This is a genomic window from Telluria sp. RT2P19, from assembly GCF_059685725.1.
Map to the genome: position 1 here is coordinate 1 of NZ_JCASIL010000002.1, position 56,260 is coordinate 56,260.

52 protein-coding genes, 3 tRNA genes and 1 pseudogene are annotated in these 56,260 nt (G+C 61.9%); 23 read left to right on the forward strand and 33 right to left on the reverse strand.

The annotated features are described in order from the left end of the window. Positions 1-599: 599 nt before the first annotated feature. The 8 genes and pseudogenes from AC56KW_RS02100 to AC56KW_RS02135 all read right to left on the reverse strand — a co-directional run. Positions 600-704: pseudogene (locus AC56KW_RS02100) on the reverse strand (IS3 family transposase); the annotation flags it as partial. A gap of 99 nt (positions 705-803) precedes the next feature. Then, the gene (locus AC56KW_RS02105) at positions 804-2,303 is read right to left on the reverse strand and encodes a hypothetical protein (RefSeq protein WP_497169079.1); all 1,500 of its coding nucleotides are present in this window, start codon (positions 2,301-2,303) and stop codon (positions 804-806) included. After that, complete coding sequence (locus tag AC56KW_RS02110; RefSeq protein WP_497169080.1) at positions 2,300-2,950, reverse strand: hypothetical protein; 651 nt, start codon at positions 2,948-2,950, stop codon at positions 2,300-2,302. The genes AC56KW_RS02105 and AC56KW_RS02110 overlap by 4 nt, the downstream gene beginning before the upstream one ends. 352 nt (positions 2,951-3,302) lie before the next feature. After that, the gene (locus tag AC56KW_RS02115; RefSeq protein WP_497169081.1) at positions 3,303-5,783 is read right to left on the reverse strand and encodes a DUF8840 domain-containing protein; all 2,481 of its coding nucleotides are present in this window, start codon (positions 5,781-5,783) and stop codon (positions 3,303-3,305) included. 49 nt (positions 5,784-5,832) lie between these two features. Next, complete coding sequence (locus tag AC56KW_RS02120) at positions 5,833-6,288, reverse strand: hypothetical protein (protein ID WP_497169082.1); 456 nt, start codon at positions 6,286-6,288, stop codon at positions 5,833-5,835. A 550-nt stretch (positions 6,289-6,838) separates the two neighbouring features. Further along, the gene (locus AC56KW_RS02125; RefSeq protein WP_497169083.1) at positions 6,839-7,465 is read right to left on the reverse strand and encodes a hypothetical protein; all 627 of its coding nucleotides are present in this window, start codon (positions 7,463-7,465) and stop codon (positions 6,839-6,841) included. A gap of 205 nt (positions 7,466-7,670) precedes the next feature. Next, positions 7,671-7,901, reverse strand: coding sequence for a hypothetical protein (locus AC56KW_RS02130; protein ID WP_497169084.1), 231 nt, complete (start codon positions 7,899-7,901; stop codon positions 7,671-7,673). A gap of 343 nt (positions 7,902-8,244) precedes the next feature. Beyond that, positions 8,245-9,312: an HNH endonuclease gene (locus AC56KW_RS02135; RefSeq protein WP_497169085.1), complete on the reverse strand. Its 1,068-nt coding sequence runs from the start codon at positions 9,310-9,312 to the stop codon at positions 8,245-8,247. 49 nt (positions 9,313-9,361) lie between these two features. Here AC56KW_RS02135 and AC56KW_RS02140 point away from each other — a divergent pair. Beyond that, positions 9,362-10,512 (forward strand): IS3 family transposase gene (locus AC56KW_RS02140; RefSeq protein ID WP_497169086.1). Its coding sequence is split into 2 segments (ribosomal slippage): positions 9,362-9,602 and positions 9,602-10,512, totalling 1,152 coding nucleotides; the frame shifts between segments, so codons are not numbered across the junction. A gap of 7 nt (positions 10,513-10,519) precedes the next feature. Then, positions 10,520-10,903, forward strand: a complete 384-nt coding sequence (locus tag AC56KW_RS02145; protein WP_497169087.1) for a Kiwa anti-phage protein KwaB-like domain-containing protein — start codon at positions 10,520-10,522, stop codon at positions 10,901-10,903. Positions 10,904-11,072: 169 nt separating this feature from the next. Here AC56KW_RS02145 and AC56KW_RS02150 read toward each other — a convergent pair. The 7 genes from AC56KW_RS02150 to ybiB all read right to left on the reverse strand — a co-directional run bounded on the left by AC56KW_RS02150 (position 11,073) and on the right by ybiB (position 18,894). Further along, a tRNA-Ile gene (locus tag AC56KW_RS02150) sits at positions 11,073-11,151 on the reverse strand. A gap of 116 nt (positions 11,152-11,267) precedes the next feature. Further along, positions 11,268-13,529: an RNA polymerase sigma factor RpoD gene (gene rpoD, locus AC56KW_RS02155; protein ID WP_497169088.1), complete on the reverse strand. Its 2,262-nt coding sequence runs from the start codon at positions 13,527-13,529 to the stop codon at positions 11,268-11,270. A gap of 230 nt (positions 13,530-13,759) precedes the next feature. Further along, positions 13,760-15,556, reverse strand: a complete 1,797-nt coding sequence (gene dnaG / locus AC56KW_RS02160; RefSeq protein WP_497169089.1) for a DNA primase — start codon at positions 15,554-15,556, stop codon at positions 13,760-13,762. A gap of 122 nt (positions 15,557-15,678) precedes the next feature. Next, the gene (locus AC56KW_RS02165; protein WP_497169090.1) at positions 15,679-16,128 is read right to left on the reverse strand and encodes a GatB/YqeY domain-containing protein; all 450 of its coding nucleotides are present in this window, start codon (positions 16,126-16,128) and stop codon (positions 15,679-15,681) included. A 161-nt stretch (positions 16,129-16,289) separates the two neighbouring features. Further along, on the reverse strand, positions 16,290-16,502 hold the full coding sequence (gene rpsU, locus AC56KW_RS02170; protein ID WP_005665410.1) for a 30S ribosomal protein S21: 213 nt from the start codon (positions 16,500-16,502) through the stop codon (positions 16,290-16,292). Positions 16,503-16,610: 108 nt separating this feature from the next. Further along, positions 16,611-17,840, reverse strand: coding sequence for a BaiN/RdsA family NAD(P)/FAD-dependent oxidoreductase (locus AC56KW_RS02175; protein ID WP_497169091.1), 1,230 nt, complete (start codon positions 17,838-17,840; stop codon positions 16,611-16,613). Positions 17,841-17,907: 67 nt separating this feature from the next. After that, positions 17,908-18,894, reverse strand: a complete 987-nt coding sequence (ybiB, locus tag AC56KW_RS02180) for a DNA-binding protein YbiB (RefSeq protein ID WP_497169092.1) — start codon at positions 18,892-18,894, stop codon at positions 17,908-17,910. Between the two features lie 138 nt (positions 18,895-19,032). On the opposite strand from ybiB, the gene AC56KW_RS02185 reads away from it, so the two are divergent. The 3 genes from AC56KW_RS02185 (at position 19,033) to AC56KW_RS02195 (ending at position 22,160) form a co-directional block, all read left to right on the forward strand. After that, a complete protein-coding gene (locus AC56KW_RS02185) occupies positions 19,033-20,094 on the forward strand; it encodes a 3-deoxy-7-phosphoheptulonate synthase (RefSeq protein WP_497169093.1) in 1,062 nt (353 codons plus the stop codon). A 58-nt stretch (positions 20,095-20,152) separates the two neighbouring features. After that, positions 20,153-21,193, forward strand: a complete 1,041-nt coding sequence (gene tsaD, locus AC56KW_RS02190) for a tRNA (adenosine(37)-N6)-threonylcarbamoyltransferase complex transferase subunit TsaD (protein WP_497169094.1) — start codon at positions 20,153-20,155, stop codon at positions 21,191-21,193. 121 nt (positions 21,194-21,314) lie between these two features. Then, entirely contained in the window at positions 21,315-22,160 is an 846-nt protein-coding gene (locus tag AC56KW_RS02195; RefSeq protein WP_497169095.1) for an endonuclease/exonuclease/phosphatase family protein, read from the forward strand. Between the two features lie 7 nt (positions 22,161-22,167). On the opposite strand, the gene AC56KW_RS02200 is transcribed toward AC56KW_RS02195, so the two are convergent. From AC56KW_RS02200 to AC56KW_RS02210, 3 genes are all read right to left on the reverse strand, one after another. Further along, a complete protein-coding gene (locus AC56KW_RS02200; RefSeq protein ID WP_497169096.1) occupies positions 22,168-22,836 on the reverse strand; it encodes a DsbA family oxidoreductase in 669 nt (222 codons plus the stop codon). A 111-nt stretch (positions 22,837-22,947) separates the two neighbouring features. Further along, entirely contained in the window at positions 22,948-23,571 is a 624-nt protein-coding gene (plsY, locus tag AC56KW_RS02205) for a glycerol-3-phosphate 1-O-acyltransferase PlsY (protein WP_497169097.1), read from the reverse strand. A gap of 78 nt (positions 23,572-23,649) precedes the next feature. Then, entirely contained in the window at positions 23,650-24,141 is a 492-nt protein-coding gene (locus AC56KW_RS02210) for an aminoacyl-tRNA deacylase (RefSeq protein WP_497169098.1), read from the reverse strand. Positions 24,142-24,179: 38 nt separating this feature from the next. Here AC56KW_RS02210 and AC56KW_RS02215 point away from each other — a divergent pair, with 38 nt between their 5' ends. Then, positions 24,180-25,136, forward strand: coding sequence for an endonuclease/exonuclease/phosphatase family protein (locus AC56KW_RS02215; protein ID WP_497169099.1), 957 nt, complete (start codon positions 24,180-24,182; stop codon positions 25,134-25,136). 92 nt (positions 25,137-25,228) lie between these two features. On the opposite strand, the gene AC56KW_RS02220 is transcribed toward AC56KW_RS02215, so the two are convergent. The 5 genes from AC56KW_RS02220 to AC56KW_RS02240 form a co-directional block, all read right to left on the reverse strand. Then, positions 25,229-27,337: a putative bifunctional diguanylate cyclase/phosphodiesterase gene (locus AC56KW_RS02220; RefSeq protein ID WP_497169100.1), complete on the reverse strand. Its 2,109-nt coding sequence runs from the start codon at positions 27,335-27,337 to the stop codon at positions 25,229-25,231. Positions 27,338-27,606: 269 nt separating this feature from the next. Next, complete coding sequence (locus AC56KW_RS02225) at positions 27,607-27,870, reverse strand: hypothetical protein (protein ID WP_497169101.1); 264 nt, start codon at positions 27,868-27,870, stop codon at positions 27,607-27,609. A 42-nt stretch (positions 27,871-27,912) separates the two neighbouring features. After that, positions 27,913-28,815: a site-specific tyrosine recombinase XerD gene (gene xerD / locus AC56KW_RS02230; protein ID WP_497169102.1), complete on the reverse strand. Its 903-nt coding sequence runs from the start codon at positions 28,813-28,815 to the stop codon at positions 27,913-27,915. After that, on the reverse strand, positions 28,788-29,312 hold the full coding sequence (locus tag AC56KW_RS02235; protein ID WP_497169103.1) for a methylated-DNA--[protein]-cysteine S-methyltransferase: 525 nt from the start codon (positions 29,310-29,312) through the stop codon (positions 28,788-28,790). The genes xerD and AC56KW_RS02235 overlap by 28 nt, the downstream gene beginning before the upstream one ends. Before the next feature lie 420 nt (positions 29,313-29,732). Next, the gene (locus tag AC56KW_RS02240) at positions 29,733-30,731 is read right to left on the reverse strand and encodes a TRAP transporter substrate-binding protein (protein ID WP_497169488.1); all 999 of its coding nucleotides are present in this window, start codon (positions 30,729-30,731) and stop codon (positions 29,733-29,735) included. A gap of 164 nt (positions 30,732-30,895) precedes the next feature. Between AC56KW_RS02240 and AC56KW_RS02245 the strand changes: the two genes are divergently transcribed. The 4 genes from AC56KW_RS02245 to AC56KW_RS02260 all read left to right on the forward strand — a co-directional run bounded on the left by AC56KW_RS02245 (position 30,896) and on the right by AC56KW_RS02260 (position 35,194). Beyond that, the gene (locus AC56KW_RS02245; RefSeq protein ID WP_497169104.1) at positions 30,896-32,905 is read left to right on the forward strand and encodes a two-component system sensor histidine kinase NtrB; all 2,010 of its coding nucleotides are present in this window, start codon (positions 30,896-30,898) and stop codon (positions 32,903-32,905) included. Positions 32,906-32,999: 94 nt separating this feature from the next. After that, a complete protein-coding gene (locus AC56KW_RS02250; protein ID WP_497169105.1) occupies positions 33,000-33,581 on the forward strand; it encodes a response regulator transcription factor in 582 nt (193 codons plus the stop codon). 85 nt (positions 33,582-33,666) lie between these two features. Then, positions 33,667-34,644, forward strand: coding sequence for an IS1595 family transposase (locus tag AC56KW_RS02255; protein WP_497169489.1), 978 nt, complete (start codon positions 33,667-33,669; stop codon positions 34,642-34,644). Positions 34,645-34,813: 169 nt separating this feature from the next. Further along, the gene (locus AC56KW_RS02260; RefSeq protein ID WP_497169106.1) at positions 34,814-35,194 is read left to right on the forward strand and encodes a class I SAM-dependent methyltransferase; all 381 of its coding nucleotides are present in this window, start codon (positions 34,814-34,816) and stop codon (positions 35,192-35,194) included. A gap of 24 nt (positions 35,195-35,218) precedes the next feature. On the opposite strand, the gene queG is transcribed toward AC56KW_RS02260, so the two are convergent. Next, positions 35,219-36,316, reverse strand: a complete 1,098-nt coding sequence (gene queG, locus AC56KW_RS02265) for a tRNA epoxyqueuosine(34) reductase QueG (protein ID WP_497169107.1) — start codon at positions 36,314-36,316, stop codon at positions 35,219-35,221. Between the two features lie 53 nt (positions 36,317-36,369). Between queG and tsaE the strand changes: the two genes are divergently transcribed. The 3 genes from tsaE to AC56KW_RS02280 are packed head-to-tail and all read left to right on the forward strand — an operon-like array spanning position 36,370 to position 39,136. Further along, positions 36,370-36,879, forward strand: coding sequence for a tRNA (adenosine(37)-N6)-threonylcarbamoyltransferase complex ATPase subunit type 1 TsaE (gene tsaE / locus AC56KW_RS02270; protein WP_497169108.1), 510 nt, complete (start codon positions 36,370-36,372; stop codon positions 36,877-36,879). Beyond that, on the forward strand, positions 36,831-38,348 hold the full coding sequence (locus AC56KW_RS02275; RefSeq protein ID WP_497169109.1) for an N-acetylmuramoyl-L-alanine amidase: 1,518 nt from the start codon (positions 36,831-36,833) through the stop codon (positions 38,346-38,348). The genes tsaE and AC56KW_RS02275 overlap by 49 nt, the downstream gene beginning before the upstream one ends. A 2-nt stretch (positions 38,349-38,350) precedes the next feature. Next, a complete protein-coding gene (locus AC56KW_RS02280; protein WP_497169110.1) occupies positions 38,351-39,136 on the forward strand; it encodes a D-hexose-6-phosphate mutarotase in 786 nt (261 codons plus the stop codon). Between the two features lie 49 nt (positions 39,137-39,185). On the opposite strand, the gene AC56KW_RS02285 is transcribed toward AC56KW_RS02280, so the two are convergent. Further along, positions 39,186-40,208 (reverse strand): carbonic anhydrase, encoded by a 1,023-nt coding sequence (locus tag AC56KW_RS02285; RefSeq protein WP_497169111.1) that lies wholly within the window; start codon positions 40,206-40,208, stop codon positions 39,186-39,188. 182 nt (positions 40,209-40,390) lie between these two features. On the opposite strand from AC56KW_RS02285, the gene AC56KW_RS02290 reads away from it, so the two are divergent. From AC56KW_RS02290 to AC56KW_RS02310, 5 genes are all read left to right on the forward strand, one after another. Then, complete coding sequence (locus tag AC56KW_RS02290) at positions 40,391-41,320, forward strand: peptidylprolyl isomerase (protein WP_497169112.1); 930 nt, start codon at positions 40,391-40,393, stop codon at positions 41,318-41,320. 57 nt (positions 41,321-41,377) lie between these two features. Further along, a complete protein-coding gene (gene mutL, locus AC56KW_RS02295) occupies positions 41,378-43,309 on the forward strand; it encodes a DNA mismatch repair endonuclease MutL (protein ID WP_497169113.1) in 1,932 nt (643 codons plus the stop codon). Then, on the forward strand, positions 43,309-44,262 hold the full coding sequence (gene miaA / locus AC56KW_RS02300; RefSeq protein ID WP_497169114.1) for a tRNA (adenosine(37)-N6)-dimethylallyltransferase MiaA: 954 nt from the start codon (positions 43,309-43,311) through the stop codon (positions 44,260-44,262). The genes mutL and miaA overlap by 1 nt, the downstream gene beginning before the upstream one ends. An 81-nt stretch (positions 44,263-44,343) precedes the next feature. Beyond that, positions 44,344-44,420: transfer RNA gene (locus AC56KW_RS02305), tRNA-Met, on the forward strand. 63 nt (positions 44,421-44,483) lie between these two features. Next, positions 44,484-44,560, forward strand: a tRNA-Met gene (locus AC56KW_RS02310). 57 nt (positions 44,561-44,617) lie between these two features. Here AC56KW_RS02310 and AC56KW_RS02315 read toward each other — a convergent pair. The 4 genes from AC56KW_RS02315 to AC56KW_RS02330 all read right to left on the reverse strand — a co-directional run bounded on the left by AC56KW_RS02315 (position 44,618) and on the right by AC56KW_RS02330 (position 47,754). After that, positions 44,618-44,776, reverse strand: coding sequence for a hypothetical protein (locus AC56KW_RS02315; RefSeq protein WP_005665369.1), 159 nt, complete (start codon positions 44,774-44,776; stop codon positions 44,618-44,620). 118 nt (positions 44,777-44,894) lie between these two features. Then, the gene (locus AC56KW_RS02320; RefSeq protein WP_497169115.1) at positions 44,895-45,227 is read right to left on the reverse strand and encodes a putative signal transducing protein; all 333 of its coding nucleotides are present in this window, start codon (positions 45,225-45,227) and stop codon (positions 44,895-44,897) included. A gap of 10 nt (positions 45,228-45,237) precedes the next feature. Then, positions 45,238-46,506 carry a DUF445 domain-containing protein gene (locus AC56KW_RS02325; RefSeq protein WP_497169116.1) on the reverse strand — a complete coding sequence of 423 codons (1,269 nt, stop codon included), beginning with the start codon at positions 46,504-46,506 and terminating at the stop codon, positions 45,238-45,240. Between the two features lie 66 nt (positions 46,507-46,572). Beyond that, a complete protein-coding gene (locus AC56KW_RS02330; protein WP_497169117.1) occupies positions 46,573-47,754 on the reverse strand; it encodes a lipid-transfer protein in 1,182 nt (393 codons plus the stop codon). Between the two features lie 86 nt (positions 47,755-47,840). Here AC56KW_RS02330 and AC56KW_RS02335 point away from each other — a divergent pair, with 86 nt between their 5' ends. Next, the gene (locus AC56KW_RS02335) at positions 47,841-49,550 is read left to right on the forward strand and encodes a cation:proton antiporter domain-containing protein (RefSeq protein WP_497169118.1); all 1,710 of its coding nucleotides are present in this window, start codon (positions 47,841-47,843) and stop codon (positions 49,548-49,550) included. Between the two features lie 354 nt (positions 49,551-49,904). After that, positions 49,905-50,201 (forward strand): hypothetical protein, encoded by a 297-nt coding sequence (locus AC56KW_RS02340; protein WP_497169119.1) that lies wholly within the window; start codon positions 49,905-49,907, stop codon positions 50,199-50,201. Between the two features lie 73 nt (positions 50,202-50,274). On the opposite strand, the gene AC56KW_RS02345 is transcribed toward AC56KW_RS02340, so the two are convergent. Next, positions 50,275-52,233 (reverse strand): AAA family ATPase, encoded by a 1,959-nt coding sequence (locus AC56KW_RS02345; protein ID WP_497169120.1) that lies wholly within the window; start codon positions 52,231-52,233, stop codon positions 50,275-50,277. Positions 52,234-52,822: 589 nt separating this feature from the next. Here AC56KW_RS02345 and AC56KW_RS02350 point away from each other — a divergent pair. Beyond that, entirely contained in the window at positions 52,823-53,047 is a 225-nt protein-coding gene (locus AC56KW_RS02350) for a hypothetical protein (protein ID WP_497169121.1), read from the forward strand. A gap of 24 nt (positions 53,048-53,071) precedes the next feature. Here AC56KW_RS02350 and AC56KW_RS02355 read toward each other — a convergent pair whose 3' ends face one another. Continuing rightward, positions 53,072-53,620 (reverse strand): DUF1697 domain-containing protein, encoded by a 549-nt coding sequence (locus AC56KW_RS02355; RefSeq protein WP_497169122.1) that lies wholly within the window; start codon positions 53,618-53,620, stop codon positions 53,072-53,074. 47 nt (positions 53,621-53,667) lie between these two features. After that, on the reverse strand, positions 53,668-54,273 hold the full coding sequence (gene gstA, locus AC56KW_RS02360) for a glutathione transferase GstA (protein WP_497169123.1): 606 nt from the start codon (positions 54,271-54,273) through the stop codon (positions 53,668-53,670). 154 nt (positions 54,274-54,427) lie between these two features. Here gstA and AC56KW_RS02365 point away from each other — a divergent pair, with 154 nt between their 5' ends. Together AC56KW_RS02365 and AC56KW_RS02370 are read left to right on the forward strand one after the other, a co-directional pair. Beyond that, a complete protein-coding gene (locus AC56KW_RS02365) occupies positions 54,428-54,757 on the forward strand; it encodes a hypothetical protein (protein WP_497169124.1) in 330 nt (109 codons plus the stop codon). Continuing rightward, positions 54,754-55,593 (forward strand): HDOD domain-containing protein, encoded by an 840-nt coding sequence (locus tag AC56KW_RS02370; RefSeq protein ID WP_497169125.1) that lies wholly within the window; start codon positions 54,754-54,756, stop codon positions 55,591-55,593. The genes AC56KW_RS02365 and AC56KW_RS02370 overlap by 4 nt, the downstream gene beginning before the upstream one ends. A gap of 117 nt (positions 55,594-55,710) precedes the next feature. On the opposite strand, the gene AC56KW_RS02375 is transcribed toward AC56KW_RS02370, so the two are convergent. Beyond that, positions 55,711-56,124, reverse strand: coding sequence for a hypothetical protein (locus tag AC56KW_RS02375; protein WP_497169126.1), 414 nt, complete (start codon positions 56,122-56,124; stop codon positions 55,711-55,713). Positions 56,125-56,260: the final 136 nt, after the last annotated feature.

A 56,260-nucleotide genomic window follows, 5' to 3' on the forward strand; every position in this document is an offset into this window, starting at 1 on the left:
TCGTCCATCTCAATCCCGAGCAGATGAACAGAAATGCAGCAGAAATCGAGGGAGACACACCGCTCAAAGAAGCAGCATGATTATCAGGTCAGGCGACAACTAGCTTGACAACCACCGGCACCAACGGATTATGAGTCCTTGTAGTGCGTGCTCACACCAGAGAGAAAGCTCGCGAATTTTCCCTATAAATTCAGACACTTAGCCTTCATCGCTAGCAAAAAATATGGGCGTATTACGGTGACTAATGTGGACCAGAGCAGGACCAGACGAGCGCGAAAGACCGGACCGAGACCGTACGCACGGCTCCGACAGAATCTCATCAATCCATGGTTGTAAGTGTTCCGTAGGGGACTATATACCGCAAAGTTACAACTGCTCGGAAAAAAGCTTAGCTCGCCCGAGGAACGTTAGGCTGTACTACCGCACGTCGTCAAGGAAACGTACCGAGGATGACGGTCTCGGACTAGACAACAGGCGACACGCCGCTAACGGCCGCCGCCGCTCCCCCCGTCACTTCTTCCCGTTTCAAGTACGATACGGTTTCTTCCGCAACGCCGAATTGCGAACGTGTGGCCTGCTACCGATCCAAATGACAAGCCTTAAGCTTTTCTGGCTTCTTCAAACTGTACCGAGCTAACGTATCCCAGCGTAGAATGACGTCGAGTGAGATTGTAAAAGCGTTCAACATAGTCGAACACGCTCGCGGTGCTCGCGTAGCTACTCGTGTAGCACACTCTTGTGCACCTCCAGATCCTGGGCTGCCTGACGTAATCTGGCTCTGCCGGAATTGTTAACTAAGTACCTTAACTTTGCATGGTAACGAATGGTAACTCGACGCGGGTCAGAGTCGTCCGGTACCGTGGATATTTGTCGTCAAGCTGTACTAGCTGCGGCCCTGGAATCGAAACGGGATCGATCCCAAACCGGACCACAAGTTTATCGACATCGTCCACAGAACCGCATGAGGCTTGCGTTTTCGGATTCTCAAGTTCTAGTGTCAAGCGTGTCGACGCCCCTTCTTTCTTTCCTTGTTTAACCTCGCAATCAAACCGAAGCTCATACGTCATGCGTCCACGGCCGGGTAATCCGGCGCATTTAGCCAGCAAATATGCAATAAAGCGGTTGAGAAGGTAGGCCTTGTCAAGGGACGAGCTTTTCACAAGCTGAATGACGTAGCCTTTTCCTGTCCGGAGACAATCACGGACCGCTTTCACTACTTCGGATTTTTTTGCAAGACGGTCCGCGGCCTTGCGACAAGCTTCATCCGCCATAGCGAAGCCTGCGTCATGGCGGGACCACGAACTATGCTGACGCAACTGGCGGTCAGCACTAAGCAACGAAGGTAGTTCCTTTTGCAATGCTGCCTTGACGCGTAAGTTCTGCTCCAACTTCTGTATAAACTCGAGCGGGTGATCAAAAATCGTCAGGGCACGCAAAGCATCCTGAATAGCGCCGTCGCCGCCTCCCAGGACGACAACACGCTTCTCAACCAAGTCATCTTTCAGATCGTCGTTCGACCAGAACTGCCGTGTTGGCTCGGTAGCGACCCCTGCAACTGCGAGACGCTCCTTGCCCATGCCAGCAGCGACGATCACGTAGTCCGGAGTGATCGGATTAGGTGATGCCTTACTGTTCGGCCATGAGCGGACCAACGGGCCAAAATTTGAATACTCCACCGGATCCGCCCGAGACTCTCCGTTGGCATCCTGCAATGCGCGCACCCTCTCGACTTCTGCAAAGTTCTTGACGAACTCCTTAATACCGGCTTCGTCAACCTGGACTAGGAACCTGTGGGGTGATGAAGCGGGTCCACCCGCCTGATCGCGATGCCATTTACGAACACACTTAAGCAGTTTTTTTCTGAGATCGTCTGCACAGATGGGCTTTTCTGCACTCCAAGCCAAGACAGGGTTTCCGTGCTGCTTCCACGGCGTATGGCTGCCCGGGTACGACTGAGTCGCACAGAACGGACTGGGCCATTCATACATGTACGGCCCAACAAATCGCGAAGTCACCCCTCGAAATAAGGCGAACGGCTCATCCTTGGTATCTACCGCGTAAACCTGTTTAAAGCCTTCTTGAATGGCTGTTAACGCGGCGGTCATACCAGCCACGCCCATCCCGACAATCAGTACCGAGCCCGGATCTTTGTGAGCTTGCCTCAGGTCAATGATAAGCTGCTGCGCGCGTACCATCTGATCACGGATGCTGACATTGCTCTGCATACTGGACAGATCGAATACATTGGAAGCCACTTTATGTGCCAGAAGACTAAGACTGTCGAGTTCATAATCTTCGGTCATGGGGTCCCCGAACCATCGAACAGATTGTCGACATAGCGTTCAAACTCATCGCTCGGCAAGGAAAATAGCGTCGGGTGAGAAAGCACCCCACGAACGCCGCCGCCATCCCCCGGCGTACCATCACTTCCGCCCGGAACACCGCCGCGGCCACTGCCGCCGCCTATACCGTTGCGACCATTTCCGCCCACATTACCCTTGCCGCCGTTGTCATGACCAGCGGAATTACCATCGCTGCTGCCTGCATTGGCACTGTCGGGACGACTGTCGGGACCGTCGAAAGGCAAACGGTCGCCTAACTCCTCCGGATTGCTCAGACGCCATCGATTCCAAGGCGCATGGCCATCGTAATCGGCTGGTGAGTGGGGTTGAATCCAGCCAAGTCGCTCCAATGCTGCTAGATGCTTGACCACGACATGTTCCACACTCATTCCCATCTTTGTGCGGAGAGGAGCAGGTGTGTGGCGCATTAGGTATTCCATGCGATATCGCAAGTACTCGTCCATGCGACGTCGCGAATATTTGCGTTCGCCCAGAACGGCACCAATCCACCAATCGGGAAAAATCTTGTCGAATAAAGAAGCATCATCGTCTGGCGTAACCAGAAACAAGAGCATTGCAATCAATCGTGGGTCGAATTGGTCAGTCATGAGAAATAATAGGTATCATGAAGCACTGAGTGCTCGGCGAGTTATACCAGTTGCTAATATTTCGCGAATAATAACATAGAGAATTAGTTCAACGTGACATTTAATCCTGGACATGACTGATGCTTTCGTAGGCCTAGAGCTTCTCAGCAGTGCTGATCAGGATCGGACCTGCATCGCCAGTCCCAAGCTTAGTGCGTGACGGCATAAATCGTTCGCCAGGGGACAAGGGCAAGCACAAAGGACACTAGAGTTGGAAACTAATTAGTCCCGATTAGCTTTCTGATACATGAGACTTCATAAATTTATAGCAAAGCGCGAAAGATGAAAGACGGCGCAAAGCGCCGTCTTTAGGTCACAATGGCTCGAAGCCCGTAAACCGGGCATATGCCCCCTTGCCCCTTTCCAGATAACCAAGCGAGGACATGTTTTCGCTTGCCAAGGCAACCGATGCATGGTGCACTTGAGTTGCGCCTGACGCCTTTAATCGTTCTCTAATTTGTTCTGCATTTAATGGCCTGCATGCTTCACGCGCGGGATATTTGGTTGCAGTCACGATGACAGCCTCTGGCCCTAAGGCGCCTTTAAACCAAATAGAAGGGAACGCGTTAACGTAAGGGACGACCTGCACAACGTCCATCCCACAGTGTTCGGCTACTACCTGCACTGCAAAACTATGGATTTCCCACTCTGTCATTTCAACAGACTCATCGGTAATGAGCTCCATTGGGTCCACTGGCACTAACGTTATCGCATCGAATAGATTCCATCCAGCCGAAACAGGATCCCAGCGCGCACCCGTACGGCGGAGTGGCAGAATGCACGCGTGTCCTTTCCATAGTTGAGCTATAGCAATCAAATCATTCAATGACCCTGGCGAAGGAATGTTGTTATCAGCGTCTATAACACGAACGAAGAAAATTTGATTACCAAGTCTAAAGGAAAGATGTTCCATAAAAGGCGGGTTCGGATCCCGCTTTAACCAGCCGAAGAAATGATTTCCGCCTATCGGTCCCACAGCGGCCACTTGTCCCTGAATATGGTTCCCAGCCGCCGCCCATGCCCCTAAGAAATCTCGAGACATTTCGGTCAGGCTGCTCTCAACCATATCAGCTGCCTCAGTAGCGCCACGCGTACGCTCTAGTGAAGCTAACTCTCGTCTCGCAACAAAACCTATCCTACGTTCAACTTCATCGGCAGAAATGCTAAATACATTAGATACGAGCCGTAATAGGTGCAGCCGTGTACTATTTCCGCCGGCCTGCCCCGTGCGTTCAACCTCTTCGCGCAATAGCGCCTTAAAGGACTGATTGAGGACGATCTCGTCCGCAAGCTCCGGTATTTCTTTTCTTCGATCTGTTGCAACTTCATAAAACAGACGCTCAGAAAATCGGCCACTTTGTTCCGTAGAAGAAACATCCGAAACAATACTGTATGGATGCTCTGCATCGAGAAGCGGTTGTTCTAAATTCTTGTATAGGAGTCGACTTCCTAGGCCTGAAACAATGGAAGGTGAAAACTGAATACCTTGCAAGCTAGCCAAACAGATAGCCTCTTGGACCGCAAGCGGCGCCGAGCAGAAGCGCTCAGCGACCACATCATGTATCGACGACGATACGTTCAACACGCATTGCAAACCTGCTTCGGACAATGGCCCCTGCTGATCGAAGCTAGCAAACCAGCTGCCCCGCCGCGTAAGCACTGACATCAATTGCTCAAGAAAGCGAGGATTACCGCCCACACGTTCCAAGATTTTTTCACGCTGCGATGCTGTTAAACCCGGGAACCTAGCTATAAGCGCCTCGCTAAGACATGGAACGACCGGAACGTCCAGCTCGCTAAAATTCGCGTCCTTTACACAACCAAATCCTCTATCGTCCGCAACACGTCCGTCTCTCTGGCTCAGGCCGCGAGCGTATTTCACGATCTGCGCGAACGAGTTACGCTCGACTGTAAAAGGTACCGCTGGCACGTTCCAGCCCATCTTATATTCACGTGGCCAATGTGTTGCGAGGATCATTACTGGCCACTTCTGTTCCATGGCCAAAGCCAGGAATTTTTGTACGAATAAGGATAGGGAAGGGTCATGCTCGGTAAACTGAGCATCATCCAATAAAATTACTACGGGAACCTTGGCGAATGTGACGCGCGACGGATTTAAAACTTCGTCCATGCTCGCAAGTAGCTTGTCTGTCTGAGACTGTAAATTTTCGTTGAAACCACCACTTGCTTTGCGCCCAGAGGATATTTCTATTTTATCCTTGAGAAGCGAATACGTTTCAAACAGTCCCTTTCCGACGGATAAAACGCTATCTACCTGCAAAGCATTTGCGGCAAAATCAACGCCGACATCGCGCCAAATCTTGAAAAGGGAGATTGCTCCGTGAGCGACTTGAGACCGTAGAAGAAGGCTTAGCAGATGTGGCTGGACATGTCCCTGATGTGAAGCGACCGCGTCTGCCACCAGACTGTTTTTTTCCCCTATGTCGCCCGCGCGTATCCCCCACCAGAGATAAGGGATTGGAACGCTGAAATTACACGCACTTAGCTCCGGATTTATACTCAGATTTTTATCGATTATGGTGAGCGCGTCCGGCCAATATCCGTCGTTTCCTTTAGAGTCGACGTTCGTAGATAGCCAACGATAAAATTCGAGCGCCAGCCTGGTTTTCCCTACGCCTGGCTCTGCCTTTAATAACACGAGTTGCGGCACGGGATTTTCCACGTTCGAAGCAAGCTTCCAACGCTCGATCAAGTATGCAAGTTCGCTTTGTCTTCCGCAAAAATTTAACGCCGCCGTCATTACCCCACCCCTAAATTTTTTAGCAATTCTCATTGTCTCTTAACCAACATGAATTTGCCAATACTTTTCCGCTGAGTCCTCGTTAGCTTTGCACTTCGGGCGTGGCTCCGGCCCATCCGGGTACGAAAATGAGCATCGCACCATCTGGGTAAATGACGTGAGTGCATACCCCCTGCTTGTACGCGAATCTAAGTGTTGACCACGTTCCCCCTCTGAGCTGCTCAGAGACCTCGAAAGGAACTCCAGTCAGTTGTGCCGTCGCGTTGACAATATTCCGATTACGTTTGATGTATGCGCTCGCAGGGCGTATAACGTCGGCAGCACAAAAAGCCCGGCTATCTACCCGCAATGGAGGATGAGCAACGATCGTGCAAGTGGGTACCAATTCTCTAACTATGCCGTGCGCTTCTGCATCCGCGCCGATGCAGTCGCCGTGATGGAATTCATCGGGCTGCAGCTCTCTCACCAGCGAGCGGAAAGCAGACTTTTGCAAAGAAGTCATGCCTTTGTGTGTTCCTGTAAAGCCGAGAGTTTTCATCAAATTCGATCCTGTTTGTCTAAACCTTCTTGATCCGAGTCAACAAGGACGAGGGTCCACTGACAAAAAAAGTTGCATATTTGAAACAACCAGATCGAACCATTAGGATCGTTGGAGAGTAACGCGGGATCCGTGACGTGATCCACCGCACTTACTTGGAACTTGTAAGTTTTTCGTAGGGGCTATATACCGCAAAGTTACAGCCCTGCCTGAGTTATGCTTAGAAGCTGAGCGCAGCTTGCAATGTCGTTTCGGTCGACGTTGGGTCAATCGGACGCTACGACCGAGTCTGATGTGTCGTCCTCATCCCGCTTGTCGTCGTTCTGGAAAAATGGCGTGTCTGCCCCTCTCCAATGACACTGGCAGTAACGGAAGGGTGCGTTGTTCCAGTCTGGCTAAGACTCATATTCCGCACGGGACCTTCATCACCAATGCTAGACAGTGTTAGGAGCAACCGGAACCCATGGAGTTAGTTCGTTATCGACATTGATTGGTGTTCCTGTTCCTATTGCACCGGAAAAATAGGCGTCGGAGGACCACTTTTCCTGACTTACTCCAAGGGCGGTTCCTTGGATAGAAGCTCCATTAGCTCGATGTATTTATTAATCTCCGGCATAAAGACGCTTATCGCACCAGTAACATAATGCGAGTGCCCGTTTGCCGTCTCCCACTTGTACTGAGAATTAAATTCCAAGAAATCTTTTCCCACACCCGCCAAGCCAAGGGAAAGAGTCAGCTCATATACCTTAACGACGCAATTAAAGACAGCTGGGTTGATATCCCAGACAGCGCCCCACCTTTTGAACGATGTGTTAATCGCATCTACGGTATCTTGACGATATTTTTTGGGTACGCTGGAAATCACAGCGTCAATGTCTGCGTGATTGATTAGACACGCATACAATAAGTCTGTACTCACGTCGCCGCCTACAAGTGATTTTACCTTGAGCACATTTCGCACTTCCCCAGCATGATGATAATGATTTCTTACTGCCTTAAGCGCAAGGTACTCAGGAAGCTCAAGCATAATGCGGCCATGTTTAGTCGCAAAACGGCCGTCCAGACTATGCAGTGAATTTAGAAGCTGAAAAAGTGAATCCTCACTCGAAGCAACACAATAAGTGTCGTAAGTCCGGAATACCCTGTCAATCGCAGGAGTAATGTGATCGGCAATCATTGATTGGTAAAAATAAATTTATTAATAGTTAGATTAGCTCTCACGCCTTTGGCCGCCCAGCCTGCCTATTAAGGCTGACTTGATAGTTCAGCCAGTGTCGTCGCTCTTTGTTATAGGCAGATCTCTGCTGCTGCTTAGATTACACGTTCGCGCCTAGGCTTAACTCGTGACCTTTGCACTTAGCCGCTCTTGAAAAGATGACCCATCACTTAGAAAACTTTTCTCGCTTGTGCAAGGCGAGAAGAATTTTTTCAATCAGTTTTGCGTCATAGTCCGTGAACTGTGCTTCCTCTCCAGGGGAGACAAGCTCGCCTTTTTTCTTCAGACTATTGATGTGATACAGCAGGTACCCCGTCCCACCAAGGCCAGTGATAGCGGCGCTTCCGACCGCTACCGGGACCCAGACGGGCGTCGAAGCGATGAGCCCTGCCGACATAAGTACGCATTTGAGACCCGTTGCCCCGACTGTCGTACCAAATAACCCGGCGGAGCCCCATAGCGCAGCAGCGCTCCCGGTGAGGGCTGCGACGATCCCACCTGCGCTCGCAGTCGCAAGCGACAGGATCGAGACGATCGTGGCAGTGCTCAGGTAGGTGCCAGCGACATAGCCTCCTCCCGCAGAAGCAGTGACGATAAGGCCACCCGCTGCGTGGGGGACCAAAGAGCCGCCGGCGGAAAGCGCTGCAATTACAGGAACAAGAGGAAGTGGCATAAAAGTTGAAGGAGGTTGCGCAGCAAGATACTGCGGATGAGTAAATGCAAAAGGCTTTACCCGACGACTATTTGCTTTTTACAAAGATTTCCCAACGATGCCTAAGCGCGCCATTGCTTGGCTGCTTCGTTGGGTCTCGCGGTAGCGAAAGCGTTAGCCCATGCAAATACGCATAACTTGATTGCTTCAAGTTGCTGGCGAGTCTGATGGTAAGCGTATTTGGACAGATCAACAGCAAGCCCAGATCGAAAAGCGTATGAATGTCGGCTCTGAGCAGCACCCCATTGCTGACCTGCTGCGTATCCGGACCTTTATAACTGACTAGGTGCGCAGCCTCTAGTGCATTAACTGCATCACAGCCGGTAACAGCGCAGCGCCCTTCGTAAGCGCTCAGCAACGCGCTCCGGAATTTTGCTTGTCCTCGGCGCTGCACCACCTCTCGCAGCAGCCGGGTTCGTCCGTCATCGATATCGAGGTCGGTGAAATAGCCTCCATGCTCGAGTTCGCTGCCTAGTTGGATAATCTCTTCCGCCTGCGCTGCAATAAATGCCCCCTCCGAGCCACCCATGCGTGATGCAGCGATAATTGACAGTGTTGAGCGGACGAAGTCCTCACCCTGTGGACTATCGGCGTACCAAATTGGGGAGATGCCTGGGAACCCCGCAATCATCCGTGGCACCGTATGAACGGGCGCACCCTCGTCTAATAAAACACAGCTGTGTTCAGGTGCGCTTATCCAATAATCGGTAATGCCGTTTGCTATCTGAAGCGAAGTCAGCTTTTCGAAACGCTGGAAATGCCGAAAAATGGTTGCGTTCTCATACCAACCTACGACCTTTCTTAGCTTTGTTTTCCGGTCGGGCGCCGTCCAGACTACGGTGACTCCGTCCAGCTCATGTTGCCCATTAGGCAAACCCAACCGCTTGAAGTTAATCTCACCTTCTTGGTAGTGGCCATTACGCTCTTTGCCGACCTGAACGTAGCCATACTTTCGTCCACCTACACTCGCAAAATTGCAAACTTCGTGCCCTGTTTTCTGGTTGACCACGTAACTGCCACCACCATACAGTTGATCATCTTCAGTCTGACCTTCATACCGCTTCATCCAACCAATATGGCAGAACTGAATCGCCACGACTATCGTAGAGACTCCTGAGCCATAATATCGGGCACAAGGAGAACGTATGAGCGGCAAGCGGTACACAGAAGAATTCAAGATTGCAGCAGTCAAGCAGGTAGCCCAGCGTGGGCACCCAGCAAGCGAAGTAGCTGAGCGGCTCGGGGTGAGCATCCATAGCCTGTACGCCTGGACGAAGCGCTACGGCGTGCCCGATGCAGAGCGCAAGGCTGTCGATGCGCAGTCTGAAGAGATGCGGCGCCTGAAGGCCGAGCTCAAGCGCGTCACGGAGGAGCGTGACATATTGAAAAAGGCCGCGGTGTACTTTGCCAAGACGTCCGGGTAAGGTACACCTTAATTGCTGAGTTACAGGACCAGTTCCCGGTGCGCAGGCTGTGCAAAGTGCTCGAGGTGCATCCGAGTGGTTTCTATGCCTGGCGACTCAATCCTGAAAGCCTGCGCGCCAAGGAAGACAAGCGCCTGCTCGTGCCGATCAAGGAGTCATGGCTCGAGAGCGGCAGCGTGTACGGCTACCGCAAGGTCAGTGACGACCTGCGCGAGCTCGGTGAACAGTGCGGCATCAACCGTGTCCACCGACTGATGCGCTTGGCCGGGATTCGTTCGCAGACGGGCTACACCAAGCGCAAGTACAAACGCGGCGGCGCGCCTTCATTGGTGGCGCCTAATCATCTGCAGCGCCAGTTCGACGTGCAGGAGCCGAATCGCGTTTGGGTAACAGATATCACGTACATCCGCACTTACGAAGGCTGGCTCTACCTGGCTGTTGTACTGGACCTGTTTTCGCGTCAGGTGGTGGGCTGGTCGATGAGTTCTCGGATCGATCGTGAGCTGGCAATGAATGCGCTTTTGATGGCCGTCTGGCGGCGGCAGCCAAAGAATACAGTGATGGTGCATTCCGATCAGGGCAGCCAGTTTAGCAGCTATGACTGGCGGGACTTCCTGGATGAGCATAACCTGCAGCAGAGCATGAGCCGGCGCGGGAATTGCCACGATAACGCCGTAGCCGAGAGCTTCTTTCAGCTCCTGAAACGGGAGCGAATCAGGCGCAAGACCTACGGCACTCGGGAAGAAGCAAAGCAGGATGTCTTCGATTACATCGAGATGTTTTACAATCCAAAGCGACGGCACAGCTTCAGCAATGACTTGTCGCCGGTCGAATATGAAAAGCAGTATTTCCAGCGGCTCGCGAGTGTCTAGAAAACCCGTGGCGATTCACTTTGAGTCACTGCTGAACCACAAGGATACCTACGAGGAGGCATACGCTGCGTTGAAGCAAGAGGCTGGATTCTCGGCTGCCATTGCCGACTTTGCTGTGTTTGATGCCTTTATCGGCGTGAACGCTACACATTTACGCCGTATGGCTGTGATTAAAGCTCGTAGTTATTACAATAACCCCGACTACATGACGCGCCTCCGCGAGATCAACGGGGTACGCGGATGGGGTATCCAGTTTGACGACCAAGGAAGAATCGTTGCGACTCCGGAGAAGATGCGCGATATCCTGCACGTCTTACTTGATCACCGGTTACGCTCCGAACTCTCGGACAATCAATATGACGTACCTTCAACGACTCCTGTAGGGCCGTGACCCGAGGTAGCAACTGCTTACGCCACGGACGGTGGCAACACAGCGACAATCAGCATGCGGGTCGATACCAGACAGTTCGAGCCGTTGAGGTCAGGGTGGTACTGGACCAGAAATGGACCAGAAATAAAAATGGCTTACGCGGAAAATTCGCGTAAGCCATTGTTTTTATTGGTAGGCCTCCCCGGAGTCGAACCGGGCACCAACGGATTATGAGTCCGCTGCTCTAACCAAGCATGAGCTAGAGGCCCAAAAACTGGAACGGCGAAATGTGAACTCGCCACCTGCTCAGCGGCCTGAAGCCAGATGAGCGAAGTGGCGAGAGCATATTGCCTTTAGTACGAAGACGTCAAGCCTTCAACAACAATCAGCTGCTGCCTTCGAGGAAGCTCTTCAGCTTGTCCGAACGCGAGGGGTGGCGCAGCTTGCGCAGCGCCTTCGCCTCGATCTGGCGAATGCGCTCACGGGTCACGTCGAACTGCTTGCCCACCTCTTCCAGCGTGTGGTCGGTCGACATCTCGATGCCGAAGCGCATGCGCAGCACCTTCGCTTCGCGCGGCGTCAGCGAGTCGAGCACGTCCTTCACCACACCACGCATCGACGCATGCAACGCCGCATCCGATGGCGCCAGGGTGTTGTTGTCCTCGATAAAATCGCCCAGATGCGAATCGTCGTCGTCACCGATCGGCGTTTCCATGGAAATCGGCTCTTTCGCGATCTTCATGATCTTGCGAATCTTATCTTCCGGCATTTCCATCTTGATCGCGAGGGTCGCCGGATCCGGTTCGGCGCCGGTCTCTTGCAGGATCTGGCGCGAAATCCGGTTCATCTTGTTGATCGTTTCGATCATGTGCACCGGAATACGGATCGTGCGCGCCTGGTCCGCGATCGAGCGGGTAATCGCCTGGCGAATCCACCACGTGGCGTACGTCGAGAATTTATAGCCGCGGCGGTATTCGAACTTGTCCACCGCCTTCATCAGGCCAATATTGCCCTCCTGGATCAGGTCCAGGAATTGCAGGCCGCGGTTGGTGTACTTCTTGGCGATCGAAATTACCAGCCGCAAGTTGGCTTCGGTCATTTCGCGCTTGGCCTTGCGCGCCTTCATTTCACCAGCCGCCATTTGACGGTTGATGTTGCGCAGGTCCGGCAGCGGCAGCACGACGCGCGCTTGCAGGTCGATCAGGCGTTGCTGCAATTCCTTGATCGTCGGGATATTACGGCCCAGGATGGCGCTGTAGGCATGGCCGGCGTTGACTTCGCCGTCGACCCATTCCAGGTTCGTCTCGTTGCCCGGGAAGACCTTGATGAAGTGGGCGCGCGGCATGCCGCAGCGGTTCACCGCGACGTCGAGGATCTGCTTCTCGATGTGGCGCACTTCGTCGACCTGGCCGCGCAGTGTGTCGCACAGCTTCTCGACGACCTTGGCGGTGAAGCGGATGCCCAGCAGCTCGTTGGAAATCGCCTCTTGCGCCTTGACGTAGGCTTTCGAGTTGTAGCCCTCCTTCTCGAAGGCCTTGCGCATCTTGTCGAATTGCTGGCCGATCTCGTCGAACTTGCCGAGGGCGGATTGTTTGAGGGCTTCGAGCTGCTCGGCCGAGTAACCTGCGGCGGCGCCGGTGCCGGTCGAGGCTTCTTCTTCCCCTTCTTCCTCTTCTTCCTCGTTCTCGTCGTCCTCATCCTCGTCGGAATCGGTCGCGGCAGGGGCCACCGCGCTCGGCGACGTGTCTTCGCCTTCTTGGGGGTCGACCATGCCGTCGACGATCTCGTCGATCTTGATCTCGTCGCGCTCGATCTTGTTGGCGGCGTCGATGATCTCGGCGATGGTCACCGGGCAGGCGGAGATGGCCTGGATCATGTCCTTCAGGCCGTCTTCGATGCGCTTCGCGATCTCGATCTCGCCTTCGCGCGTCAGCAGCTCGACCGAGCCCATCTCGCGCATATACATGCGGACCGGGTCGGTGGTGCGGCCGAAGTCGGAGTCGACCGTCGACAGGGCGGCCTCGGCGGCAGCCTCGGCTTCGTCGTCGCTCGTGACATTAGGCACATTGTCGGACAACAGCAACGTCTCGGCATCGGGCGCGTGTTCGTACACGGCGATGCCCATGTCGTTGAAGGTGCCGATGATGCCTTCGATCGCTTCCGGATCGACGATGTTTTCGGGCAGGTGGTCGTTGATCTCGGAATACGTGAGGAAGCCGCGCTCCTTGCCCGACTTGATCAGGGCCTTGAGCTTGTTGCGGCGCAGCTCGAGTTCTTCTTCGCTGGCCTCGGTATCGGACGAGAACGCGTCTTTCAGCAACGCTTTTTCCTTGGCCTTGCGGTCCTTGGCCTTGGCCTTGTCCGCTGCCTTCAGTTCGGCGCGCTCGACCGCATTCAGTGCGGCGATCTCGTCATTCTCGGGCGTGAATTCTTTCGGCTTGCGACCACGGCGTCCCGGCACCTTGACGGAAGGCAGGACGTAGCCGGACGTATCGATCGCGGCCAGGGTAGCCGCGTCGGTCGTCTGGCTGACAGGCGCTGAGTTCGCTGTACGAACCTCGGCCTTGTCTTGCGAATTGTCCGCCTTGGCGGCAGACGCTCTCGTGGATTTCGCGGCCACGTTGGTTTCGGGTTTCTTGGTTGGCACAGGCGCTTTCGATGTCACAACGACTAACTTTACGATGGTTAAAAATAAAGTTTTGTTACCTTACATCATCCTGCAGGCACAAATCCATTGGGCCTCGCTAACTGAAACACCACGCGCCCGATTGAACCGAAAATCGTTTCAACAGTTGCAATAGTTAGCGTTTTATTATAGCACGCACCCCACCTTTTTCCAGTTGCGAGCGCCTGGGCATCCAGGGCGGAGCCAGGTACTCATCGGGGGGTCATCTCGGCAGTGGCCTCGCGGGCCAGAAGGTCCTGCTGAGCAACAATCTCGCGGTAGCGAGCACTCACCTGATCTGGGGTCAGCCCTGAAGAAAACAACTGGTTAAGCTCCTGTTTTAATGAATCCATCTTGATCTGCCGCACAGAACTTAACAGAACAATGCGGTCGCCATCGACCTCGTTTTCTGGTTCTGCTGCGATTTCGGCGATCATGCCGTCGTATTCGTTCGTGACCTCTTTCAGCTGCTGGGACAGGGCCGCGAACGTGCCGTGCTCGCCCAGCGACTGCGCCGTCTCGACCAGGTGGCGCAGGCGCTCGGCGCCTTCCTCGCCAAAATAATCGAAGGTCTTCAGGGCCGTGTCGTCGAGCAGCAGCGCCAGGTGTGGATGCGCGACGAGGATGCGCAGCATCTTGAGCTCGAGCCCTACCGGCTCGGGCCGGCCCTGGCGCGGCGGCGCGCGGCGCGCGGTCGCCACCGGCTTGGACAACTCGAACAGGCTTTCGATCTCCGCCGGCGTCGACTCGGTCAGGCTGGCCAGGCCGCGCACGATCTGCAGGCGCAGGCTCGACGGCGTCATCGCCTGCAGCAGCGGCTTGGCCTCGAACTGGGCGTGGGCGCGGCCTTCCGGGGTGTCGAGGTCGTGCTCCTGCGTCACTTCGCGCAGCAGGAATTGCGACAAGGGCATGGCGTCGGCAATTTCTTGCTCGAAGGCTGCGGCACCGCGTTCGCGCACGAAGCTGTCCGGGTCGTGCTCCTGTGGCAAGAACAGGAATTTGATCGTCTTGTCGTCGCTCACTTGCGGCAGGCAGGCCTCGAGCGCGCGGCGGGCGGCGCGCCGGCCGGCCTTGTCGCCGTCGAAGCTGAAGATCACGTCGTCAGTCTGGCGCAACAGTTTTTGCGCGTGGGTCGTGGTGCAGGCGGTGCCGAGGGTCGCGACCGCCTGCGGGAAGCCGAGCTGGGCCAGCGCGACCACGTCCATATAGCCCTCGGTCACCAGCACATAGCCGGCGTCGCGGATCGCCTGGCGCGCCTCGAACAGGCCATACAACTCCAGGCCTTTCTGGAACAGTGGCGTCTCGGGCGAATTCAGGTATTTCGGTTCGCCGCCGTCGAGCACGCGGCCGCCGAAGCCGATCACCTGGCCTTTGGTATTGCGGATCGGGAACATCACGCGCTCGCGGAAGCGATCGTAGCGGCGCTGGTGGTTGCCCTGTTCGTCGACCTTGTCGATCACCAGCCCGGATTCGACCAGCACGTGGGCGTCGTAGTCGGGGAAGATCGACCGCAGGCCGTCCCAGCCCGATGGTGCATAACCCATGCCGAAGCGTGCGGCGACTTCGCCGGTCAGGCCCCGGTTCTTGAGGTAGGCGATCGCGTTCGGCGCTTCGCGCAACTGCGCGCGATAGAAATTGCAGGCCTGGGTCAGCGCATCGGTCATGGCCAGCGTCTGCGCCTGCTGGGCGGCGCGCTGGGCCGGCGGGATCCGGTCGTCGGCCTCGGGCACGATCATGCCCACGTTCTGGGCCAGGTCCTTGACGGCGTCGACGAAGCCCATGCCCGAGTATTCGATCAGGAAGCCGATCGCGGTGCCGTGGGCACCGCAGCCGAAGCAGTGATAGAACTGCTTGGTCGGGCTGACCGTGAAGCTGGGGGATTTTTCGTTATGGAATGGGCACAGGCCCATGAAGTTGGCGCCGCCCTTTTTCAGCTGGACGTAGCGGCCGACGATATCGACGATGTCGACACGGTTGAGTAAATCGGTAATGAAAGTTTGCGGAATCACTTGGCGTTACACAGTGTTTGTCTAGGGTCAGACTATACCGCAGCGCTCGCTGCAAGTTGATATGCAACAAGATGATGTCCCCGTACGGCAACGTACCGGGACATCTATGGCTTACGCCGCGGTCAAGCGCCGGCCAGGGCCTTCTTGACCAGGCCCGAGACGACGGTCATGTCGGCGCGGCCAGCCAGCTTCGGCTTGAGCACGCCCATCAGCTTGCCCATGTCTTGCGGACCGCTGGCGCCGGTGGCGGCCACGGCGGCGGCGACTTCGGCGGCGATTTCTTCATCGGTCAGACCGGCAGGCATATAGGTCGACAGGATGGCCATCTCGGCCTTCTCGATGTCGGCCAGGTCGGCGCGGCCGCCGGCTTCGAACTGGGTGATCGAATCCTTGCGCTGCTTGATCATTTTTTCGATCACGGCCAGCACTTGCGTATCGTTCAGTTCGGTCTGCTCGTCGAGTTCCTTGCGCTTGACCTCGGCGATGATCAGGCGCACGGCAGCCAGGCGGCCGCTTTCCTTGGCGCGCATCGCGGCTTTCATGTCTTCGGTCAGTTGTTCTTTCAAGCTCATGGAATCTCCGTATTCGGTGGGATGACTGGGTTTGCTGCGCCATCTTCGGCGTGACACAAACGACAAAACCCGCTGCGGCGAAACCGAAGCGGGTTTGCGGACATCAGCGACTCGCCGGGACAGGCATGGCCGTCACCGGGTCTTGGCCGGCTGCGCTGTAATTAGTACAGTTTCTTCGGCAGTTGCTGGCTGCGGATGCGCTTGTAGTGGCGCTTCACGGCAGCTGCCAGCTTGCGCTTGCGCTCTGCGGTTGGCTTTTCGTAGAACTCGCGTGCGCGCAGTTCGGTCAGCAGACCAGTTTTTTCGATGGTGCGTTTGAAGCGACGCATTGCGACTTCGAACGGCTCGTTTTCTTTAAGGCGGATAGTGGTCATGTAAAAATCAAACCGTTGGATTTAGATAAGAACGAAATTCTAGCATCGTTTGCCGTTCAAGGGAAGCGTTTATCACGCCGCCAACTGCGGTGTGCCGCAATTGATACATCAGCCATTCGCCAGTGCCAGACCGGCCGCGACGCCCGATGCCCAGGCCCATTGGAAGTTGTAGCCGCCCAGCCAGCCGGTGACGTCGACCGTCTCGCCGATGAAGTACAAGCCCGGCACTTTATTGGCCATCATGGTCTGCTGCGACAGCTCCCTGGTATCGACGCCGCCCAGCGTGACTTCGGCCTTGCGATAGCCTTCCGAACCGGTCGGCACGATGGCCCAGCGGTTGATGGCGTCGCCCAGCTTGCGCAATTTCGCGTCAGCCATGTCGGGCAGGCGCGCGGCCGGGTCGAAACCGTTGGCCGTCAACAAGCCTTCGGCCAGGCGCGCCGGCAGCCACTGGGCCAGCACATTGCCCAGCTGCTTTTTCTCGGTCTTTTTCAGGCCGATCAAGGTTTCCGCCACGTCCATCTCGGGCAGCAGGTCGAGCACGATCGGCGTGCCCGGCTGCCAGTAGCTGGAAATCTGCAGGATCGCCGGGCCGGACAGGCCGCGGTGGGTGAACAGCAAGTCTTCGCGGAAGTGGCCGGCAGGTTTCCCTTTCTGGGCGCCCTTGCCTTTTCCACCGCCGGTGCTGACCTCGACCTCGAGCGCGATGCCGGCCAGCGGCACGAATGGCTCCCAGCTGGGGCCGTCGAAGGTGAGCGGCACCAGGCCGGGACGGGTCTCCACCAGTTTCAGGTCGAACTGCTTCGCGATGCGATAGCCGAGGTCGGTCGCACCGATCTTCGGGATCGACAGGCCGCCGCTTGCCACCACGACGCTGTCGACCAGCAGTTCGCCGCCATCCGTGTCGATCGAAAAACCGGCTTCCAGCTTGTGCACGCCCGCCACCTTGCACGGCATGCGCCATTCCACGCCGCCGAGCGCGCATTCGGCGCGCAGCATGGCGATGATCTGCTCGGCCGAGTCGTTGCAGAACAATTGACCCTTGTGCTTTTCATGATGGCTGATGCGGTATTTCTTCACCAGCGCCAGGAAATCCTGGGCCGTGTAGCGCGACAGCGCGCTCTTGCAGAAGTGCGGATTCTGCGACAGGTAGTTCTGCGGGGCGGCATTGATATTGGTGAAATTACAGCGGCCGCCGCCCGAGATGCGGATCTTCTCGGCCAGCTTGGCGGCATGGTCGATCAGCACCACGTGCTTGCCGTTCTGCGCGGCCACGGCCGCGCACATCATCCCGGCCGCGCCCGCGCCGATCACCGCCACATCGTATTGTTTTGCCATGCCTGTTGCTTCCTGCCTTCCCGTCGAACCCGCCATTGTAATGCCAGCGCCGGGTCGAGGTCAGCAGCTACTCGCTCGGCTGGCTGCGGGCGCGGATCTTGCGCGACACTTCGACGCAATAGGCCACCTGGGTCGCGATCGACGCCGGCACCGGCACTTCATTGCGCAGCGCGGCGCCGATCCAGGCGGCCGTCGTGGCTGCGTCGCGGCCATCCGGCACGTCCGACAATTCGTCGGTCGGCGCATCGCGCTCGACCAGCAGTGCGCGCTGGCCGGCATGGAACCAGTCGATGCGCTGGGCGCGGTGCGGATGCGCCACGGTCTCGCCCTCGGTGCCGCGCATCAGGAAGGCGTCGCCCTGGGTCTCGCTGTCCACGCCCTCGAAGAATGCGCCCAGGGTTTCCAGGTACTCGGGATGGGTGTACGACACCAGGCGCAGCGCCGGGCCATCGAAGGGCTGCAGGATCTTGACCAGGGTATGGGTCGAATTGCGCACGCCCAGCACGCGCCGCAGCGCCAGCTGCTTTGCCAGTTGCGGGGCCAGGTGCTCGATCGGCATGAAGGCCGGACGCAGGTGGGCAAATTCGTTCTGCACCTCGGCCGTGGTGGTGGCCTCGGCCACGCCGAGCGCGTGCAGGATCTCGGCCGTGGTCACGCGGCCGGGGTCGTTGCGCACGCCGTGCACCAGGGTCGGTACGCCCTCGCGCGCCAGCAGCAGGGCCAGTAGCGGCGTCAGGTTGGCCAGCTTGCGCGCCCCGTTATAGGTCGGGATCAGGACCGGGGCGAATTCGCCGCGCGGCGTGGGCAGCGGCGCGAACGAGGCGCTGGCAGCGTCCATGAAGCCGGCCAGTTCTTCCACCGACTCGCCCTTGATGCGCATGGCGAGCAGGATGGCGCCCATCTCCAGGTCCGAGATCCGGCCTTCCAGCATGGCGGCGTAGAGCCGGCGCGCGTCCTCGCGCGACATGCTGCGCGCGCCCTTCACGCCGCGGCCGATTTCCTTGATGAAAGGGGCCGCGACAAAGCGTTCGATGTCATTCGTGTCGGTAGTCATGGCAAAAGGATACACGGGAACGGGACCAGGCTGCAGCACGCCGGGCGCGCCACACATTGTTTTTGCGTTGATGGATGTGCACGTGCAGCAATTTCCGACTACACTGGTCAATCCACCGGAAGAAAACCAGACCGTATCATGACCAGCACGCCTCAAATCGAAAATACCAACGTCAGTTCGTTCGCCCGCATGCCCACGCCGGTCGAACTCCACGCGGCCCTGCCGCTGAGCGAGCGCGCCTATGCGACCGTGATGGATGGGCGCGAGACGCTGCGCGATATCCTGGATCGCAAGGACAAGCGCCTGTTCGTCGTCGTCGGCCCCTGCTCGATCCACGATCCGGAGGCCGGCCTCGACTATGCGCGCCGCCTCAAGGCGCTGCAGGACGAAGTGCGCGAGACCATGGTGCTGGTGATGCGCGTGTATTTCGAAAAGCCGCGCACCACGACCGGCTGGAAGGGTTATATCAACGATCCGTTCATGGACGACTCGTTCCGCGTCGAGGTCGGCATGGAACGCGCGCGCCGCTTCCTGCTCGACGTCTGCGAGCTGGGTTTGCCGACCGCGACCGAGGCGCTGGATCCGATTTCGCCGCAATACCTGGGCGACCTGATCGCCTGGACCGCGATCGGCGCGCGCACCACCGAATCGCAGACCCACCGCGAGATGTCGTCCGGCCTGTCCACGCCGGTGGGCTTCAAGAACGGCACCGATGGCGATGTCAGCATCGCCATCAATGCGGTGTTGTCGTCCGCCAATCCGCATGCCTTCCTGGGAATCAATGGGCAGGGATCGGTGTCGGTCGTGCGTACCAGCGGCAATGCCTACGGCCATGTCGTGCTGCGCGGCGGCGGCGGACGACCGAATTACGATTCGGTGTCGGTGGCGATTGCCGAGCAGGCGCTGACCAAGGCCAAGCTGCCGGCCAACCTGGTGGTCGACTGCTCGCATGCGAACAGCTACAAGAAGCCGGAACTGCAGCCGCTGGTGATGTCGGACGTGATCCAGCAGATTCGTCATGGCAACAAGTCACTGGTGGGCGTGATGATCGAGTCGAATATCGTCAGCGGCAGCCAGGCGATTCCCGCCGACCTCACCGAGCTCAAGTACGGCTGCTCGGTCACCGATGGCTGCATTGGCTGGGAAGAGACCCAGGCCATGTTGCGCGATGCGCACAAGGAGTTATTGCAGCGTCCGTGAATTCGGACGAACCGTACGGTAAAATCGACGGTTCTGCCCAATCCAACCTGTATTCCCAATGATCGTTCTCGGCGTCGAATCCTCCTGCGATGAAACCGGCTTTGCTCTGTACGACACCGAGCGCGGCCTGCTGTCCCACGCCCTGCATTCGCAGGTCGCCATGCACGAGGAGTATGGCGGCGTGGTGCCGGAACTCGCCTCGCGCGACCATATCCGGCGCGCCATTCCGCTGCTGGAAGAGGTCCTGAAGCGCGCCGCCATCCCGGCCTCGACCATCGACGCCATCGCCTACACGCAGGGCCCTGGCCTGGCCGGCGCGCTGCTGGTCGGCTCCTCGGTCGCCTGCAGCCTGGCGCTGGCGCTGGATAAACCCGTGCTCGGCGTGCACCATCTCGAAGGTCACCTGCTGTCGCCCCTGCTCGCCTCGGAGCGTCCCGAATTCCCCTTCCTCGCGCTGCTGGTCTCGGGTGGCCACACCCAGCTGATGCGGGTCGACGGCGTCGGCAGCTATACCTTGCTGGGCGAGACGCTGGACGATGCGGCCGGCGAAGCCTTCGACAAGTCGGCCAAGCTGCTGGGCCTGGGCTATCCAGGGGGGCCGGCAATCTCGCGCCTGGCCGAATTCGGCGACCCGAGCGCTTATACGCTGCCGCGCCCTATGCTCCACAGCAAGGATTTCAATTTCAGCTTCTCGGGCCTGAAGACAGCGGTGCTCACCGTGGTCAAGAACCACGAAGAAAAAGTCATCGCCAATATCTGCGAGCAGGACAAGGCGAATATCGCGCGTGGTTTCGTCGATGCGATTGTCGACGTCCTCACCGCGAAATGCGTCAATGCAATGAAGCACACCGGCTTGACACGGCTGGTGATCGCGGGCGGCGTCGGCGCCAACAAGCAGTTGCGCGAATCGCTCAACGCGGCCGCCGCCAAGCGCAAGTTCAAGGTGTACTATCCGGAGCTGGAATTCTGCACCGATAACGGCGCCATGATCGCCTTCGCCGGCGCCATGCGTCTCGAGCGCAATCCGGCACTGGCCCAGCGCGACTATGCCTTCACGGTGCGTCCGCGCTGGCCGCTGGACGAGCTCGAAGCTGCCTGAAAAAAGCTCCCGGCACCTGAATTCGCCATTGAACTTGCCAGCCTGACATCGATCCTACGGTGTGACCGTCTGTCGCCAAACGGTGGCAATATCCGTCGCTCAAGATTTACGGAGGTGAACAATGCGCGTAGTAAGCTGGAACATTCATTGGGGTTGTGGCAAGGACGGGAGGATTCGCATTCATGCGATCATCGACGTGCTGCGCCGGCTGAACCCCGATGTGATCTGCCTGCAAGAGGTGGCTGCCAACCACCCCGAGCTCGAGGGCAGCGCCAGCGCCAACCAGTTCAAGCAGCTCAGCGGCGCATTCGGCGGCTACCACGCGATGGAGCATGCCCCGAGTGAGATCTACAAGAACAATGTTCCCCGCCTGTTCGGCAACCTGATCCTCTCGAAATACCGCATCTCGCAGGTGCACCGCCACCTGTTACCCTGGCCGGCCGATCCCGATCACCCCGCCGGCATGCCGCGCGGCTTGCTCGAAACCGTGGTCGATGCGCCGGCCGGCAAGCTGCGCCTGCTGACCACCCATCTCGAGTATTATTCGCCGCCGCAGCGCATGGCGCAGGTGGCGCGCATCCGCGAGCTGCATGCCGAAACCTGCGCCCGGTCGCGCCTGTTCCAGCCCGATCCGAGCCTGGATGCACCGTTCCAGCTGGGCTTCCGGCCCGGCTCGGCGATTCTTTGCGGCGATTTCAATTTCGCGCCGGATGCGCCGGATTACCATGCGCTGCTGGCGGCGCCGGAACACGAGGCGCTGCCGCTGGTCGACGCCTGGCGCGTCGTGCACGGCGACATGGCGCGTGCGCCGACCACCGGGCTGCACGGTTTCCCGTGGCCCGAGCGGCCTGAGTGCTATGACTATTTCTTTGTTACCGACGATCTGGCGCCGCGCTTGACGGCGCTCGATGTGCAGTCCGAGACGGCGGCGTCGGATCACCAGCCGCTGGTGCTGGAACTGACCTGACGCCGGATCAGGCGTCGGCGGCGGTATCCGGCGCGAGTCCCGGAATCTCGCGCAGCGCCCGCTCGAACACTTCCGGCGGCTGGCCGCCGGAAATCAGGTGGCGCTGGTTGATGATGATCGCCGGCACCGACTTGACGCCGGCGCGCTGGAAGAACTGCTCGCGCGTGCGCACATCCTCGGCGTACTCGTCCGACTTCAGGATGCGCTGCGCCGCTTCACGCTCCAGGCCGACGCTCTCGGCCGTACGCAGCAGCACGTCGTGGTTGCTCGGGTCTTCGCAGCGGGTGAAATAGGCTTCCAGCAGGGCGATCTTGAGCTGGCGCTGCTTGCCCTCGTCCTCGGCCCAGGCCAGCAGGCGGTGGGCGTCGAAGGTATTGTAGATGCGCCCGCGCCGCTCCATGTCAAAGGTGAAGCCGACGGCGGCGCCGCGTTCGCGGATCGTCTCGCGGGTGGTGGCTTGCTGCTCGGCCGTGGCGCCATATTTCTGCGTCACGTGCTCGACGATGTCCTGGCCGTCGGGTCCCATGTCGGGGTTCAGTTCGAAGGGCTGGAAATGCAGGTCGACGCGCACTTCGTCGCCAACCTTCAACAGGGCCTGCTCCAGCGATTTCAGGCCGATCGCGCACCAGGGGCACGAGACGTCCGACACAAAATCGATCCTGAGTTGCTTGCTCACGGGTTACCACCTTTCTGTCCGGCGCGGCGCGGGTGCGCCGCTGTTCAAGACGAATGGTAACGCCTGCAAGAAAATCCGGCGCGCGCCGGCGCACTTGGCACCTGTCGGCGCCTACCTGGCTTTCTTGGCGCCGGCCGACTTGCTGCCGATCTTCGATTCCTTGCCAGCGATCAGGTTGCCGATATTGCTGCTGTGGCGCCACAGCAGCAGCGCGCTCATCGCGAACACGGCGAACAGGATGGCATCGACGCCGAACAGCAGGCCGTAGTAGAACGGCGCGAAGATCGAGGCGACCAGGGCCGCCAGCGACGAGTAGCGGAAGGCGTAGGCGACGATCAGCCAGGTCGCCAGGGTCGCCAGGCCGAGCCATGGATTAATGCCGAGCAGCACACCCAGCGCGGTGGCCACGCCCTTGCCGCCCACGAAGCGGAAGAACACCGGCCACAGGTGGCCGATGAAGACGGCAATGGCGACCAGGGCGATCCCGGTGTCATCGAGGCCAAGGTCGGGGCCGAACTGCACCGCCAGCCACACCGCCAGCCAGCCCTTGGCGGCATCGCCTACCAGGGTGGCGATCGCCGCCTTCTTGCTGCCGCTGCGCAGCACATTGGTGGCGCCGGGGTTCTTCGAGCCATAGGTGCGCGGGTCGGACAGGCCGAAGGCGCGGCTCATCACGACCGCGAAGGAAATCGAGCCGATCAAATAGGCGGCGATGGTGGCAATCAGGGTGTTCATCTAGTCTCTCAGGTGGGCTCCGGCGGATGTCTTTACCGGAAATCGGTCGTGAATATACACCATCGGCCATGGCGAAAGCTACTCGGCCAGGGCGCACTGCACCGGGCGGGCCTTGAGCACATCGACCAGCACGCGCGGATCGATGCCGACCAGGTAGCCGCGCCGCCCGCCGTTGATATAGATCTTGTCGAGCGCCAGGATGCTCTCTTCGACATACACGGGCATCGGCTTGCGGATCCCGAACGGCGACGTGCCGCCGACCAGATACCCCGAATGGCGCTGGGCGACGTCCGGCTTGCACGGTTCGACCGACTTGCAGGGGATGGCGCGCGCCAGGTTCTTGGTCGACACTTTGCAATCGCCATGCATCAAGACGATGAGCGGCTTGGCCGCCTCGTCCTGCATCACCAGCGTCTTGACCACATCGTGCTCGGGCACGCCGAGCGCGCTGGACGAGACTGCCGTGCCGCCATGTTCTTCGTACTCATAAGGATGCTCGGAAAAAACGACGGCATGCTTGCGCAGGAATTGGGTGGCGGGTGTCTCTGATACGTGCTCTTTCTTGGCCATGCGTGTTACGCTAAAGACGAACAATAGGGGTTTCTATTATGCAGGAAGAACTTCGGTTTGCCACCTTCAACACTTTCAACCTGGCCCCGCCCGGCGCCCGCCTGTATGACAACCTCGCCCCCACCACGGCCGAGGAATACGAGGCCAAGCTCGACTGGACCGCGCAACAGCTCGACCTGATCAATGCCGACGTGATCGGCTTCCAGGAAATCTTCTCGCAGAGCGTGCTCAAGGAAGTGTTGCGGCGCAGCCGGCGTTACCGCGACGCCCACCACATCGGCTTCGACCCCGACCCGAATGCCCCGCGCCTGACGCCGAGCGTGGCCCTGGTCTCGCGCCTGCCGCTGGCCGAACCCGCCTCGCAATTGCCCATGTTCCCCGACAACGTCACGATGCCGCACGGCAGCCGCGACCCCGACCGGTTCACCCGTGCGCCGCTGCATGCGGGCGTGATCGCGGCGCCGGGGGTGGTGATCGACGTGGTGGTGGTCCACCTCAAGTCGCGCCGCCCCGACTACCGCTCGGGCGACAGCGGCGCCGATCCGCACCTGTTTGCGCTGGCCTGCCTGCGCTCGCTGATCCGGCGCGGCACCGAGGCCACGGCCTTGCGCGTGCTGCTGACCGATATGGCCCACGCCAACCGCCGCCCGCGCATCGTGCTGGGCGACTTCAACGATGTGGCCGATTCGGTGACCACCGAGATCGTGCTCGGCGAAGGCACGCCGGTCGGCGAGCGCATGTACGACGCCAGCCAGGTGCAGCGCCGGTTCGACCACCAGCGCCATGTCGGGTTTTCGATCCTGCACGATACGCGCCACTCGACGATCGACCACATCCTGGTGTCGCCCGAGTTCAATCCGGGGCTGCCGCAGGCGATCGGGGAAGTGGTCGATGTGGTGTACCTGAATGATCACCTGAACCTCGCCTTGCCGGAGGCGTCGGATCATGGGCAGGTAGTGGCCAGGATACGCTTGTTTGCTCAGCGCGACCGGTAGGGCTGGCGGCGTCGCCACCGACGCGTGTCTTTTTATTCGCGCCGATATCGCGCCGGATGGTCTCGCGGCCAACCATCACCGCGGTGGCCATCTTACCCAGGGTGCGGTGATAAATCGGGCTGCGAAGTAGCGACACTGGCATAAAACCCCTGGTACTCGTCACAGCCGTGCCGCCGCAGAAAATCGAGCTGCTCGGCTGTCTCCACACCCTCTCCCACCACCCGCAAGCCCAGGCTGCGCGCCACCGCGATAATGGCCGGCACCATGGCCGCATCGACCGGATCGTGCCCAACGTCGCCCACGTAGCTGCGGTCGATCTTGAGCTTGGTGAGCGGAAAGCGGCGCAACGCTTCCAGGCTCGACGTGCCAGTGCCGAAATGATCGATACTCAGCTGTACGCCACGGTCGCGCAAGGCAGCCGCTGTAGCGAAAGCCGGTTCGCCACGCATCAACGCGTCTTCGGTGACTTCCAGGTCGAGCGCTCCAGGCGCCAGGCCGGCCTGCTGCAGGGCGGCGTCCACCGCCGGCAGCAAGCCCGCGTGGGCGACCTGACCATCGGACAGGTTGACCGCGACCGTGACCGGAAAACCCGCATCGCGCCAGGCACGGCCCTGGCGGCAAGCCTCTTTCAGCACCCATTCGCCGATCGGGACGATCAGCCCGGACTCTTCGGCCACCGGCAGGAAGGCGTGCGGCAGCAGCAGCCCACGCTCGGGATGCCGCCAGCGCAGCAAGGCTTCGACCGTGCCCACGCGGCCGCTCGCCACCTCGATCTCGGTCTGGTATTCGAGCACGAATTCGCCAGCGTCGATCGCCTGGCGCAGCCGGTTCTCGAGTTCGACCCGCTCGATCACGTGGGCGTTCATCGCCGGGCTGAAGAAGCGGAAGGTATCGCGCCCATCCTGCTTGGCGTGGTACATCGCGACATCGGCGTGGTGCAGCAGGGCTTCGACGTCAACGCCATCGTCGGGACACAGCGCGATGCCGATCGAGACCGACAGCGCGACCTGCTGTCCGCCGACGTCGATGGGCCGCGCCAGCGCCTGGGTCACGGCGCCGGCCACGTGGGCGGCCTGGTCGGCGCCCTTGATGTCGGCCAGCAGCACCACGAATTCATCGCCGCCCAGGCGGCTGACGGTGTCGACCCGGCGCACGCAGGCGCGCAGGCGCGCGGAGACTTCGCGCAGGACGGCGTCGCCGGCCTGGTGGCCGAGGGTGTCGTTGATGGCCTTGAATTTGTCCAGGTCGAGGAACATCACCGCGCAGCGATGGTGCTGGCGGCGCCAGGTGGCCAGCGCCTGGTGCAGGCGGTCGAGAAACAGGATGCGGTTGGGCAGGCCGGTGAGCGCGTCGTGCTCGGCCTGGTGCCGCACCTGCTCCTCCAGCCGTTTGCGCTCGCTGATATCGGTGAGCATCGCCATATAGCTGGAGACGTCGCCATGGGCGTCGCGGATCGCCGTCAGCGCCACCCGCACCGGATAGCGCTCGCCATTGCTGCGCACGCTGGCGAGCTCGCCTTCCCAGTGGTCTTGCCCGTCGAGTTCGGACCAGATGCGTTCGTAGAAGCCGTCGTCGGCATCCCAGCCCAGGCTGGCCAGCGACTGGCCCAGGATGTGCCCGGGCGCATGCCCGGTAATGCTGGTGAAGGCGCCGTTGACGGCCCGTACCCGGTATTCGGCATCCATCATGATGATGGCGTCACGCGCGTTCTGGAAGACCTGGGCCGCCTGCGCCAGGTTGCTCTCGGCCTCTTTGCGCGCCGTGATGTCGACCTCCATGCAAAACACCTCTTGCATGACACTGCCGTGCTTGACCGGGTAGTGGCAGGAATAAACCCAATGACGACGGCCGGCGCGCGATTGCACCTGCCAGTCGCGCGCCGGCGGCGCCTGGCCGCTGCGCCAGATCGCGGCGATCGCCTGTTCGAAGGCCTCCTGGTGGTCGGGGTGGCAGACCAGTTGGCGGAACGGCTTGCCGACCGCCTCGCTGGACGGAATGCCGTACAGCTCTTCGCTGGCGTGGTTCCAGAAGCGGACGGTGCCAGCCTGGTCCATTGAGTGCACGGCGACCGCCGGCGCCAGCTCGAGTGCGGTGACGAAATGGTGGAGCCAGCTGAAAACTTCTGGCGCGTCTCCACCGGGCCGGGCTTCGAGCGGCGGCGTGGGCGGGCGTACGCCTTGCTGCAATAAGGGTTCGTTCACGACCACGGCCTTTCGCTCTGGCAACGACAATCATCACGCAGACAAGACTGCCATTGTCATGGCGTCGCAGGCCAGACCGTTTGCGAGCCCGCAAACGCCAGGGCGGCATGCGCCCTATCGCGTCATACCGCCATTCGCACCGGCCAACCGACAGTTTGTCGCATCCAGATAGCTCAGACCGTTATAGATGCTTATAGTTCCATCATGCGCCAGGGGCTCCATCGTCGACTCGACGGAGCACGCGCGCAATCCTGTTCTTGGCTGGCCACTCAGGCCTGGCCCGACGGCGCCGCAGCGGGAGAACGCTCTTCGCCCTGCGCAGCGTCGTCTGCTTCGTCGTCAGCATCGCTGTCGGGCTGCTGTTCCGCGCCGTCCGCCGCTGGCGTGTTCTTTGCTTCGAGCTTGCGCCTGGCTTTGTCTTCCGCCTTGCGCTTCTTGTCGAGTTCCCTTTGCCGCTTTTCGTACGAAAAATTTGTCCGTGCCATAGTTACCTCGATGTGGTTGATCGAAAAGACTGCTGCCTTTACACGCATTATGGACTACCGTGGCAATCCCGGCTTAGAGCTTCTCAATGACTAGCCGCGGGGATGATGCTGTGCATGCAGGCGTTTCAGGCGTTCGCGCGCGACGTGGGTGTAGATCTGGGTCGTCGAAATATCGGCGTGCCCCAGCAACAATTGCACCACGCGCAGGTCGGCGCCATGGTTCAGCAAATGGGTGGCGAAGGCGTGACGCAGCGTGTGCGGCGACAGGGGACCGGACACGCCGGCCTTCTGCGCATGTTTCTTGATCAGGATCCAGAACATCTGGCGCGTCATGGGACCGCCGCGGCCAGTGACGAATAATGCGTCGTCGACCTGGCCATTGAGGATGATGCCGCGCGCGTCCTTCAGGTAGCGCTCGAGCCAGCGCCGCGCCTCTTCGCCGAACGGCACCAGGCGCGTCTTGCTGCCCTTGCCGGTCACGCGCAATACGCCATCGTTCAGGCTTACTTCGATCAGTTTGAGGGCCACCAGTTCCGATACCCGCAGCCCGCTGGCATACATCAGCTCGAGCATCGTGCGCTCGCGCAAACCGAGCGGTGTGGCGACATCCGGCGCTTTCAGCAGAGCCTCGACCTGGTCTTCGGTCAGGGTGTGCACGAAGCGGGTCGGCTGGCGCGCCGACGGCATCTTGAGGCAGGGATCGGTCGCGACCTGCCCGCGGCGCAGCGCCAGGCCATAGAAGCGCTTGAATACCGACAGCCGGCGGTTGGCCGTGCTCGGACGCGACTCCGGATGGCGCTCGGCGAAGTAGGCGCTCAGGTCGTCCGCGCCCACGGCCAGCAGGCCGCGGCCGGGACGCCTGGCCTCCAGCCAGCCGGCGAACAGGCGCAGGTCGCGCCGATAGGCGTCGAGCGAGTTCTTTGCCAGGCCCTGTTCCAGCCAGAGCGTGTCGCAGAACTCGTCGATCAGGGCCAGATCGACTGCTGCTGCCATGGAGCGGCGGTGGCGCCTTCGTGTCGCAGCAGCCAGCGCTTGACCGACAGGTGGAAGCCGTTTTCGTCGTTCTGGTTCGAGAAGCCGCCCAGGCCACCGGCTGCCGTGACCCGGTGGCAGGGGATGACCAAGGGAAACCAGTTGGCGCCGCACGCCTGGCCCACGGCGCGCGGATGCGAGCCGATCACCTTGGCCAAGTGCCCGTAAGTACGCACGGTGCCGCGCGGGATGGCGCTGATTTCTTGCCACACCTTGCGCTGGAACTCGGTGCCGGCTTCCATCAGGCGCAGGTCGAACGCGAAGTCGGGGTCGGCCAGGTAGCGCGCGAGCTGCTGCGCGGCTGCTTGCGCGATGGCGCTGTCCGCGTCCTTCTCTTCGAAGGACGGCGGCAGGTACACCACTTCGCGCAGCTTGTCGTCAGCGGTGCGGATGCCCAGCGCACCGAAGGGCGCGGGCACGATGGCGTTGAAAATCTGGCTGGCTGGATCGGTCTTCATCTTGATGGGCTACTGAGCGAAGTGTTGCCCACGCATCTTAACCGCGCGGCGCGGAAGCGGCCAGCGATAGCCTTGTCGAGACGAAAAAAAAGCGCACCCTCGGGTGCGCTCCAATTCGGGTCACGTTTCCGGCCGCTTGGTCATTGCCAGCGACTTCTGTCAAACGTGGTGTCTCCTCGAATGTCTCCGGTATGAATACCGTGCTTTTATCAATGCTCCCCCAAAAACCTTGCCTGCCGCTCTTTTCTTGTTCTTGCTTGTTGTTGGCACTGCTGCGCACCATCACAGTGCGTATGGGCCCCATGATAACGCAAGTGCTTATGGAAAATGTATCTTTTCGGCCACAAATTCGGAAAATTATTTTACTTATAAACAAAACGCGTTTGTGGAAATCAGGTGCGCGTATGACACGACACGGCCCTAGCGGCCTACCTCGCGCAGGATCGCACGCACGGTTTCCTTGCCGATGCGACCCTCCATTTGGCCGACCACCGGCTGCATCGCGCGGCGCCATTCAGCCTGCTGGGCCGGCGTCAGCGTATGGATGGCCGTGGTGCCGGCTTGCCGGATGGCTTCCATGGCCTCGTCATTGGCGCGCTGGGCGATCTTTTTCTCGTAGGCGGTGGCCTCGCGCATCGCACGCGCCAGGGTATTACGGGTGGCGACCGGCAAGCCATCCCAGAATTTCTTGTTGACGATCACCGCATAACCCAGATAGCCGTGGTTGGACACCGTCAGGTGCGTTTGCATTTCGTGCATGCGCTGGGTGTACATATTCGACGGCGTGTTCTCGGTGCCCTCCACCACGCCATCGCGCAGCGCCGGCGCGGCTTCGGAAAAGGCCAGCGTCATGGGCTGGGCGCCCAGCGCGCGCATCTGCGCGTCCAATACCTTTGACGCCTGGATACGCATCCGCAATCCCTCGAAATCCTTGAGCGAATTCAAGGGGCGGTTGGCCGACATGATCTTGAAGCCGTTGTCCCAAAATGCCAGGCCGGTGATGCCCTTGGGCTCGAGTTTGCGCAACAGGTCGCGGCCGATCCTGCCCTCGGTCACCTTGTACAGCGCCGCCTTGTCCGGGAAGATATAGGGTAGGTCGAACGCCTCGAATTCGCGCACGCCCAGCGGCGAGAACTTGGCCAGCGAGGGCGCCAGCATCTGCACCGCCCCCAGTTGCAGGGCCTCGAGCTCCTCGCGGTCCTTGTACAACTGGCTGTTGGGATACACTTCCACCCTGACCTGGCCACGCGTCATGTGCTCGGCCAACTCCTTGAAACGCTCGGCGGCCCGGCCCTTGGGCGTGTCGGGCGCCACCACGTGACTGAACTTGATGACGATCGGCCCCTGTGCCCAGGCATTGAAACTCGCGGCCGCCGCCAGCACGAAGAGCGCTTGGGCGGCCAGGGTCTTGATCTGCATGACGGTTTGATTCTTTCTCATAAAACCTCGGAGCCGGTCCTTGCCGCGATAGGCTCTTATACTGGCGGATGCACGGCACAACACCATTCTGTGCCGCACCGATGCTGACGGCCATCGTGGACTTCCACAACAGCACGACAGTTTAACCAAACCAGGATTCTTGCATGAAAATTCCGTTCGCCCAGTCAATGTCGGAACCGCGTGCGCGTACCCGCGCCTGGCGGTTCTGGCGCTGGCTGGTGCCGATGCTGCTGGTGCTGCTGTTCCTCGCCGTGCTGATCTGGCTACCCTGGCAGGCGCGCCAGATGGAAAGCAACGAACGCCAGGAACAGTTGATTGCCGATACCCTGTGGGTCGAGCAAACCCTGCGCTTCGAGCTGGCGCGCAGCGAGGACGCGCTCAGCGCCCTGGGCGCCGACCTGGCAGTGGCGCCACTGCCGCCAGAGAAGTTGCAGGCACGCTTCCGGCAGATGTTCGTCAACGGTCCGGAACTGGTGCGCGTGGTCTGGAGCGGCGCCGACGGCGTCGTGCTGGCCAGCCATGGCGCCGACCTGCCGGCCGCCGGCCTGCCCCAGACCACGACCCTGGCCGGCGAAATGGCGCGCTCGATCCGGCGCGGACGCTACAGTGAACCGTATGGCGCGACGCCGTCGACCCACGGCCTGATCGATTTCTACCTGCCCCTGATGCGTAACGGCGAGTTCATCGGAAGCCTGGTCGCCACCTACAGCCTGCAAGTGCTGCTCGACGAAACCGTCCCCTGGTGGTTCGCCCAGGATAACGCCCTGGCCTTGCTCGACCGCGACGAACAGTCGGTGGCGCGCCGCGCCGCCGGCGGTCCGGGACGGGGGGTGTACACCCACCAGCGCGCGCTCGACCTGCCCGGCGCCCAGCTGGTGCTGTCCACCGACAGCGTCAAGCGCGCGCCGCAACTGCTGCCCAATTTGCTGGTGGGCTCGGTGATCGTGCTGGCCCTGGGCCTGCTGATGAGCCTGGCAGCATTGTGGCGCCACATCTCGCGCACGCTGGCGGCCGAAGCCGCGCTGCGCCAGCAGATGGCGTTTCGCACGGCGATGGAAAACTCCCTGCTCACCGGCTTGCGCGCGCGCGACCTGGAGGGCCGCGTCACCTATGTGAACCGGGCCTTTTGCCAGATCGTCGGGCACCCGCCCGAGGAACTGGTCGGCAAGAAACCGCCGATGGCCTATTGGGCGCCGGAAGCGACGGCCGAATATGAAGAGCGCTTCCAGGGCATCTTGTCGGGCAAGGTCACGCCGCAATTCGAGACCGTGTTCCAGCGGCCCGACGGCACCCGGGTGCCGGTGCTGGTGTTCGAAGCGCCGCTGGTGGACGTCGACGGCCGCCATACCGGCTGGATGAGCTCGGTGCTCGACATCACGGACCGCAAGCGGGTCGAGGAGCTCAACCGCCAGCAGGAAGAAAAGCTGCAGGCCAGCGCGCGCCTGGCCACCATGGGCGAGCTGTCGTCGATGCTGGCGCACGAGCTGAACCAGCCGCTGGCGGCGATTTCCAGCTACACGGTGGGCGCCCTGAACATGCTCGAGCGCGCCGCCGGCACCGGCGAAGACGTCAAGCCGGGCATGCTGCGCCATGCGCTGGAACAGGCGCGCCAGCAGGCCCAGCGCGCCGGGCAGATCATTCGTAGCGTGCACGAGTTCGTCAAGAAGCGCGAACCGCTGCGCCAGGAGGTGACGATCCGCAGCGTGATCGCCAGCGTGCACGCGCTGATCGAACTGCAGGCGCGCCAGGCCGGCGTCGCGCTGCGGGTGCAACTGCCGCCGGGCCTGCCACCGGTGCTGGCCGACCGCGTGTTGCTGGAGCAAGTGCTGCTCAATCTCACGCGCAATGCGATCCAGGCCATGCAGGACACCGTGCCGGACCAGCGCGTGCTGCGCATCGAGGCGGTCCATACCGACGAGCAGGTGGCGGTCTCGGTGATCGACCGCGGCCATGGCATCTCGCCCGAAGTGGCCGAGCGCCTGTTCTCGCCGTTCTACTCGACCCGGGCCGAAGGCATGGGCATGGGGCTATCGATCTGCCGCACCGCGATCGAGTTCCACGGCGGCACCCTGAGCCATGCGCCGCACCCGGCGGGCGGCACCGTGTTCACTTTTTCGCTGCCGGCCCAAGCGGCAAGCCGGGCGCTGGGCTAAAATCCCGTCTGCGGCGCACGGGTGCATTCCTCGGCGCGCCATCTTTACGACAAGAACAAGGCGGGAAGCACCACCTGCCACTACGGAGACCTGCATGCTGCACATCGTCGACGACGAAGATGTCATTCGCGATTCGCTCGCCTGGCTGGCCGAATCGCGCGGCCTGCCCGCGCGCGGCTACGCGGGCGGCCAGGAGTTCCTCGACGCCCTGCAAGACCTCGACGTCAGCGGCGACTGCGTGCTGCTCGACGTGCGCATGCCCGGCATGAACGGCATTGCCGTGTTCGACGCCCTGATCGGCCGCGGCCTGCTGCCGCGCCTGCCGGTGATCTTCCTGACCGGCCACGGCGACGTGCCGATGGCGGTCGATTCGCTCAAGCGCGGCGCCTTTGATTTTTTCGAAAAACCGTTCAACGACAACCAGCTGATGGACCGGGTCGAAGAGGCGCTGGCCGCCTCGCGCAAGGCGGCCGCCTCGGCCGGTGTGCAGGCGCGCCTGGCCACGCTGTCGGCGCGCGAGCGCGAAGTGCTCGACCTGATCCTGGCAGGCATGATGAACAAGGTTGTAGCAGATAAATTGGGCATCAGCATGCGAACGGTCGAAGTGCATCGCGCACATATCTTCGACAAGATGCAGGTGAAAACTGCGGTCGAGCTGGCGGGTTTGTTGAAGTAAAAGGCGCTGTTCGCGTTAGTTATGCGAACCTTTCCCATTCGCGCCGGTCTCAGCCACTGTCGAGTTAACTCATCAGGTGGCAATGATGCAAGGCTTGGTCTTCGAAGAAGTATTTGCCGCGCTGACCTCCCTGCACCTGCATACCGACGAGGTAGCCAGGTTGCGCGCCTGGATCGCGGCGATCGTTCACCCTGGCGAGTGCCTGCACCTCATCGCCCAGGCGGCGGCCACCCCATGCTGCCCGCATTGCCAATGTCCGCGTGTCCATCGTTGCGGTGCGGCCAGCGGCCTGCAGCGCTGGCGCTGCCTGGCTTGCCGGCGCAGCTTCAATGCGCTGACGAACACGCCGCTGGCGCGCCTGCGCAAGAAGGCCGCCTGGCTACCGTACCTGCAATGCGTGCTCGATTCGCGCACGGTCCGTGCAGCAGCCGAGCTCGTCGGCGTGCACCGCAGCACCAGCTTCCGCTGGCGCCACCGTTTCGTACCGGGCGCAGCGCGCAAGCGTCCAGATCGCCTTGAAGGCATGGTCGAGGCGGACGAAACCTATCTGCTCGAATCGCAGAAGGGCTCGCGCCACCTGACGCGTCCCGCGCGGCGGCGCGGCGGCGTAGCGACGCGGCGCGGCATCAGCCGCGAGCACGAGTGCCTGCTCGTCGCACGCGACCGGGGCCGGCAGACACTGGACTTTCACACTGGCCGCGGGCCGGTCAGCGCCGTGAAACTCATCGCCTGCCTGCGGCCGGTGCTGGCGCCGGACGCAGTGTTGATCAGCGATTCGGCGGCCGCTTACCGGGTCTTCGCCGACCATGCCGGGGCCGTGCACGAGGCCGTCAATCTGCGCGCCGGGGTCAAGGCGCGCGGCGCGATCCACCTGAATAACGTCAATGGCTGGCATGCCCGCTTCAAGACCTGGATCAAGCGCTTCAATGGCGTCGCCAGTCGCTACCTGGTGAACTATTCGGGCTGGCAGCGCTTCCTGGATGACGGCGCCCTGCGTACGCCAGCGCAATTGCTGGCCGCAATCATCCAGTGCGCAACGTGCCGTCGGAAAAAAACGAATTAACGCGCACAGCGCCAAGGAAAACCGGCCGGCGCGCTCGCGCGGCTTTCTCTTTTTCCTGATGGTTCCTACCGTCAAGCGTTCCTGCTCCACGAAGGAAGCCTTGTAAAATAGTCTTGAACGCGCCGCGGCCCCGGGCGCCGCGATGCAAACTCTCTTTTAGGAAACTCCAATGAACGAAAAGACAGTTGCAGACAAGATGTTTTTACGAACGGCGAAGTCGATGCTGGTATTGAATGGGCAGGCCAATCCGAACGTCGCCGCCCAGATGCCGGCCGAGCTGGTCAAGGAGGGCGACGGTCCCTTCGACGTGATCCTGATGTTTTGCATGCACCAGAAGGACCTCGAACACTATCTCGAGATCGCCAGGCAAAAGCTGGGCGAGAAGGGTTCGCTGTGGATTGCCTATCTCAAGCAGACCGCCGCCAAGGCCACCGACATCAACCGCGATTCGATCAATGCCTATGCCAAGGAAAACGGCATCACCGGCGTGGCGATGATCTCGATCGACGGCGACTGGTCGGCCCTGCGCCTGAAGCGCATCGAGCTCTGAAGCTTATACAAGGTATTGACAGGCTCAGGCGGCGTGGCGCGCCAGGGCCCAGGCGACGTGCTCGCGCACCAGCCCGGAAGGATGACCGAGCCGGGATTGCAAGGCAGCCACGATGGCAGCATCTCCGCGCTTTTTCTCAGCAGCATTTCCCAATCCCACCGCCAGGTTGCGCAACCAGCGCTCGTGGCCGATCCGGCGGATCGGACTGCCTTCCATGCGGCGGTTGAATTCTTCCTCGTCCCAGGCGAACAGGCCGACCAGGTCGCCTTCGCCAAGTCCGTTGCGCTCGTCGAAATCCGGTACCGACGCCCGCTGCGCAAACTTGTTCCACGGACAGGCCACCTGGCAATCGTCGCAGCCATAGATGCGGTTGCCGATCAGGGGCCGCATGTCTTCTGGGATACTGCTTTTGAGCTCGATCGTCAGGTAGGAGATGCAGCGCCGGGCATCCAGCTTGCCCGGGCCCAGGATCGCCTGCGTCGGGCACAGGTCGATGCAGGACTGGCACCCGCCGCAATGCTGGCCCGTCGGCGGATCGACGGGCAGCGGCAGGTCGACCAGAATTTCGCCGATGAAGAAGGTCGACCCGGCCGCGCGCGACAGCAGCAGCGTGTGCTTGCCGCGCCAGCCGAGGCCCGCCTTCTCGGCCAGCGGCAATTCCATCACCGGCGCCGAATCGGTGAACACCCGGAAGCCGAACGGACCGACCGCGTCCTGGATGCGGCCGGCCAGCGACTGCAGGCGGTTGCGCAACACCTTGTGATAGTCGCGGCCTCTGGCATAGACCGAGACCACGGCGGCATCCGGATCCTGCTGGCGCAACCGTTCCTGCGCGCGCCAGTCTGCGTCGCGCGTGGCCGGCAGGTAATCCATGCGCGCGACGATGGCGCGCACCGTGCCCGGCACCAGTTCGGCGGGCCGCGCACGCTTCATGCCATGGCTTGCCATATAATCCATCTCGCCGTGGTAACCCGCGTCCAGCCAGGCTTGCAGGCCGGCCTCCAGGTGCCCCAGGTCGACGTCGGCGATGCGTACGTCGGCAAAGCCGAGCTCTGCGCCCCACGCCTTGATGGCGCGCGCAAGCTGGGGCAGGTCGGCTGATGGATTGGGGGGAATGGACATACCGCAGGGAAACTCGCAAGAGAGACACGCATTACAACTCGCTATTTTATTCGATGCCGCCTTCCACCTCCCACTTGCAGCGCTATTTGCCTGACGAATCCGCTACCGCCGCCCTCGGCGCCGCCCTGGCGCGCGCCCTGCAACCGGGCCTGGTGATCTACCTTCATGGCGACCTGGGCGCCGGCAAGACCGCCCTCACCCGCTCGCTGCTGCACGCGGCCGGCCATACCGGCACGGTGAAGAGCCCGACCTACACCTTGTCGGAACCGTATCAGGTGATGCTGGAAGGGAAGCCTTTGCAAGTCATCCACTACGACCTGTACCGCATGTCGAGTCCGGAAGAATTCCTGGACGCGGGCTTTCGCGAAGATTTCGACGGGCGCAATGTTTGTATCGTCGAGTGGCCTGAAAAAGGCGATCCGGTGTTGCCACCGCCCGACTTGCGTGTCTTGCTCAACGTTAGCGGGCCCGGCCGTGATGTAGAATTGCAGGCGTTGTCCGAATTAGGCCTGCTATGCCTCGACCGTCTCGCTCCCCTTCTGCCGCCCCAGCCGCCCGCGTGACGCCTTCGTCCTCGCGTCGCCGTGTCTTGCTCAAGGCCGGCGGCACGCTGCTGCTGTCCGTTATCCCGCTGTCTTCCCGCGCCAATGAAATCCTGGCCGTGCGCGTCTGGCCCGCCCCCGACTACACCCGGGTGACGCTGGAAAACGACACCAATCTCAAGGCCGAACACTTCCTGATCCCCGATCCACCGCGCCTGGTCGTCGATATCGACGGCCTCGCCCTGAGTTCCACGCTCAAGAGCCTGGTGGCCAAGATCGAGTCCAACGATCCCTACATCAAGCAAGTGCGGGTCGGCCAGAACCGGCCGAACGTGGTGCGCCTGGTATTCGACCTGAAGGCCGAGATCAAGCCGCAGGTGTTCACCCTGGCGCCGGTGGCCGGCTACCAGCACCGCCTGGTGTTCGACCTGTATCCGGCGGCCCCGGTGGACCCGATCGCCGCGCTGATCCAGCAGGGCGACTGGAGCCCGGGGCCGACCACGACCCTGGCGGCCGACCAGCCGGCCCTGGGCGACCCGGTCGCCGGCACGCCGGTAGCCGGCGCGCCCGCGTCGCCGAATCCGGCGACGGCCGGCACCCCGCCGGTGCAGATCCCCACGCCGCCGCCGGCCGCGCCGCGCACCCAGCCGAATGCCGGCCCGGATGCAATCGCCAAGCTGGAATCCGAAATATCGGGCCTGCAGGGTACGCCGCCAGCCCAGCCGGTGCAGCCGCCGCCGACCCGCAGCCCGGCCCCGGCGCCGGCGCAGAAGGTGGCGCGCATGATCACCATCGCCCTCGATCCGGGCCATGGCGGCGAGGATCCGGGCGCGATCGGCGCCAAGGGCAGCCGCGAGAAAGACATCGTGCTGGCCGTGGCCAAGCGCCTCAAGGCCAAGCTCGAGCAGATGCCGAACACGCGCGTCATGCTGACCCGCGATGGCGACTTCTTCGTGCCGCTCGGCACCCGCGTGGAAAAGGCGCGCAAGGTCCAGGCCGACCTGTTCGTCTCGATCCACGCCGACGCCTGGATCTCGCCGACGGCGCGCGGCTCGTCGGTGTTCGTGCTGTCGGAAAAAGGCGCGAGCTCGAGCGCGGCGCGCTGGCTGGCCAATGACCAGAACAAGGCCGACCTGATCGGCGGTGCCAACTTGACGGGCACCGCCGACAAGCACCTGGCCAGCGTGCTGTTCGACCTGTCGACCACCGCCCAGATCAACGACAGCCTGAAACTCGGCAAGGCCGTGCTGAAGGAAATCGGCGGCATCAACCGCCTGCACAAGGCCTCGGTCGAGCAGGCCGGCTTCGCCGTGCTGAAGGCGCCGGACATTCCCTCGATCCTGGTCGAGACCGCCTTTATCTCCAACCCCCAGGAAGAAGCGCGCCTGAACGACGACGCCTACCAGGACCAGCTGGCCAATGCGATCACGAATGGCATTCGCCGCTATTTCGCCGACAACCCGCCCATGGCCAAGAGCCGCCAGACCTGATAATGGAAAACATCACCTTTGGGCAACTGCCCGCGATTCGCATCACGGCGCCGGACGGCGCCAGCGCCGTCGTTACCTTGTACGGCGGCCACCTGGTGTCGTGGCACGGCGCGGATGGCGGCGAGCGCATGTTCCTCAGCACGCGCTCCGCGCTCGACGGCAGCCGCGCGATCCGCGGCGGCGTGCCGGTCATCTTTCCCCAATTCGCCGAGCGCGGCGACGGCATGCGGCATGGTTTTGCGCGGGTCAGCACCTGGCGCCTGGAGCAGCATGGCATCGAGGATGGCGCGGCGTGGGCGGTGTTCGGGCTGACCGAGGCTGACTTGCCGGCGGCGACGGCTGGCGCCTGGCCGCACCCGTTCGCGCTGGCCCTGCGCGTGTCCGTGCGCGCCAACCAGCTGGACATGGCGTTCAGTGTACGCAATACCGGCGCGGCGCCCTTCCCGTTCGCGGCGGCGCTGCATGCCTATCACCTGGTGCCGCACCTGGCGGACGTGCGCATCGAGGGGCTCGAAGCGGGAACGCTGTCGATTGCGGACAAGCTCGACGTGGTCTATGAGAATGTGGGTGACGGCATTACCCTGGGGACCTGGGCGCGCGTGCTGACGCTGGAGCAGGAGGGCTTCAGCGATGCCGTGGTGTGGAATCCGGGCGCGGCCGATACGGCGGCGCTGGCCGATATGGAAGACGACGAGTACCAGCGGTTTGTCTGCATCGAGCCGGCGCAGTTGACGCCGCTCGAGCTGGCGCCGGGTGCCGTGTGGGAAGGCCGGTATCGCATTTCCTGACGACGTGCGATCGGAGGCTTCATGAAAAACGCGCCCCGGCGCGTTTTTTTTACATCGATTCCTTGACCATCCGCCCATTACTCGGCTGTACCGGCCGCGAATTGAAGGGATACAGGCGCGAAAACAGGGCCATCTGCTGCGGCGACGCCGTCATGGTCTGCTTCATCACCAACCACAACACATTCTCGGTGCACGGCGGCTCGCTCAGCGATCCCATATAGGTGAAGTAATCGCGCCGCGCCGGCAAGATCTCGTTCACATCGAGCACGATCGACGGCGTCACCGTCATGTGCTTTTCCAGTGGCAGGTTGTTCCACACGGTCTGGATCATCGGATTGGCGTCGCCACGCTCGAGCAGTACCGCCAGGATGGCGATCTTGTTGTCATAGCTCTTGTGCACCAGGTGCACGACCATCTCGGTGCCCTTGCCATTGATCCGCTCTTCGCCCGGACGGTGGAAGTGGAATTGCTGCAACTCATACGTCGTACCGCCCACGCTCAAAAAATTGCCGCCGGCGACATTGACCTGGATCGTATGGCCATTGTCGATCTCGTTGAAGGCGCTCGGGTGGTAGTCGAAGGTGATCTGTTCCAGGTCGACCTTGATACCATCGCGCAGGTCGATCGGCGACTGGCGGTTGCCGGTATTGCACGACGCCCATGCGGTATTAATCTTCGACCAGTTCTCGGGACCGAACTCCCCCTCATACGTCCAGTGGGTGCCGTTCTTCGGCTTGGCGGCTTCGGCCGCGGCGGCGGCGATGGCGGCGGCTTCCTTCTTGCGCCTGGCCTCGGCGGCGCGACGCGCGCGTGCGGCGTCCTCGGCGCGCAGGGCTTGCTTGGCGCGCAGTTCGGCCAGCTTTTCGGCGATCCGGACCGACAGGTCGACTTCGGCGTCGTCTTCGGATTGTTGGGCGGCAGCAGGGGTGGCCGCGGTCGGCCGCAGGTTCGGCTTGATCGAGGCGATGGCCGCGGGCTTCTCGGCCGCAGGCTTGGTCGTCGGAGTTGCATTGTTCGCATTCGCCACGGCCGTGACCAGGCTCAGGGCGAATAGTGCGATCAGGTTACGCATGGGGTTCCAGGTAATGTGCTTACCCTCTACTTATCGGACCCTGTTCGGCTAACTTGAGTGAGTTGCAGCAACAAAGGCGCTGAATTTGCGTCTTTTGCTGTTTTATTTATATCAATTGTCAACAGCGACATCCTGCCGCACTCGACTACAATTGCTCGATACACATACCAAAAGGAGAACACGTGAAAGCGGTGACCTCGATCCATCCAGTCCTGGGCGCCGCACTGCTGGCCCTGCTTGCCAACAGTGCCGCTGCGGCGCCAGCCAGGTCCGAGAAGGAGTTGCCGCCCAAGCCGTCGGTGGCGGACGTGGTCAAGGCGTCCAAGCCGGGCGACTGGCGCCTTCTCGATCCCGAGAACACGCTGTACATGGAACTGCCGGCCGGCCGTGTCGTCCTCGAGCTGGCGCCGACCTTCGCGCCGAAGGCGGCGGCGAACATCCGCGCACTGGTGCGCGAGCGTTATTTCGATGGCTTGTGGGTCATGCGCGCGCAGGATGGCTTCGTCGTGCAATGGGGCGACCCGGACGAGGAAACGCCGCGCCCGTTCAAGGCGGCCAGGACGGTGGATGCCGAATTCACCGTGCCCGCCAGGGGCACCGGCCAGTTCACGCAACTGAAGGAGCGCGACGTCTACGCGCCGCAAGTAGGCCACGTGAACGGCTTCCCGGTGGCGCGCGACCCGAAAGCCGGCCAGGCCTGGCTGCCGCACTGCTATGCCATGGTCGGCGTGGCGCGCGACGAGGCATCCAACACGGGCAACGGTTCGCAGCTGTACACCGTGATCGGCCATGCGCCGCGCCACCTGGACCGCAATATCACCGTGGTCGGCCGCATCGTGTCCGGCATGCCGCTGTTGACCGTGATGCCGCGCGGGACGGCCGCCCTCGGCTTCTACGACAAGGCCGGGCAGCGCACCCCGATCGCCAGCGTGCGCCTGGCGGCCGACGTGCCGCCGGCCGAGCGCAGCAAGCTCGAGGTGATGCGCACCGAGAGCGCCGCCTTCCAGGCCGTGATCGAGGCGCAGCGCAACCGCGGTGGTCCGTGGACCAAGGTCGCGGCCGGCGCGATCGACCTGTGCAATGTGCCGATCCCCGTGCGCGAGCAACAATAAGGCAAGGACGATCCGGGGCGCCGATTCCGGACCGTGAACGCGCGATATAATCGCACCATGAACGCCCCTGCCCCGACCCACCGTCCCATCCAGCAGCTCCCCGACCAGCTCATCTCGCAGATCGCCGCCGGCGAAGTGGTCGAGCGGCCATCGGCCGTCGTCAAGGAACTGCTGGAAAACGCGCTCGACGCGGGCGCGACCCAGATCACCGTGCGCCTGGAAGAAGGCGGCGTCAAGCGCATCGCCATCACCGACAACGGCCGCGGCATCGCGCCGGAACAGCTGCCGCTGGCGCTGGCGCGCCATGCGACTTCCAAGATCTCGTCGCTGCACGACCTCGAGAACGTGGGCACGCTGGGCTTTCGCGGCGAGGCGCTGGCCTCGATCGCCTCGGTGGCCTCGGTGCGCATCACCTCGCGCACGCCCGCCGCCGCGCACGCCTTCGAGATCGTCGGCTCGCACGAGGGCACCGTGGCCCCATCATCGGGCGCCTTCGGCACCACGATCGACGTGCAGGACCTGTATTTCAACACCCCGGCGCGGCGCAAGTTCCTGAAATCCGAGCAGACCGAATACGGCCACTGCGCCGAAGTCGTGCGCCGCATCGCGCTGGCGCGGCCCGACGTGGCGTTCAGCCTGTCTCACAACGGCCGCACGATCGACCACTGGAACGTGAGCGAAGCGGCCAAGCGCAGCGCCCACATCCTGGGCAATGATTTCGCCGAGGCGCGGCTCGAACTCGACGAGTCGGCCGGTCCGCTGCGCCTGCACGGCTACGTCGGCCTGCCGACGGCCTCGAAGGCGCGCGCCGACGGCCAGTTCTTCTACGTGAACGGCCGCTTCGTGCGCGACAAGGTGCTGGTGCACGCGGTGCGCGCCGCTTACCAGGACGTGCTGCACGGCGACCGCTTCCCGTCCTACGTGCTGTCGCTGGATCTCGATCCGGCGCTGGTCGACGTCAACGTCCACCCGTCGAAGATCGAGGTGCGCTTCCGCGACAGCCGCGCGGTGCACCAATTCGTGTTCCATGCGGTGCAGCGCACGCTGGCGCAAACCTCGGCCACCGCCCACGGCAGCGTGCCGGCGCCGATCACGGCGGCTGAAGTGCGGCCAAGCGGCACGCCGCTGTGGCAGTTGTCGGACGCGCCGTCGCGGCCGCAGATGCGGCCGCACGAGCAGACCACGTTCGGCGCGCAGTTGTCGACCTTTTCGCCATCGCCATATCCGGCGGGCAGCCGCTGGGATGATCCTTCGACGGGTGGTGGTGTCGCGCAGCGTACCGAGGCCTATGGCGCCCTGTTCAAACCGGATGCGACCAGCGCCGCACCCGCGCCAATGAGGGGCCCGGTGGATGTGCCCCTGTCGGCATCCGAGCGGCCGCTGTCGAACGACGACTTCCCGCTCGGCTTCGCGCTGGCCCAGCTGCACGGCATCTACATCCTGGCCCAGAACACGCGCGGCCTGGTGCTGGTCGACATGCACGCGGCCCACGAACGCATCCTGTACGAACAGATCAAGAACGCGCTCGACGCCCAGGCCCAGGGCCAGGAGATGCAGGTGCAATCGATGCTGATTCCGGTGACCTTCTACGCCGACGCGGTCGAAGTCGCGACCGCGACCGAGCACCAGGACACCTTGAAGGCGCTGGGCTTCGACATCGCCGCCCTGTCGCCGACCACCTTGGCGGTGCGCAGCGTGCCGACCCTGCTGAAAAACGCCGACGCCCAGACGCTGGCGCGCGACGTGCTGCGCGACGTGCGCGAATACGGCGGCTCGCGCGTGCTGATCGAGCGCCGCAACGAGCTGCTCGGCACCCTCGCCTGCCACACGGCGGTGCGCGCCAACCGCATCCTGGCAGTGCCCGAGATGAACGCGCTGCTGCGCCAGATGGAAAGCACCGAGCGCGCCGACCAGTGCAACCACGGCCGTCCGACCTGGGTCCAGCTCGACATCTCCGCGCTCGACAAACTGTTCTTGCGCGGCCAGTGATGACGCAAGTGAAAAAACCACTGGCCGTGGCCATCATGGGCCCGACCGCGTCCGGCAAGACCGCCAGCGCCCTGCGCATTGCGCAAACGACGCCGTGCGAAATCATCTCGGTCGATTCGGCCCTGGTCTACCGCGGCATGGACATCGGCACCGCCAAGCCCACGCCTGACGAACTGGCCGCTGTGCCGCACCACCTGATCGACATCCTCGATCCGCTGGAGTCGTACTCGGTGGCGCAGTTCCGCGCCGACACCATCCGCCTGGTGGCCGAGATCACGGCGCGCGGCAGGCTGCCGCTGCTGGTGGGCGGCACGATGATGTATTTCAAGGGGCTGGTCGACGGCCTCGACGACCTGCCCACGGCGGACGCGAACGTGCGCGCCGCGATCGAAGCAGAGGCCGCGCGCATCGGCTGGCCCGGCATGCACGACAAGTTGCGCGCGGTCGACCCGATCACCGCCGCGCGCCTGGCGCCGAACGACGCCCAGCGCATCAACCGTGCGCTGGAAATTCATCAGTTGTCGGGCCAGCCGATGTCGGCCCTGCTGGCGAGGCGCGCCAAGCCCGAGCTGCCGTTCGATCTGGTGTCGTTCGGGTTGGAAACCGACGACCGCGCCGTCCTGCACCGGCGCATCGCGCTGCGTTTCGACCAGATGCTGGGCGATCGCGACGACCAGGGGCTGGTGGCCGAGGTGGCGCGCCTGCGCGCGCGCGGCGACCTGTCGCCATCGCTGCCGTCGATCCGCTGCGTCGGTTATCGCCAGGCCTGGGACTACCTGGATGGCCATATCGACCGCGCCCAACTGCGCGAACTGGGCGTCATCGCGACCCGCCAGCTGGCCAAGCGCCAGATCACGTGGTTGCGCGCGATGCCGGATCGGGTCGTGGTCGATTGCCTCGGCCCCGATCCGGCCGGAGCGATGCTGGACCACCTGGCCACGTTAAATAAATGATATCAGCGCGACATTTTTCGGCGCGGAACACGCCACGATCTTGACACGCAACCGGTCGCGCCCGATAATATCGGTCGTTGCGGTGATATAGCTCAGCTGGTTAGAGCACAGCACTCATAATGCTGGGGTCGGTGGTTCAAGTCCACCTATCACCACCAAGAATTCCAAGCGATGGCTTGGCTCTCCAACGAGTCAAGCCATTTTTGCTTTTGTCAGTTTCAGGTGATATAGCTCAGCTGGTTAGAGCACAGCACTCATAATGCTGGGGTCGGTGGTTCAAGTCCACCTATCACCACCACATGCAGAACGGCCCGGTTGTCGCCAACCGGGCCGTTGTTGTTTCCGCCGTCATTCTTCAGTGTTTCTTGCCGCCGCCCGAGACCTTGTTCTCGGTGGCCCAGGCGCGGCGCTCCGCTTCCTGCTTGCCGACACCCTTCTTCTCGTAGCCTTCCTTGATGTGCTCGGCCTGGCGTTTCTGCTTGTCGGTGTACGACGATTTATCACCTTGGGGCATGATGATTCTCCTGTAGATGCGGGAGCGGCCGATTGCCGCGCTTGGTTACCGCTTTCATGCTGAAATTTACGCCGCCGGCAAAGTTTGTTTCGTGCGCCACCCCACATTCGCGCACGGTCTACTCAGCCTTACGCCACTCGCCATCCGCCGCGTCTTCGTCGAGCGCATAGTCGCCGCGCGCCAGCGCTTCGAGCACGGCGTAAGCCTGCCGCACGTTGCTGGCGTCGACCAGCAGTCGCACCCCGCCCAGCGCCGGCGCCAGCAGCAGGTCGGTCTGCATCAGATGGGCATCGGCCAACATGGCCGGGATGCCGGACGCTTCCAGGCAGCCCTGGGCCAGGTTGGCATCCATCGGGATCATGTAGCGCGCCACCACGTACAGGTCGCGCTCGGGAATGCGCTCGACCTCGGGGTGGGCGGCCAGCCAGTCGTTCAGCGAGAGCGTGTGCATGGTGGGTCCTTCAGCTCAGGAGCGCGGGCAGGTGGGACAGCAGGTACAAGGTCACGCCGATCAAGCCGCCCACGATGGTGCCGTTGATGCGGATATATTGCAGGTCCTTGCCGATATTGAGTTCGATCTGGGCCGACATTTCGCGGTCGTCCCACTGCTTGACGGTGTCGGCGATGTGGCGCGTCAGGAAGCCCGCGAATTCGGGCGCCACGCCGCGCGCGGCGGCCTCCAGGTTCTCGTGGAGCGACTGGCGCAGCGCCGGGTCTTCGCTCAGCACCTTGCCGATCCAGGCGCCCATGGCGACGATGCGGCGGCGCAGGCTGGAGTCTTCGCTTTCCAGGTCGCGCTTGAGCCAGGCCTTCAGCTCGGCCCACAGCGAACCGAGGTAGGTGTTCAGGGTCTCGTCTTCGAGCAGGTAGCGCTTGACGTCGTCCGCCTTGGCCAGGAAGGCCGGATCGTCCTTGAGGCGCTCGATGAAACCGGCCACGTAGTCGTCGAAGCGATGGCGCAGCGGGTGCTCGGGATCGGCCGCGACCTTGCCCAGCACGCCGGCGGCGAGGCGCACCGCGATGTCGGCGCCCTTGCGACCGATGAGGTCCGACGGCAGCATCTTCTCGATGAACGCGTAGTCTTCCTTGAGCCAGTCGACGATGCCTTGCGCGATGTAGTCCTGCGTATCGGCGTTGTCCAGCAGCCGCGCCAGCTGGCGGATGCCTTCGTCGAGCAGTTCCTGGTGGCGCCGGCCGCGCGTCAGGCTTTCGAGGATGGCGCCGCTCGACTTCGACAGGTCGACGCTTTTCACCATCGTGTGCACGCCGCGGCGGATGAAGTTCTGCACCGCCGCGTCTTCGATGAAGTCGAGCATGAAGGTCGCGGCGCGCACCAGGTGGGCGCCCATCAGCGCGGTGTTGGCCGGCTTGACCAGCCACTCGGCCACCTTCTGCACCGGATCGTGGCGCCGGATCAGGCCCACGATCGAATCGGTGTCGAGGAATTTTTCGCGCACGAACAGCGCCAGGTTGTCGGCGATCTTGTCCTTGTTGCTGGGGATGATGGCGGTATGGCGCGAAACGATCGGGATCGGCACGCGCCGGAACAGGGCCACCACGGCGAACCAGTCGGCCAGCGCGCCGACCATGGCCGCTTCGGAGAAAGCCCGCAGCAGGCCGGTCCACCACGTATAGGGCAGCAGCAGGCTGATCACGAACAGCACGGCCGCGCCGACAAAGAAGCTCAGCGCGATCAGTTTGGAACGGCGCAGTTCACCCTGTTTTTCCATGCGGCGTGCACTCGGCAATATCAATAGACCCATGCTATCGCACTTCCCGCGCCGGTGACGCGCCGGCTAGTTCCGGTAGAGCGTCACCACGCAAGCCCCGCCGATGCCCAGGTTGTGCTGCAGGCCGATGCGGGCGCCGTCGACCTGGCGCGCGCCGGCGCTGCCGCGCAGCTGGTGGGTCAGCTCGAAGCATTGGGCCAGGCCCGTGGCGCCGAGCGGATGGCCTTTCGACAGCAGCCCGCCGGATGGGTTGGTGACCACCTTGCCGCCATAGGTGTTGTCGCCCTCGCGGATGAAGCGGTCCGCGCCGCCCTCGGGGCACAGGCCGAGCGCTTCGTAGCTGATCAGCTCATTCTGGGCGAAGCAGTCGTGCAGCTCGACCACGTCGAGGTCAATGGGGCCGATGCCGGCCTGCTCGTACACCTTGCGGGCGGCGGCGCGGCTCATGTCGTAGCCGACCAGGCGCATCATGTCGGCGCTGTCGAACGTCTCGGGGCGGTCGGTGGTCATCGCCTGCGCGGCGATGTGGACGTCGCGCCGCAAGCCGTGACGACGCGCGAAATCCTCGGACACCAGCAGCGCGGCGGCCGCACCGCAGGTCGGTGGACAGGCCATCAGGCGGGTCATCACGCCGGGCCAGAGCGCCGGCGCATCGAGCACGTCCTGTTCGGTCAGCTCCTTGCGCAGCAGCGCCAGCGGGTTGTTCAGCGCATGGCGGCTGGCCTTGGCGCGGATGCGGGCGAAGGCGGCCAGCGGCGTGCCGTATTTTTCCATGTGGGCCAGGCCGGCGCCGCCGAAGTAGCGCAGCGCCAGCGGGATCTCGGGCTTGCCGACCAGGCGGTCGGTGACGGCGTCGAAGGCGTCGAACGGTGCCGGACGGTCGCCAAAGACCGAGCCCAGCGCGCCGGGATTCATCTGCTCGAAGCCCAGCGCCAGCACGCAGTCGGCGGCGCCGCCTTCGATCGCCTGGCGCGCCAGGAACAGCGCGGTCGAGCCGGTCGCGCAGTTGTTGTTGACGTTGACGATGGGGATGCCGCTCATGCCGACGCCGTACAGCGCTTTCTGGCCGCTGGTGGAATCGCCATACACATACCCGGCGTAGGCCTGCTCGACCTCGGCGTACGACAGGCCGGCATCCTGCAGCGCGGCGCGCACGGCGGCGGCGCCCATCTCATGATAAGGGCTGCTCACACCCGGCTTGGCGAAGGGGATCATGCCCACGCCGGCGATGTATGCGGTTCGGCTCATTCTCGTCTCCAAAGGTTTTTCACGGCCTGTACATACTGCTCACTTATACTGAAGAAATTCTAACCTGATAAAGCGCCCTCCCCCTGATGCATCATGAATTAACGCTCATCACCACGATCGCCGCCGCACTTGGCTTTGGCCTGATCTTCGGCATGCTGGCCGTGCGCCTCAAGCTGCCGGCACTGGTCGGCTACCTGGCCGCTGGCGTCTTCATCGGGCCGGCCACGCCGGGCTTCGTGGCGGATATCGGCCTGGCGTCGCAGCTGGCCGAGATCGGGGTGATGCTGCTGATGTTCGGGGTCGGACTGCATTTCTCGCTGAAGGACTTGCTCGACGTGCGCCGCATTGCCCTGCCCGGCGCGCTGCTGCAAATCGGCGTGGCTACCGCGATGGGCATGGCGCTGTCGTGGTGGTGGGGCTGGAGCCTGGGCGCCGGCATCGTGTTCGGGCTGGCGCTATCGGTGGCCAGCACCGTGGTGCTGCTGCGCGCGCTGGAGGCGCGCGGCGTGCTCGATTCGATGAACGGCCGCATCGCGGTCGGCTGGCTGGTCGTCGAGGACCTGGTCATGGTGCTGGTGCTGGTGATGCTGCCGGCGCTCGCCGGCCCGCTGGGCGGCAAGGGCGATGCCGGCGCCGAGTTGCTGCCGGCGCTGGGCATGACGCTGCTGCAGGTGGGCGGCTTCATCGCCTTCATGCTGATCGTGGGCCGCAAGGTCTTTCCGTGGTTCCTGTGGCGCGTGGCCAAGACCGCCTCGCGCGAGCTGTTTACCTTGTCCGTGATCGCGGCGGCGGTCGGCATCGCCTACGCCTCGTCGAGCCTGTTCGGCGTGTCGTTCGCCCTGGGCGCCTTCTTTGCCGGCATGGTGCTACGCGAGTCCGAACTGAGCCACCGCGCCGCCGAGGAATCGCTGCCGCTGCGCGATGCGTTCTCGGTGCTGTTCTTCGTCTCGGTCGGGATGCTGTTCGATCCGATGGTGCTGGTCGAGAATCCCCTGCATGTGCTGGGCGTGGTGCTGGTGATCGTGGTCGGCAAGTCGATGGCTGCCTTCGTGCTGGTGCTGGGGCTGCGTTATCCGCTCAATACGGCGTTGACGGTGTCGGCCAGCCTGGCGCAGATTGGGGAGTTTTCGTTCATCCTGGCGGCCCTGGGGATGCAGCTCGGGCTGTTGCCGGAGCTAGGCCAGAACCTGATTTTGGCCGGCGCGATTATTTCGATTGCGCTCAATCCGCTGGTGTTTACGGCGATCGAGCCAGTGCAGCGCTGGCTCGGCACGCAGAACCACCTGATGCACCTGGCGCGCAAGCTGGAGCGGCCAGCCGATCCGCTGGCGGAGCTGCCGATGACGACCTCGCGCGAAAAGCTCAGCAATCAGGTGGTGCTGGTGGGGTTCGGGCGGGTCGGGCGACGGATTGCGGACGATCTGACTGCGCGCGGCATTCACTTCGTGCTCGCGGAGCAGCATCGCGAGCTGGTCGAGCAGGCGCGCCAGCGCGGCATTCCGGCGGTGGTGGGAAATGCGGCGGAACCTGCGGTGCTGATCCAGGCGCATATCCATAAAGCCGCCATGCTGGTGATCGCGACGCCCGATACGTTTGACGTGCGCAAGATGGTCGAGATTGCGAAGGCACTCAATCCTTCGATTCGCTGCGTGGTGCGCACGCATAACGACAAGGAAGCCGGGTTGTTGCGGGCGGAGACGGGGGGACGGGTGTTTGTTGGTGAGGAAGAACTGGCGAGTAGCATGACGCGGCACGTGCTGGAGACCCTGCGCGCGCATGAGCCGGCGGCGCATTGAGCACATCGCGCAATGCACTCGAATCCGCCTCTGGAGACGAGACAAGGTCCACGCTGTCGTGACCCGGCAGACGGATACGTGTCAGCGCCAACATAAAGGCGCTGTTCGCGTTAGTTATGCGAACCTTTCCCATTCGCGCCGGTCTCAGCACTGTCGAGTTAACTCATCAGGTGGCAATGATGCAAGGCTTGGTCTTCGAAGAAGTATTTGCCGTGCTGACCTCCCCGCACCTGCATACCGACGAGGTGGCCAGGCTGCGCGCCTGGAGCACGGCGATTGTCCATCCTGGCGAGTGCCTGCACCTCATCGCCATGGCGGCGGGCACGCCATGCTGTCCGCATTGCCAGTGTCCCCGTGTCCATCGGTGCGGTGCGGCCAGCGGCTTGCAGCGCCGGCGCCGGTATCGCACACGAGGCGGTCAATCTGCGCGCCGGGATCAAGGCGCGCGGCGCGATCCACCTCAATAACGTCAATGGCTGGCATGCCCGCTTCAAAACCTGGATCAAGCGCTTCAACGGCATCGCCAGCCGCTACCTGGTGAACTATTCGAGCTGGCAGCGCTTCCTGGATGACGGCGCTTTGCGTACGCCAGCGCAATTGCTGGTCGCAATCATCCAGTGCGCAACGTGCCGTCGGAAAGAACCGAATTAACGCGCACAGCGCCAACATAAAAAAACCCGTCCGGCGTACGCGGGACGGGCTCCATCGGGAAAGGCTCAGGCGATCAAGCCGCGGCTTCTTCCTCGCACAGCGTCAGCTTGGCCGTCCGATGTCCATGCAACTGCGGCATCAACAGTTCGCTACGCTCTTCCAGCAATGCAAACACCTCATCCTTCGACAACACATACTGCTCCAGCAGCGTGTCCTTGAGCGACTCCATCACCAGCTTGTAATCGCGGATCGCATCGAGCGTGTAGCTGTACAGCGCATCGGCCTTCTCTTCCACCAGGCGCACGGTGTGTTCGCCGCTCGCCTCCTGCCGCAACTGGCTGTAATCGATCTTCGAGCGCGAATACATCGACAGGCGGCTGACCATCAGGTTCAGCATCTTGGTGATTTTCTCGATGTCATTCTGGCTGCCGACCGAAATACCGCGTGCGCCATAGAACATTTCTTCGGCCGCCACGCCGCCATACAGGCCGACCACATCGCGCTCCAGTTCTTCGAGCGTGCGCAGCGACATGTCCTCGCCCGACTGCAGCACATAGCCCAGCGCGCCGATCTTCGACACCGCCTCGGTACTGATCTTGAGCAGGTGCGACTTCTCTTTCACTTCGGCCAGCGACAGCCCCTGGCGCAGATACGGATCGATCTGCATGAAGAAGTGCCCCAGCTCATGCAGCGCAATACGCTCGCGCTGCTTGTGCTTGTCAAGCGTGGTGGCGCGGTCGGTCAAGCCGATGGTGGCGCGCTCGTAGGCACGGAACATCAGGTTGGTATTGATGATCGTCTTTTCCTGGATCGACAGCATGCTCGCACGCTCGACCACGGTTTCCAGAAGCGCCGGGCTCAGGTTTTGGGTGATCTCGGCCACCTGGTCCAGGTTCAGGTCTTCCCAATCGACCAGACCATCCTTCTTGCGCGCCAGGAAGCTGCGCAGCAGTTCGCGGCGCTCGGCCTTGTTCGGCAGGCGGAAGTTGATCTTCACCGAGAAACGGCGCAGCATCGCTTCGTCCATCTCGGTCGTGTTGTCGTCGAAGTTCGAGGCGACGATCCAGATCACGTTCGCACCCTTGTCGCTCTTCACGCCGTCCAGCAGGCCCAGCATGGTATTGGCGGTGTCGTCTTCCCATTTCTTTTCGCTGCGGCCGCGCGGCATGAACAGGCTTTGCGCTTCATCCAGGAAAATGATGCACTTGCCCTTGGCGCAAGCCTTGCGGTACAGGGCGTTCAGCGCCTTCGAGCCGCCGCCGACATAGCCCGACTCCAGCGCCGAACCCGAGGCCGAGATCATCGGCATGTCGAGGCGCTTGGCCAGGTAGCCGACCAGCTTGGTCTTGCCGGTACCGGCAGGACCGGTCAGCATCACGTTGAATGGCTTGTCGATATTGTGCGACTGGTATTCGGCACGGTTGCGGATCATGTCTTCCAGGTGCAGCACTTCCTGCTTGATGTCCTCCATGCCGATCAGGTCGTCCAGGCTGCCCTTGAGCTTGTCCGGGGTGATCATCGACGCGCTCGATCCCATGCCCGGGATGCCGAACTTGATCACGTACAGCACCAGCAGGATCACGATGATCGGGAAGGCATTGCGCTTGAGGAAGTCGCCGGTCTGGTCGACCATGCTCGCGCCCTCATCCATCACGGCCTTGTGGCTGGCCAGGTAGTCTTCCTTGGCAATCGAATACGGGATCGCGTTCTTGAGCAGCACCTCGCGCTCGAGCGACAGGTGCGAGGTGCTCGGCACCTTCACCACGTGTACGTTCGCCGCGTTCTTGAACTTGTAGATATACCGCGGCGCCTCGGACAGCGGATGCGCGATCAAGAGGTAGTCCAGGCGCGACTTCTGGCTGGCCAGCGAGGTGATCTCGGCAATATTCTGCGAGTGGACCACCGGGCTTGGGTCTTGCGGCACATCTGACTTCAAGATCGCCAGCGCCACTAGCGAGCCCAGCAGGATAGCGGACAGGATGCGGACGTAAACGTTCTTGAAAGCAATCTGAAGTCGGGCGAAGTTGGGCATCTGTTTACTCGTCGAAAAAGTGCGTCGTGCAAAAGTAGGGACTGCTGGTGCCGGTTCGCGGCGGCGATGACGGCGTCGGCCGGGGCCGAAGGTTCTGACGTGTTGAGGATATTGATGTGATGCCCGAAGGCAAGGGGATAAGGAGACTATACCTTCAAAAAAAACCGCAGTGAATACCCTGAAGAGAAAAAGATGGGGAATTTGACGATAATGAAAAAGCTGATAACGGTTTTGATTATTCGACTGACAGCAATAATGATGAATGTGCCAATCAAACCGCTTTTGATTGCGAAATTAACATGATAAGAATATCGTCGTTGGTTTATATTTATTGCTGAGCGCTGCTTATTTACCACAATCAACATTTTCTTGATGAACTTAAAATGTGTTCATCTTTCAGTAAAAACATGACTTCTTTCCATAATTGATCAGCGCAGCGGCGCGCAATGATGATGCCGAAACTGCTATGCTGATGGCAAGATGGCGGCTGCGGACGGAGTTTCAACCCATCCAAAGATCGGTGTCATTTATATGATGTAGGGAGCGGCGATGAAAAGATACGCTTTGACGGCGGCGCCTGCGCTCTTACTTGCCAACACGGCCCAAGCCGCTGTCATCGACCTCATTCCAGGCCCTGGCGTGCAAGCCATTCCAGCGACCGGTGAGCGACCTGGCCACGACGGGCCACACGCACTTCGTCACGCCGCCATCCCATCTATCCGCGTTGCCAGACCCGGAAATGTTCGAGATGATGCTGGTCGGCCTGATCCTGATCGGCTACCGGGCCAGTCGGTACAGCGGCAAGTTCAAGTAGCTGACGAACGACAAGGGGTGAAGATCAGCACCCCGGATGGCTGCACAAAGCGTGCAGCTTGATGATCGTGCGCCAGTTGCGCGACGTCGTGCGGTCTCCCAGCTGCTTGCCCAGCGCCGCCGCGGCAGCACTGTCGAGCATGCCTTCCGGGCACCAGACATAGGCTGCGTGGCGGCCAATGGCCAGCGCCTCGGGCTGCCAATCCCGGCCGCACAGGTCGGCCGCTATCGCGCGCTGGGCCTCGCCCGCCAGCAGGAAGGCAAACAGGCGCGCATGGTCGTCGGCCAGGTCGACCAGCGGATTGTCATCGATAATCTCGGCAAATTCCTGGCGCTCGAGCACGAATACCCGCGCCCCCACGCCGAGACGCAAGACCATCGCTTCCTCGATCGTTTCCGCCGCCTGGGCCGACGGCACGTCGGCGTCGAAGATCACGTTGCCGCTATTGAGCAGGCTGCGCACGCCGGTATAGCCGAGGCGCTCGACCAGCGTGCGCAGGTCGGCCATGGCAATCCGTTTGGCGCGGCCGACATTCACGCCGCGCAGCAGGGCAATATAGCGTTGGCTGGTCATCTGGTCATGGTAACGTGCTGCGGGCAATCGTTGGAACACGGCTGGTGTTACTGCAGGCCTTCGCGGCGCAGCGCTTCGCGCACCACCGGCAGGTTGGCGACACGCGCCTGGTAGGCTTGCAGCGCCGGCCACGCGTCCAGCGAGCACTTGGCGAAGCCTGTCCAGTTCAGCACCGTGAACAGGTAGGCGTCGGCCACCGTGAACTGCGGCCCGGTCAGGTAGCCATCGGCGTCGATCCGGTTGGCGACGTAGGTCAGCGGCGCGGCCAGCGCGGCCCAGGCGGCCTGCTTGCCCTCCTCGGTCGCCCCTGGCGTGAACAGTGGCGAAAAACGCTTGTGCAGCTCGGACGACAGCCAACTGAGCCATTCCATCAGCTGGTAGCGCTCGAAGCTGCCGAAGGCCGGCGCCAGGCCGGCGGCGGGAGCCTGGTCAGCCACGTATTGCAGGATCACCTGGTTTTCGGTGAGCAGGCGGCCATCGGCCATCTCCAGCGCCGGTACATAGCCTTTGGGACTGAGCGCGCGGAAATCCTCGCCGCTGCCCGTTTGTTTGGTGCGCAGGCTGACGCGCTCGGCGACGAAAGGCAGGCCAGTGGCGAGCAAGGCAATGTGCGGCGCGAGCGAACAGGCGCCGGGGCTGAAATAAAGCTTCATGATTCTCCTGATGGATGAACGGCCGCGTCGACCGATGCCAGAGCGTACAACACTTTCCTCGCCAGATGGGCGCGGCCTGGATGGGCAGCGGGAATGGTTACTTACAACGATGCGTGCCGGTGATAACATCGGCGCAGAATTGAATGGAGGCAAAATGAGCGATGATCACGCAATGGTTCCCGTGACACAGGTACAGCCGGGCATGGTGCTCTCTGACGAGCTGCTGGACAATCATGGCCTCGTGCTGCTGGCCAAGGGCGCCGTCCTCAGCGAGGCGACCATCGCCTCGCTGCAGCGCCACCAGATCGAGGCGGTGGCAGTGGCCCGCGTCGAGGCGCGCCGCGTGCCTGACGAAGCGGCCACCGTGGCCCGGCTCGACCACCTGTTCCGCCGGCACGACATCGACGACGATCATGACTGGGCCGCCAAGCTGCTGCGCCGCTATGTCGAGGATTACCGGCTCGAACGGCAGGTGGCGCCATGACGATCACGCTCGAGGAACTGGTAAAAGGCCTGAAGGACCTGCCCTCGCTGCCCGCGGTCGTGATGGAGCTGCTCGGCAGCATCGATCAGGAAGACATCGATATCTCGGTGCTGGCCAGGAAGGTGTCGGCCGACCAGGCCCTGACCGCCAAGACACTGCGTCTGGCCAACTCGTCGGCGTTCGGGCTGCAGGTCAAGGCCACCACCATCCAGCAGGCCATGACGTATCTGGGATTCCAGTCCATGCGCAACCTGATCATGGCGGCGGCGATGACCGGGTGCTTTCCAAGTGGACGTTGCCCGAGCTTTGACGACAAGGCCTTCTGGCGCCTGTCGATCGCCACCGCCGCCTGCGCGCGGGTACTGGCGCGCCATATGCGCTTCAATCAAGACGTGGCGTTCACGGCCGGCCTGTTGCACGGCATCGGCCGCCTGGTGCTGGTGACGCGCTATCCCGAACAGTACGATGCCGTCCTGCGCGAGCGCAAGCGCGTCGATGGCGACTTGATCGATATTGAACAGGCGATGCTGGGCGTCGACCATCTGCTGGCCGGCGCGGCGCTGGCCGAACACTGGCAATTCTCGGGCACGATGCAGCAGGCGATCGCCTTTTATCCTGCGCCCGAGACGCCGGGGGCCGGCTTCCTGGCGACGATCGTCCATGTGGCCCAGGCCGTGGCCCATGCACTTGACCTGGCCGGCGATACGGACGAGCTGGTGCCTGCCGTGTCCAGCGTGGCGTGGACGGCGCTCGGTCTGCCAGAAGAAGTATGGCTGCAGGTGTTCCGCGAGACGGAACTGCAGTTCGAGGAAATGACAGCCATCCTGATGGCCTAGGCCGCAGGACGGTGCACGATAAAGCAGCGAATCTAGCGCGGCGCCGTCAGGGACATGACGGCGCCGCAGCCCGCCAATACCGAAGGCATGACAGATGCGGCTGTCATGCCCACGGCATTAGTGCGCATAATTGCCGGAGGTCTTGTTCGACGCTTCGTTGGTTTGCGGACCCTGGCCTTGTGCAGGCTGGGCTTGCTGCTGGGCGGCGGCTGCTGCAGCGGCTTGTGCAGCTTTTTCTTCTGGTTTCGGACGGCCTTGGGCATCCGACAAACGGTACTTGGTGCGACGGTCGCCCATCAGGTCGCGCAGGTCGCGGATGCTCATGCCGGTCACTTCGTGCATGCGGATCAGCAGCGAGGCGCCGACCGGCAGGCGGTGGTGGCGAATCTTGCTGATGACAGGGGGCGCCACTTCGAGCATGCGCGACAGGGCGGCGTCGTTTTTCAGCTGCATCTTTCCGAGCAGGATGTCCAGCAGGTGATTCGGGTTGTAACTTTCCTGCGAAGACAGAGCGTGATGTTGTTGTGCCATGATGATTACCTCACGAGTTTGGTTAAAATAGTTCCCTTACGAACTTTTGTTAAAGACTACATTTCATCAACATAAGTTCCCGGAACTTGTTCAGGGATTAAACAGCGCGAGTCTGAACATTCCCTTAAGAATTCCG

What these genes read in the sequence shown, in the direction of transcription:
- AC56KW_RS02105 (WP_497169079.1), bottom strand. Translation starts at nt 2,303, where the DNA reads ATGACCGAAGATTATGAACTCGACAGTCTTAGTCTTCTGGCACATAAA.
- AC56KW_RS02110 (WP_497169080.1), bottom strand. Translation starts at nt 2,950, where the DNA reads ATGACTGACCAATTCGACCCACGATTGATTGCAATGCTCTTGTTTCTG.
- AC56KW_RS02115 (WP_497169081.1), bottom strand. Translation starts at nt 5,783, where the DNA reads ATGAGAATTGCTAAAAAATTTAGGGGTGGGGTAATGACGGCGGCGTTA.
- AC56KW_RS02120 (WP_497169082.1), bottom strand. Translation starts at nt 6,288, where the DNA reads ATGAAAACTCTCGGCTTTACAGGAACACACAAAGGCATGACTTCTTTG.
- AC56KW_RS02125 (WP_497169083.1), bottom strand. Translation starts at nt 7,465, where the DNA reads ATGATTGCCGATCACATTACTCCTGCGATTGACAGGGTATTCCGGACT.
- AC56KW_RS02130 (WP_497169084.1), bottom strand. Translation starts at nt 7,901, where the DNA reads ATGTCGGCAGGGCTCATCGCTTCGACGCCCGTCTGGGTCCCGGTAGCG.
- AC56KW_RS02165 (WP_497169090.1), bottom strand. Translation starts at nt 16,128, where the DNA reads ATGAGCTTGAAAGAACAACTGACCGAAGACATGAAAGCCGCGATGCGC.
- rpsU (WP_005665410.1), bottom strand. Translation starts at nt 16,502, where the DNA reads ATGACCACTATCCGCCTTAAAGAAAACGAGCCGTTCGAAGTCGCAATG.
- AC56KW_RS02175 (WP_497169091.1), bottom strand. Translation starts at nt 17,840, where the DNA reads ATGGCAAAACAATACGATGTGGCGGTGATCGGCGCGGGCGCGGCCGGG.
- ybiB (WP_497169092.1), bottom strand. Translation starts at nt 18,894, where the DNA reads ATGACTACCGACACGAATGACATCGAACGCTTTGTCGCGGCCCCTTTC.
- AC56KW_RS02185 (WP_497169093.1), top strand. Translation starts at nt 19,033, where the DNA reads ATGACCAGCACGCCTCAAATCGAAAATACCAACGTCAGTTCGTTCGCC.
- tsaD (WP_497169094.1), top strand. Translation starts at nt 20,153, where the DNA reads ATGATCGTTCTCGGCGTCGAATCCTCCTGCGATGAAACCGGCTTTGCT.
- AC56KW_RS02195 (WP_497169095.1), top strand. Translation starts at nt 21,315, where the DNA reads ATGCGCGTAGTAAGCTGGAACATTCATTGGGGTTGTGGCAAGGACGGG.
- plsY (WP_497169097.1), bottom strand. Translation starts at nt 23,571, where the DNA reads ATGAACACCCTGATTGCCACCATCGCCGCCTATTTGATCGGCTCGATT.
- AC56KW_RS02210 (WP_497169098.1), bottom strand. Translation starts at nt 24,141, where the DNA reads ATGGCCAAGAAAGAGCACGTATCAGAGACACCCGCCACCCAATTCCTG.
- AC56KW_RS02215 (WP_497169099.1), top strand. Translation starts at nt 24,180, where the DNA reads ATGCAGGAAGAACTTCGGTTTGCCACCTTCAACACTTTCAACCTGGCC.
- AC56KW_RS02225 (WP_497169101.1), bottom strand. Translation starts at nt 27,870, where the DNA reads ATGCGTGTAAAGGCAGCAGTCTTTTCGATCAACCACATCGAGGTAACT.
- xerD (WP_497169102.1), bottom strand. Translation starts at nt 28,815, where the DNA reads ATGGCAGCAGCAGTCGATCTGGCCCTGATCGACGAGTTCTGCGACACG.
- AC56KW_RS02235 (WP_497169103.1), bottom strand. Translation starts at nt 29,312, where the DNA reads ATGAAGACCGATCCAGCCAGCCAGATTTTCAACGCCATCGTGCCCGCG.
- AC56KW_RS02240 (WP_497169488.1), bottom strand. Translation starts at nt 30,731, where the DNA reads ATGCAGATCAAGACCCTGGCCGCCCAAGCGCTCTTCGTGCTGGCGGCG.
- AC56KW_RS02245 (WP_497169104.1), top strand. Translation starts at nt 30,896, where the DNA reads ATGAAAATTCCGTTCGCCCAGTCAATGTCGGAACCGCGTGCGCGTACC.
- AC56KW_RS02250 (WP_497169105.1), top strand. Translation starts at nt 33,000, where the DNA reads ATGCTGCACATCGTCGACGACGAAGATGTCATTCGCGATTCGCTCGCC.
- AC56KW_RS02255 (WP_497169489.1), top strand. Translation starts at nt 33,667, where the DNA reads ATGCAAGGCTTGGTCTTCGAAGAAGTATTTGCCGCGCTGACCTCCCTG.
- AC56KW_RS02260 (WP_497169106.1), top strand. Translation starts at nt 34,814, where the DNA reads ATGAACGAAAAGACAGTTGCAGACAAGATGTTTTTACGAACGGCGAAG.
- queG (WP_497169107.1), bottom strand. Translation starts at nt 36,316, where the DNA reads ATGTCCATTCCCCCCAATCCATCAGCCGACCTGCCCCAGCTTGCGCGC.
- tsaE (WP_497169108.1), top strand. Translation starts at nt 36,370, where the DNA reads ATGCCGCCTTCCACCTCCCACTTGCAGCGCTATTTGCCTGACGAATCC.
- AC56KW_RS02275 (WP_497169109.1), top strand. Translation starts at nt 36,831, where the DNA reads ATGCCTCGACCGTCTCGCTCCCCTTCTGCCGCCCCAGCCGCCCGCGTG.
- AC56KW_RS02280 (WP_497169110.1), top strand. Translation starts at nt 38,351, where the DNA reads ATGGAAAACATCACCTTTGGGCAACTGCCCGCGATTCGCATCACGGCG.
- AC56KW_RS02285 (WP_497169111.1), bottom strand. Translation starts at nt 40,208, where the DNA reads ATGCGTAACCTGATCGCACTATTCGCCCTGAGCCTGGTCACGGCCGTG.
- mutL (WP_497169113.1), top strand. Translation starts at nt 41,378, where the DNA reads ATGAACGCCCCTGCCCCGACCCACCGTCCCATCCAGCAGCTCCCCGAC.
- miaA (WP_497169114.1), top strand. Translation starts at nt 43,309, where the DNA reads ATGACGCAAGTGAAAAAACCACTGGCCGTGGCCATCATGGGCCCGACC.
- AC56KW_RS02315 (WP_005665369.1), bottom strand. Translation starts at nt 44,776, where the DNA reads ATGCCCCAAGGTGATAAATCGTCGTACACCGACAAGCAGAAACGCCAG.
- AC56KW_RS02320 (WP_497169115.1), bottom strand. Translation starts at nt 45,227, where the DNA reads ATGCACACGCTCTCGCTGAACGACTGGCTGGCCGCCCACCCCGAGGTC.
- AC56KW_RS02325 (WP_497169116.1), bottom strand. Translation starts at nt 46,506, where the DNA reads ATGGAAAAACAGGGTGAACTGCGCCGTTCCAAACTGATCGCGCTGAGC.
- AC56KW_RS02330 (WP_497169117.1), bottom strand. Translation starts at nt 47,754, where the DNA reads ATGAGCCGAACCGCATACATCGCCGGCGTGGGCATGATCCCCTTCGCC.
- AC56KW_RS02335 (WP_497169118.1), top strand. Translation starts at nt 47,841, where the DNA reads ATGCATCATGAATTAACGCTCATCACCACGATCGCCGCCGCACTTGGC.
- AC56KW_RS02345 (WP_497169120.1), bottom strand. Translation starts at nt 52,233, where the DNA reads ATGCCCAACTTCGCCCGACTTCAGATTGCTTTCAAGAACGTTTACGTC.
- AC56KW_RS02355 (WP_497169122.1), bottom strand. Translation starts at nt 53,620, where the DNA reads ATGACCAGCCAACGCTATATTGCCCTGCTGCGCGGCGTGAATGTCGGC.
- gstA (WP_497169123.1), bottom strand. Translation starts at nt 54,273, where the DNA reads ATGAAGCTTTATTTCAGCCCCGGCGCCTGTTCGCTCGCGCCGCACATT.
- AC56KW_RS02365 (WP_497169124.1), top strand. Translation starts at nt 54,428, where the DNA reads ATGAGCGATGATCACGCAATGGTTCCCGTGACACAGGTACAGCCGGGC.
- AC56KW_RS02370 (WP_497169125.1), top strand. Translation starts at nt 54,754, where the DNA reads ATGACGATCACGCTCGAGGAACTGGTAAAAGGCCTGAAGGACCTGCCC.
- AC56KW_RS02375 (WP_497169126.1), bottom strand. Translation starts at nt 56,124, where the DNA reads ATGGCACAACAACATCACGCTCTGTCTTCGCAGGAAAGTTACAACCCG.